The organism is Roseivivax isoporae LMG 25204, from assembly GCF_000521865.1.
Classification (GTDB): domain Bacteria; phylum Pseudomonadota; class Alphaproteobacteria; order Rhodobacterales; family Rhodobacteraceae; genus Roseivivax; species Roseivivax isoporae.
This window is the reverse complement of record NZ_JAME01000033.1, coordinates 1-54,185: the sequence shown is the minus strand read 5'-3', so window position 1 is coordinate 54,185 and position 54,185 is coordinate 1. Positions and strand designations below refer to the sequence as shown.

Annotated in this window: 62 protein-coding genes and 1 tRNA gene; 51 read left to right on the top strand and 12 right to left on the bottom strand. The window is 69.0% G+C overall.

All coding sequences use genetic code 11. From position 1 onward, the window contains the following. Positions 1–3 precede the first annotated feature (3 nt). The 27 genes from rplB to RISW2_RS18070 all read left to right on the top strand — a co-directional run bounded on the left by rplB (position 4) and on the right by RISW2_RS18070 (position 16,923). Positions 4–846, top strand: coding sequence for a 50S ribosomal protein L2 (rplB, locus tag RISW2_RS18200; RefSeq protein WP_043773798.1), 843 nt, complete (start codon positions 4–6; stop codon positions 844–846). A gap of 3 nt (positions 847–849) precedes the next feature. Then, the gene (gene rpsS / locus RISW2_RS18195) at positions 850–1,128 is read left to right on the top strand and encodes a 30S ribosomal protein S19 (protein ID WP_043773797.1); all 279 of its coding nucleotides are present in this window, start codon (positions 850–852) and stop codon (positions 1,126–1,128) included. Positions 1,129–1,131: 3 nt separating this feature from the next. Next, the gene (gene rplV, locus RISW2_RS18190; protein WP_043773796.1) at positions 1,132–1,512 is read left to right on the top strand and encodes a 50S ribosomal protein L22; all 381 of its coding nucleotides are present in this window, start codon (positions 1,132–1,134) and stop codon (positions 1,510–1,512) included. Continuing rightward, on the top strand, positions 1,512–2,219 hold the full coding sequence (gene rpsC / locus RISW2_RS18185; RefSeq protein ID WP_043773795.1) for a 30S ribosomal protein S3: 708 nt from the start codon (positions 1,512–1,514) through the stop codon (positions 2,217–2,219). Before rplV ends, rpsC begins: the two co-directional genes overlap by 1 nt. Before the next feature lie 13 nt (positions 2,220–2,232). Then, positions 2,233–2,646 (top strand): 50S ribosomal protein L16, encoded by a 414-nt coding sequence (rplP, locus tag RISW2_RS18180; RefSeq protein ID WP_043773794.1) that lies wholly within the window; start codon positions 2,233–2,235, stop codon positions 2,644–2,646. A 137-nt stretch (positions 2,647–2,783) separates the two neighbouring features. Continuing rightward, the gene (locus RISW2_RS18175) at positions 2,784–3,404 is read left to right on the top strand and encodes a TIGR02466 family protein (RefSeq protein WP_043773793.1); all 621 of its coding nucleotides are present in this window, start codon (positions 2,784–2,786) and stop codon (positions 3,402–3,404) included. A 158-nt stretch (positions 3,405–3,562) separates the two neighbouring features. Then, positions 3,563–3,769, top strand: coding sequence for a 50S ribosomal protein L29 (gene rpmC, locus RISW2_RS18170; RefSeq protein ID WP_043773791.1), 207 nt, complete (start codon positions 3,563–3,565; stop codon positions 3,767–3,769). A 14-nt stretch (positions 3,770–3,783) separates the two neighbouring features. Further along, the gene (gene rpsQ, locus RISW2_RS18165; protein ID WP_043773790.1) at positions 3,784–4,014 is read left to right on the top strand and encodes a 30S ribosomal protein S17; all 231 of its coding nucleotides are present in this window, start codon (positions 3,784–3,786) and stop codon (positions 4,012–4,014) included. Positions 4,015–4,088: 74 nt separating this feature from the next. Beyond that, positions 4,089–4,457, top strand: coding sequence for a 50S ribosomal protein L14 (gene rplN, locus RISW2_RS18160; RefSeq protein WP_007427594.1), 369 nt, complete (start codon positions 4,089–4,091; stop codon positions 4,455–4,457). Beyond that, positions 4,457–4,768, top strand: coding sequence for a 50S ribosomal protein L24 (gene rplX, locus RISW2_RS18155; protein ID WP_043773785.1), 312 nt, complete (start codon positions 4,457–4,459; stop codon positions 4,766–4,768). Before rplN ends, rplX begins: the two co-directional genes overlap by 1 nt. Continuing rightward, positions 4,761–5,321 carry a 50S ribosomal protein L5 gene (gene rplE / locus RISW2_RS18150; protein ID WP_043773783.1) on the top strand — a complete coding sequence of 187 codons (561 nt, stop codon included), beginning with the start codon at positions 4,761–4,763 and terminating at the stop codon, positions 5,319–5,321. Before rplX ends, rplE begins: the two co-directional genes overlap by 8 nt. A 13-nt stretch (positions 5,322–5,334) precedes the next feature. After that, positions 5,335–5,640 carry a 30S ribosomal protein S14 gene (rpsN, locus tag RISW2_RS18145; RefSeq protein WP_043773779.1) on the top strand — a complete coding sequence of 102 codons (306 nt, stop codon included), beginning with the start codon at positions 5,335–5,337 and terminating at the stop codon, positions 5,638–5,640. Between the two features lie 13 nt (positions 5,641–5,653). After that, positions 5,654–6,046, top strand: coding sequence for a 30S ribosomal protein S8 (gene rpsH, locus RISW2_RS18140; RefSeq protein WP_043773776.1), 393 nt, complete (start codon positions 5,654–5,656; stop codon positions 6,044–6,046). Positions 6,047–6,056: 10 nt separating this feature from the next. Beyond that, entirely contained in the window at positions 6,057–6,590 is a 534-nt protein-coding gene (gene rplF / locus RISW2_RS18135) for a 50S ribosomal protein L6 (protein ID WP_043773774.1), read from the top strand. A gap of 11 nt (positions 6,591–6,601) precedes the next feature. Continuing rightward, a complete protein-coding gene (gene rplR, locus RISW2_RS18130; protein WP_043773772.1) occupies positions 6,602–6,961 on the top strand; it encodes a 50S ribosomal protein L18 in 360 nt (119 codons plus the stop codon). Positions 6,962–7,161: 200 nt separating this feature from the next. Continuing rightward, positions 7,162–7,749 (top strand): 30S ribosomal protein S5, encoded by a 588-nt coding sequence (gene rpsE / locus RISW2_RS18125; RefSeq protein ID WP_043773770.1) that lies wholly within the window; start codon positions 7,162–7,164, stop codon positions 7,747–7,749. Between the two features lie 3 nt (positions 7,750–7,752). Beyond that, a complete protein-coding gene (gene rpmD, locus RISW2_RS18120; protein ID WP_043773767.1) occupies positions 7,753–7,941 on the top strand; it encodes a 50S ribosomal protein L30 in 189 nt (62 codons plus the stop codon). A gap of 185 nt (positions 7,942–8,126) precedes the next feature. Further along, positions 8,127–8,570: a GFA family protein gene (locus tag RISW2_RS18115; protein ID WP_043773765.1), complete on the top strand. Its 444-nt coding sequence runs from the start codon at positions 8,127–8,129 to the stop codon at positions 8,568–8,570. Positions 8,571–8,761: 191 nt separating this feature from the next. Then, positions 8,762–9,235, top strand: coding sequence for a 50S ribosomal protein L15 (rplO, locus tag RISW2_RS18110; protein ID WP_043773763.1), 474 nt, complete (start codon positions 8,762–8,764; stop codon positions 9,233–9,235). A gap of 111 nt (positions 9,236–9,346) precedes the next feature. After that, positions 9,347–10,711, top strand: a complete 1,365-nt coding sequence (secY, locus tag RISW2_RS18105) for a preprotein translocase subunit SecY (protein WP_043773762.1) — start codon at positions 9,347–9,349, stop codon at positions 10,709–10,711. Continuing rightward, complete coding sequence (locus RISW2_RS18100) at positions 10,708–11,352, top strand: adenylate kinase (RefSeq protein WP_043773760.1); 645 nt, start codon at positions 10,708–10,710, stop codon at positions 11,350–11,352. Before secY ends, RISW2_RS18100 begins: the two co-directional genes overlap by 4 nt. A gap of 250 nt (positions 11,353–11,602) precedes the next feature. Continuing rightward, a complete protein-coding gene (gene rpsM / locus RISW2_RS18095) occupies positions 11,603–11,971 on the top strand; it encodes a 30S ribosomal protein S13 (RefSeq protein WP_043773757.1) in 369 nt (122 codons plus the stop codon). 15 nt (positions 11,972–11,986) lie between these two features. Beyond that, positions 11,987–12,379 carry a 30S ribosomal protein S11 gene (gene rpsK, locus RISW2_RS18090; RefSeq protein ID WP_043773755.1) on the top strand — a complete coding sequence of 131 codons (393 nt, stop codon included), beginning with the start codon at positions 11,987–11,989 and terminating at the stop codon, positions 12,377–12,379. A gap of 115 nt (positions 12,380–12,494) precedes the next feature. Beyond that, entirely contained in the window at positions 12,495–13,511 is a 1,017-nt protein-coding gene (locus RISW2_RS18085) for a DNA-directed RNA polymerase subunit alpha (RefSeq protein WP_043773753.1), read from the top strand. 122 nt (positions 13,512–13,633) lie between these two features. Further along, entirely contained in the window at positions 13,634–14,056 is a 423-nt protein-coding gene (gene rplQ / locus RISW2_RS18080; protein WP_043773751.1) for a 50S ribosomal protein L17, read from the top strand. A 132-nt stretch (positions 14,057–14,188) separates the two neighbouring features. Continuing rightward, complete coding sequence (locus tag RISW2_RS18075; protein WP_043773749.1) at positions 14,189–15,580, top strand: trypsin-like peptidase domain-containing protein; 1,392 nt, start codon at positions 14,189–14,191, stop codon at positions 15,578–15,580. 8 nt (positions 15,581–15,588) lie between these two features. Beyond that, positions 15,589–16,923 (top strand): replication-associated recombination protein A, encoded by a 1,335-nt coding sequence (locus tag RISW2_RS18070; protein WP_043773747.1) that lies wholly within the window; start codon positions 15,589–15,591, stop codon positions 16,921–16,923. 17 nt (positions 16,924–16,940) lie between these two features. On the opposite strand, the gene RISW2_RS18065 is transcribed toward RISW2_RS18070, so the two are convergent. The 3 genes from RISW2_RS18065 to dgcN form a co-directional block, all read right to left on the bottom strand. Continuing rightward, positions 16,941–17,804: a D-amino-acid transaminase gene (locus RISW2_RS18065; RefSeq protein WP_043773745.1), complete on the bottom strand. Its 864-nt coding sequence runs from the start codon at positions 17,802–17,804 to the stop codon at positions 16,941–16,943. A 94-nt stretch (positions 17,805–17,898) separates the two neighbouring features. Beyond that, complete coding sequence (gene dgcA / locus RISW2_RS18060; RefSeq protein WP_043773743.1) at positions 17,899–18,867, bottom strand: N-acetyl-D-Glu racemase DgcA; 969 nt, start codon at positions 18,865–18,867, stop codon at positions 17,899–17,901. Between the two features lie 100 nt (positions 18,868–18,967). Then, positions 18,968–19,969, bottom strand: a complete 1,002-nt coding sequence (gene dgcN, locus RISW2_RS18055) for an N-acetyltransferase DgcN (protein WP_043773741.1) — start codon at positions 19,967–19,969, stop codon at positions 18,968–18,970. 275 nt (positions 19,970–20,244) lie between these two features. Here dgcN and RISW2_RS18050 point away from each other — a divergent pair, with 275 nt between their 5' ends. Continuing rightward, positions 20,245–21,201 carry an L-malyl-CoA/beta-methylmalyl-CoA lyase gene (locus RISW2_RS18050; protein WP_043773740.1) on the top strand — a complete coding sequence of 319 codons (957 nt, stop codon included), beginning with the start codon at positions 20,245–20,247 and terminating at the stop codon, positions 21,199–21,201. A gap of 18 nt (positions 21,202–21,219) precedes the next feature. Here RISW2_RS18050 and RISW2_RS18045 read toward each other — a convergent pair whose 3' ends face one another. Then, complete coding sequence (locus RISW2_RS18045; protein WP_043773739.1) at positions 21,220–21,843, bottom strand: DUF5671 domain-containing protein; 624 nt, start codon at positions 21,841–21,843, stop codon at positions 21,220–21,222. 2 nt (positions 21,844–21,845) lie between these two features. Further along, entirely contained in the window at positions 21,846–22,160 is a 315-nt protein-coding gene (locus RISW2_RS18040) for a DUF1244 domain-containing protein (protein ID WP_043773738.1), read from the bottom strand. A gap of 309 nt (positions 22,161–22,469) precedes the next feature. Between RISW2_RS18040 and pyk the strand changes: the two genes are divergently transcribed. From pyk to RISW2_RS18005, 7 genes are all read left to right on the top strand, one after another. After that, complete coding sequence (pyk, locus tag RISW2_RS18035; protein WP_043773737.1) at positions 22,470–23,915, top strand: pyruvate kinase; 1,446 nt, start codon at positions 22,470–22,472, stop codon at positions 23,913–23,915. A gap of 73 nt (positions 23,916–23,988) precedes the next feature. Beyond that, complete coding sequence (locus tag RISW2_RS18030; RefSeq protein WP_043773736.1) at positions 23,989–24,213, top strand: hypothetical protein; 225 nt, start codon at positions 23,989–23,991, stop codon at positions 24,211–24,213. A gap of 130 nt (positions 24,214–24,343) precedes the next feature. Continuing rightward, on the top strand, positions 24,344–24,544 hold the full coding sequence (rpmI, locus tag RISW2_RS18025; RefSeq protein WP_043773735.1) for a 50S ribosomal protein L35: 201 nt from the start codon (positions 24,344–24,346) through the stop codon (positions 24,542–24,544). Between the two features lie 25 nt (positions 24,545–24,569). Further along, a complete protein-coding gene (rplT, locus tag RISW2_RS18020; RefSeq protein ID WP_043773734.1) occupies positions 24,570–24,935 on the top strand; it encodes a 50S ribosomal protein L20 in 366 nt (121 codons plus the stop codon). A 147-nt stretch (positions 24,936–25,082) separates the two neighbouring features. Further along, complete coding sequence (gene pheS, locus RISW2_RS18015; protein ID WP_043773733.1) at positions 25,083–26,156, top strand: phenylalanine--tRNA ligase subunit alpha; 1,074 nt, start codon at positions 25,083–25,085, stop codon at positions 26,154–26,156. 159 nt (positions 26,157–26,315) lie between these two features. After that, the gene (gene pheT / locus RISW2_RS18010; RefSeq protein ID WP_043773732.1) at positions 26,316–28,712 is read left to right on the top strand and encodes a phenylalanine--tRNA ligase subunit beta; all 2,397 of its coding nucleotides are present in this window, start codon (positions 26,316–26,318) and stop codon (positions 28,710–28,712) included. 69 nt (positions 28,713–28,781) lie between these two features. Next, positions 28,782–29,231 (top strand): YtoQ family protein, encoded by a 450-nt coding sequence (locus tag RISW2_RS18005; protein ID WP_043773731.1) that lies wholly within the window; start codon positions 28,782–28,784, stop codon positions 29,229–29,231. 3 nt (positions 29,232–29,234) lie between these two features. Here the strand turns inward: RISW2_RS18005 and RISW2_RS18000 are convergent, their stop codons facing one another. Then, positions 29,235–29,939, bottom strand: a complete 705-nt coding sequence (locus tag RISW2_RS18000) for a glutathione S-transferase family protein (protein ID WP_043773729.1) — start codon at positions 29,937–29,939, stop codon at positions 29,235–29,237. 180 nt (positions 29,940–30,119) lie between these two features. On the opposite strand from RISW2_RS18000, the gene mscL reads away from it, so the two are divergent. Next, on the top strand, positions 30,120–30,554 hold the full coding sequence (mscL, locus tag RISW2_RS17995; protein ID WP_043773727.1) for a large conductance mechanosensitive channel protein MscL: 435 nt from the start codon (positions 30,120–30,122) through the stop codon (positions 30,552–30,554). A 93-nt stretch (positions 30,555–30,647) separates the two neighbouring features. Then, the gene (locus RISW2_RS17990) at positions 30,648–31,535 is read left to right on the top strand and encodes a cation diffusion facilitator family transporter (protein ID WP_043773725.1); all 888 of its coding nucleotides are present in this window, start codon (positions 30,648–30,650) and stop codon (positions 31,533–31,535) included. Between the two features lie 13 nt (positions 31,536–31,548). Here the strand turns inward: RISW2_RS17990 and RISW2_RS17985 are convergent, their stop codons facing one another. After that, positions 31,549–31,980, bottom strand: coding sequence for an Lrp/AsnC family transcriptional regulator (locus tag RISW2_RS17985; protein ID WP_043773815.1), 432 nt, complete (start codon positions 31,978–31,980; stop codon positions 31,549–31,551). A gap of 114 nt (positions 31,981–32,094) precedes the next feature. Here RISW2_RS17985 and RISW2_RS17980 point away from each other — a divergent pair, with 114 nt between their 5' ends. The 3 genes from RISW2_RS17980 to RISW2_RS17970 all read left to right on the top strand — a co-directional run bounded on the left by RISW2_RS17980 (position 32,095) and on the right by RISW2_RS17970 (position 36,291). Beyond that, positions 32,095–33,228, top strand: coding sequence for a type III PLP-dependent enzyme domain-containing protein (locus tag RISW2_RS17980; RefSeq protein ID WP_043773723.1), 1,134 nt, complete (start codon positions 32,095–32,097; stop codon positions 33,226–33,228). Between the two features lie 82 nt (positions 33,229–33,310). Continuing rightward, positions 33,311–35,605, top strand: a complete 2,295-nt coding sequence (locus RISW2_RS17975; protein ID WP_043773721.1) for a xanthine dehydrogenase family protein molybdopterin-binding subunit — start codon at positions 33,311–33,313, stop codon at positions 35,603–35,605. 209 nt (positions 35,606–35,814) lie between these two features. After that, a complete protein-coding gene (locus tag RISW2_RS17970) occupies positions 35,815–36,291 on the top strand; it encodes a CoA-binding protein (RefSeq protein ID WP_043773719.1) in 477 nt (158 codons plus the stop codon). 6 nt (positions 36,292–36,297) lie between these two features. Here the strand turns inward: RISW2_RS17970 and RISW2_RS17965 are convergent, their stop codons facing one another. Next, entirely contained in the window at positions 36,298–37,548 is a 1,251-nt protein-coding gene (locus RISW2_RS17965) for a glycerate kinase type-2 family protein (protein WP_043773718.1), read from the bottom strand. A 209-nt stretch (positions 37,549–37,757) separates the two neighbouring features. Between RISW2_RS17965 and RISW2_RS17960 the strand changes: the two genes are divergently transcribed. The 7 genes from RISW2_RS17960 (at position 37,758) to RISW2_RS17930 (ending at position 45,964) form a co-directional block, all read left to right on the top strand. Next, positions 37,758–39,677 (top strand): PhoX family protein, encoded by a 1,920-nt coding sequence (locus RISW2_RS17960; protein ID WP_043773717.1) that lies wholly within the window; start codon positions 37,758–37,760, stop codon positions 39,675–39,677. Positions 39,678–39,919: 242 nt separating this feature from the next. Next, a complete protein-coding gene (locus RISW2_RS17955) occupies positions 39,920–42,787 on the top strand; it encodes a monovalent cation/H+ antiporter subunit A (RefSeq protein ID WP_043773715.1) in 2,868 nt (955 codons plus the stop codon). 1 nt (position 42,788) lies between these two features. Then, the gene (locus tag RISW2_RS17950) at positions 42,789–43,151 is read left to right on the top strand and encodes a Na+/H+ antiporter subunit C (protein WP_043773714.1); all 363 of its coding nucleotides are present in this window, start codon (positions 42,789–42,791) and stop codon (positions 43,149–43,151) included. After that, the gene (locus tag RISW2_RS17945; protein ID WP_043773713.1) at positions 43,148–44,806 is read left to right on the top strand and encodes a monovalent cation/H+ antiporter subunit D; all 1,659 of its coding nucleotides are present in this window, start codon (positions 43,148–43,150) and stop codon (positions 44,804–44,806) included. The genes RISW2_RS17950 and RISW2_RS17945 overlap by 4 nt, the downstream gene beginning before the upstream one ends. Beyond that, positions 44,806–45,306 (top strand): Na+/H+ antiporter subunit E, encoded by a 501-nt coding sequence (locus tag RISW2_RS17940; RefSeq protein WP_043773712.1) that lies wholly within the window; start codon positions 44,806–44,808, stop codon positions 45,304–45,306. Before RISW2_RS17945 ends, RISW2_RS17940 begins: the two co-directional genes overlap by 1 nt. Further along, positions 45,303–45,590, top strand: a complete 288-nt coding sequence (locus RISW2_RS17935) for a K+/H+ antiporter subunit F (RefSeq protein WP_043773711.1) — start codon at positions 45,303–45,305, stop codon at positions 45,588–45,590. The genes RISW2_RS17940 and RISW2_RS17935 overlap by 4 nt, the downstream gene beginning before the upstream one ends. After that, positions 45,587–45,964 (top strand): Na+/H+ antiporter subunit G, encoded by a 378-nt coding sequence (locus tag RISW2_RS17930; protein ID WP_043773709.1) that lies wholly within the window; start codon positions 45,587–45,589, stop codon positions 45,962–45,964. The genes RISW2_RS17935 and RISW2_RS17930 overlap by 4 nt, the downstream gene beginning before the upstream one ends. A gap of 3 nt (positions 45,965–45,967) precedes the next feature. Here the strand turns inward: RISW2_RS17930 and RISW2_RS17925 are convergent, their stop codons facing one another. From RISW2_RS17925 to RISW2_RS17915, 3 genes are read right to left on the bottom strand one after another with little or no spacing between them, the layout of a single operon-like run. Further along, positions 45,968–46,837, bottom strand: coding sequence for an NAD-dependent epimerase/dehydratase family protein (locus RISW2_RS17925; RefSeq protein ID WP_043773707.1), 870 nt, complete (start codon positions 46,835–46,837; stop codon positions 45,968–45,970). Beyond that, positions 46,834–47,655, bottom strand: a complete 822-nt coding sequence (locus RISW2_RS17920) for a glycosyltransferase (RefSeq protein ID WP_043773812.1) — start codon at positions 47,653–47,655, stop codon at positions 46,834–46,836. The genes RISW2_RS17925 and RISW2_RS17920 overlap by 4 nt, the downstream gene beginning before the upstream one ends. A gap of 5 nt (positions 47,656–47,660) precedes the next feature. Continuing rightward, a complete protein-coding gene (locus RISW2_RS17915) occupies positions 47,661–48,878 on the bottom strand; it encodes an NAD-dependent epimerase/dehydratase family protein (protein ID WP_043773706.1) in 1,218 nt (405 codons plus the stop codon). 232 nt (positions 48,879–49,110) lie between these two features. Between RISW2_RS17915 and RISW2_RS17910 the strand changes: the two genes are divergently transcribed. The 4 genes from RISW2_RS17910 (at position 49,111) to RISW2_RS17895 (ending at position 53,577) form a co-directional block, all read left to right on the top strand. Then, positions 49,111–50,217, top strand: a complete 1,107-nt coding sequence (locus tag RISW2_RS17910) for an alkene reductase (RefSeq protein ID WP_043773705.1) — start codon at positions 49,111–49,113, stop codon at positions 50,215–50,217. 280 nt (positions 50,218–50,497) lie between these two features. Beyond that, the gene (gene lon, locus RISW2_RS17905) at positions 50,498–52,909 is read left to right on the top strand and encodes an endopeptidase La (RefSeq protein ID WP_043773701.1); all 2,412 of its coding nucleotides are present in this window, start codon (positions 50,498–50,500) and stop codon (positions 52,907–52,909) included. 166 nt (positions 52,910–53,075) lie between these two features. Continuing rightward, entirely contained in the window at positions 53,076–53,489 is a 414-nt protein-coding gene (locus RISW2_RS23620) for an HU family DNA-binding protein (protein ID WP_162164343.1), read from the top strand. 13 nt (positions 53,490–53,502) lie between these two features. Further along, positions 53,503–53,577, top strand: a tRNA-Val gene (locus tag RISW2_RS17895). A gap of 73 nt (positions 53,578–53,650) precedes the next feature. Here RISW2_RS17895 and RISW2_RS17890 read toward each other — a convergent pair. Then, the gene (locus RISW2_RS17890; RefSeq protein WP_043773699.1) at positions 53,651–54,034 is read right to left on the bottom strand and encodes a hypothetical protein; all 384 of its coding nucleotides are present in this window, start codon (positions 54,032–54,034) and stop codon (positions 53,651–53,653) included. Positions 54,035–54,185: the final 151 nt, after the last annotated feature.

The window sequence follows — 54,185 nt, the reverse complement described above, 5'->3', positions numbered from 1 at the left end:
AGCATGGCACTCAAGTCGTACAAGCCGACGACGCCGGGCCAGCGCGGGCTGGTGCTGATCGACCGTTCGGAGCTGTGGAAGGGACGTCCCGTCAAGGCACTCACCGAGGGTCTGACGAAGAAGGGCGGCCGCAACAACACCGGACGGATCACCGCGCGGCGGCGCGGCGGCGGGGCGAAGCGCCTCTACCGCATCGTCGACTTCAAGCGGACGAAATTCGACATCCAGGGCATCGTCGCCCGGATCGAATACGACCCGAACCGCACCGCCTTCATCGCGCTGATCCAGTACGACGACGGCGAGCAGGCCTACATCCTCGCGCCCCAGCGCCTCGCCATCGGCGACCGCGTGATCTCGAGCGCGCGGGCGGACATCAAGCCGGGCAACGCGATGCCGTTCTCGGGCATGCCGATCGGCACGATCGTCCACAACATCGAGCTGAAGCCGGGCAAGGGCGGCCAGATCGCCCGTGCGGCGGGCACCTACGCCCAGTTCGTCGGCCGTGACGGTGGCTACGCGCAGATCCGGCTGTCGTCGGGCGAACTGCGCATGGTGCGCCAGGAATGCATGGCCACCGTGGGCGCGGTGTCGAACCCCGACAACTCGAACCAGAACATCGGCAAGGCCGGCCGCACGCGGCACATGGGCAAGCGCCCGAGCGTCCGCGGCGTCGTCATGAACCCGATCGATCACCCGCATGGCGGCGGCGAGGGCCGCACCTCGGGCGGCCGTCACCCGGTCACGCCCTGGGGCAAGCCCACCAAGGGGGCAAAGACGCGCGACCCGAACAAGGCGTCGTCCAAGCTCATCATCCGCTCGCGTCACGCACGTAAGAAAGGGCGCTAATACATGACACGCTCCGTCTGGAAGGGCCCCTTCGTCGACGCCTACGTCCTGAAGAAGGCCGAGGCCGCGCGCGAATCGGGCCGCAACGAAGTCATCAAGATCTGGTCGCGCCGTTCGACCATCCTGCCGCAGTTCGTGGGTCTCACCTTCGGCGTCTACAACGGCCACAAGCACGTGCCGGTGAACGTCTCCGAGGACATGATCGGGCAGAAGTTCGGTGAATACTCGCCGACCCGCACCTATTACGGTCACGCGGCCGACAAGAAAGCGAAGAGGAAGTAAGCCATGGGCAAGGATAAGAATCCCCGCCGCGTGGCGGACAACGAGGCGATGGCCAAGCTGCGCATGCTGCGCACGAGCCCGCAGAAGCTGAACCTCGTCGCTGCCATGATCCGCGGCAAGAAGGTGGACCGGGCGCTGACCGACCTGACCTTCTCGAAGAAGCGCATCGCGATCGACGTGAAGAAGTGCCTTCAGTCCGCCATCGCCAACGCCGAGAACAACCATGGTCTCGACGTCGACGAACTGGTCGTGGCCGAGGCCTGGGTCGGCAAGAACCTCGTGATGAAGCGCGGCCGTCCGCGGGCGCGTGGCCGGTTCGGCCGCATCATGAAGCCGTTCTCGGAAATCACCATCAAGGTGCGTCAGATCGAGGAGCAAGCCTGATGGGCAACAAGACCAATCCGATCGGCATGCGTCTGCAGGTGAACCGCACCTGGGACAGCCGCTGGTACGCCGACACCAAGGACTACGGCAACCTGCTGCTCGAGGACATCGCGATCCGCGAGTTCATCCACAAGGAAGCCAAGCAGGCGGGCGTGTCCCGCGTGATCATCGAGCGCCCGCACAAGAAGTGCCGGGTGACGATCCACGCCGCCCGTCCCGGTGTCATCATCGGCAAGAAGGGCGCCGACATCGAGGCGCTGCGCAAGAAGCTCGGCCGCATGACCGCGTCCGAACTTCACCTCAACATCGTCGAGGTGCGCAAGCCCGAGCTCGACGCACGTCTGGTGGGTGAATCGATCGCCCAGCAGCTCGAGCGCCGGGTGTCGTTCCGCCGTGCCATGAAGCGCGCGGTGCAGAACGCGATGCGCATGGGCGCCCAGGGCATCCGGGTGAACGTTTCGGGCCGTCTCGGCGGCGCCGAGATCGCGCGGACCGAATGGTACCGCGAGGGCCGGGTTCCGCTGCACACGCTGCGCGCGGACATCGACCACGCCAACGTGGAGGCGGTCACGCCCTACGGCATCATCGGGATCAAGGTCTGGATCTTCAAAGGCGAGATCCTCGAGCACGATCCCCAGGCACGCGACCGCCGCACGCAGGAACTGCAGGACGGACCGGCGCCGCGCGGCCCCGGCGGCCGTCGCTGAGGAGGGCTGAGACATGCTGCAACCCAAACGCACGAAGTTCCGCAAGCAGTTCAAGGGCCGGATCAAGGGCGAGGCCAAGGGTGGCTCCGACCTGAACTTCGGTACCTACGGACTGAAGGCGACCCAGCCCGAGCGCGTCACCGCGCGCCAGATCGAGGCTGCCCGCCGGGCCATGACGCGCCACATGAAGCGTCAGGGCCGTGTCTGGATCCGCATCTTCCCGGATGTGCCCGTGTCGGCAAAGCCGATCGAGGTCCGGATGGGTAAAGGTAAGGGTTCGGTCGACCGCTGGGCCTGCAAGGTCAAGCCGGGCCGCGTCATGTTCGAGATCGACGGCGTCAGCGAGGAGATCGCGACCGAAGCGCTGCGTCTCGCCTCGATGAAGCTGCCGATCAAGACCCGCATCGTGGTACGCGAGGACTGGTAAGTCCGTCCGCGCCCCGCGCAAGGCATCGAGGCCCCCGCCGGCGACCCGGCGGGGGCCTTTTCGCGTCCGGCCGATGTTCGGGGCAGGGGGCACCGAACCCCCTCGTCTAAGCCGCGCGCCTCGGCTATGACGGCGCCATGCCGAAGATCTCCTCGCTTTTCGCGACCCGCCTCTACCGCGCCCGCCTCTCCGACCACGGCCCCGCCGTGGACACCGGCGAGCTGGCCGCATCGTGCTATTCCATCGCAGAGGACGACGAGGCGGGGCAGGACTGGTGCGAGCGCGAAGGCTACCCGGGCTACACCTCCTATGCCTCGCTGACGGACCTGCCCTGGCGCTTCCCGATCTTCGCCGACGTGGTCAAGGCGCTGGATGCCCATGTCGCGTCCTTCGCGCGGGACCTGGCCTTCGACCTCGGTGACAAGGGCCTCGTGCTCGAGGACATCTGGATCAACATCCTGCCCGAGGGCGGCGCACATGGCAGCCACATCCATCCCCACTCGGTGATCTCGGGGACGACCTACGTGCAGATGCCCGAGGGGACGTCGGCGCTGCGCCTCGAGGACCCGCGCCTGCCGATGATGATGGCCGCACCGACGCGCCTCAAGGACTGCCCGGAAGAGCTCAAGACCTTCGTGTACCTCGCCCCCGAGGCCGGCGAGGTCCTGCTGTGGGAAAGCTGGCTGCGCCACGAGGTCCCCATGAACATGTCCGAGGACGAACGCATCTCGGTCAGCTTCAACTACAGGTGGGAATAGGTCCGCGACCGCCGGTCCGTCGACCATCCCAGGTTCGCGCTTGCAATGCGGGTGGATCCCGTCTATGCGGGCGCCTCATCCACGGACTCCACCGGAATCAGGGTGACCCTGCGCATGCGGGCGGGGGCCCTCCGGTGATGTTGAGAGAAAGGGGCGACATGAACGCCAGCGAACTCCGTGACAAGACGCCGGACGAACTCCGGGACAGCCTTGTCCAGCTCAAGAAAGAGGCCTTCAACCTGCGCTTCCAGCAGGCCACCGGCCAGCTCGAGAACACCGCGCGCATGCGGACCGTGCGCCGCGACATCGCGCGGGTGAAGACCGTGCTGAACCAGAAGGCCGCTGCCGCGGCCTCGGCTGAATAAGGGGGAGCGGACACATGCCCAAGCGTATCCTTTCAGGCACCGTGACCTCCACGGCGAACGCCCAGACCGTCACCGTTTCGGTCGAGCGCCGCTTCAAGCATCCGGTCCTGCAAAAGACGATCCGGAAGTCCAAGAAGTATCGCGCCCACGACGAGGCCGAGACCTTCAAGGTCGGAGATTCCGTCCGCATCATCGAATGCGCGCCGAAATCCAAGACGAAGCGCTGGGAGGTGATCGCCGAGTAGGCGAGCCACCTTTCGGTTAGATCGAAACCCCGGGGACTTAACCAGAACAGCCCCGGAAGGTCGGGAGAAACCACATGATCCAGATGCAGACCAATCTGGATGTCGCTGACAACTCCGGTGCCCGGAGAGTTCAGTGCATCAAGGTTCTGGGTGGTTCCAAGCGCAAGTATGCGTCCGTGGGCGACATCATCGTCGTCTCGGTCAAGGAAGCCATCCCGCGCGGCCGCGTGAAGAAGGGCGACGTCCGCAAGGCCGTCGTCGTGCGCACCGCCAAGGAGGTCCGTCGCGAAGACGGGACCGCCATCCGTTTCGACCGCAACGCCGCGGTGATCCTCAACAACGCGGGCGAGCCCGTCGGCACCCGGATCTTCGGACCCGTGGTGCGCGAGCTGCGCGCGAAGAACTTCATGAAGATCATCTCGCTCGCTCCGGAGGTGCTGTGATGGCTGCGAAACTCCGCAAGGGTGACAAGGTCGTCGTGCTCGCCGGCAAGGACAAGGGCAAGCAGGGGACCATCGCGCAGGTGATGCCGAAGGACGGCAAGGCCGTCGTCGACGGCATCAACATGGCGATCCGTCACCAGCGCCAGACCCAGAACGCCCAGGGCGGCCGCCAGCCGAAGGCGATGCCGATCGACCTGTCGAACCTCGCTCTGCTCGACAAGAACGGCAAGGCCACCCGCGTCGGCTTCCGCATGGACGGCGACAAGAAGGTGCGTTTCGCCAAGACCACGGGGGACGTGATCGATGCTTGATACCGCGACCTACACCCCGCGCCTTCGCCAGCTCTTCCGCGACGAGATCCGCGGCAAGCTGAAGGAAGAGTTCGGCTACAAGAACGACATGCAGATCCCCCGGCTCGACAAGATCGTGCTGAACATCGGCTGCGGTGCCGAGGCGGTCCGCGACAGCAAGAAGGCCAAGTCGGCACAGGAAGACCTGTCCCGCATCGCCGGCCAGAAAGCGGTCGTGACCAAGGCGAAGAAGTCGATCGCGGGTTTCCGCGTGCGTGAGGAAATGCCGCTCGGCGCCAAGGTGACGCTCCGCGGCGACCGCATGTACGACTTCCTCGACCGGCTCATCACCATCGCGATGCCGCGCATCCGCGACTTCCGCGGCGTGAAGCCCAGCTTCGACGGCCGCGGCAACTTCGCGATGGGCCTCAAGGAGCACATCGTCTTCCCCGAGATCGACTTCGACAAGGTCGACGAGGTCTGGGGCATGGACATCATCGTGACCACGACGGCCGCGAGCGATGCCGAGGCGAAGGCGCTTCTGAAGCACTTCAACATGCCGTTCACGGGCTGAAGGGAAAGATATCATGGCAAAGAAATCCATGGTCGAACGTCAGAAAAAGCGTGAGCGGCTCGTGGCGAAATACGCGGCCAAGCGCGCTTCTCTGAAAGAGATCGCAATCGACGAATCGAAGCCGATGGAGGAGCGCTTCAAGGCACGCCTGAAGCTCGCGCAGCTTCCGCGCAACTCCTCGCCGACCAGGCTGAACAACCGCTGCCAGCTGACGGGGCGTCCGCACGCCTATTACCGCAAGCTGAAGATCAGCCGGATCATGCTCCGCGAGCTCGGCTCGAAGGGCATGCTGCCCGGCATGGTCAAGTCGAGCTGGTAAGGAGGGCAGGCACATGAACGATCCTATCGGCGATATGCTGACCCGCATCCGCAACGCCGGCATGCGTGGCAAGTCCACCGTGTCGACGCCGGCCTCCAAGCTGCGCGCCTGGGTGCTCGACGTCCTCGCGGACGAGGGCTACATCCGCGGCTACGAGAAGGGCACCGACGAGCGCGGCCACCCGACGCTCGTGATCTCCCTCAAGTACTACGAGGGCGAGCCGGTGATCCGCGAGCTCAAGCGCGTCTCGAAGCCCGGCCGCCGCGTCTATCTCGGCGTCGAGTCCATTCCGCAGGTCCGCCAGGGTCTGGGCGTTTCCATCGTCTCCACGTCGCGTGGCGTGATGTCGGATGCGAGCGCCCGTGCCCAGAACGTGGGCGGCGAAGTGCTCTGCACCGTATTCTGAGGAGGGCGAGATGTCTCGTATTGGTAAGAAGCCGGTCGCGCTCCCCTCGGGGACCAGCGCCACCGTGTCGGGCCAGACCATCGAGGTGAAGGGGCCGAAGGGCACCCAGAGCTTCACCGCCACCGACGACGTGACGATCACGATCGACGAGGGCGCGGTCAAGGTTGACCCGCGCGGCAAGTCCAAGCGCGCGCGCCAGCAATGGGGCATGACGCGGACGATGATCGCGAACATGGTCCACGGCGTGCAGCAGACCTTCAAGAAGGACCTCGAAATCCGCGGCGTCGGTTACCGGGGTCAGGTTCAGGGCAACGTCCTGAAGCTGAACCTGGGCTACAGCCACGAGGTCGAATTCGCCATTCCGGAAGGGATTACCATCACCGCGGCGAAGCCCACCGAACTCTCTGTTGAAGGTCACGACCTTCAGCAGGTGGGCCAGGTGGCTTCGAACATCCGCGACTGGCGGCGCCCCGAGCCCTACAAGGGCAAGGGAATCCGCTACAAGGATGAGTACATCTTCCAGAAGGAAGGCAAGAAGAAGTAAGGACGGCGAACATGGCATACAGCAAGAGAGTGCAGTTCCTGAAGCGCCGTCTGCGCGTCCGGAACAAGCTGCGGGCGGTCAACGCGGGGCGCGTGCGCCTCACGGTCCACCGCTCGAACAAGAACATCAGCGTTCAGCTGATCGACGACGTGGCCGGCCGCACGCTGGCTTCCGCCTCGACCCTCGAGAAGGATCTGGGCGTCGTCGGCAAGAACACGATCGAGGCGGCGCAGAAGATCGGCGCCGCGATCGCCGAGCGGGCGAAGAAGGCGGGCATCGAGGAAGCCTACTTCGACCGCGGCGGTTTCCTGTTCCACGGCCGGGTCAAGGCCGTGGCGGACGCGGCCCGCGAGGCCGGCCTGAAGATCTGATCGGGTCCCCGGACCGTGATCCCTCGTGCGGCGGGCGCGTCCCGCCGCACGTGTTGCCGGGACCGGCGGACGCGGACCATCGCGTGCCCGGTTCCCTGCGGCGCAGGCGGGCCACCGGCCTGCCTCGATGATCGGGGGGCGCGTGCGCCCACTGCGATCGGACAACGGGCCCTGGCGCCCATGACGGAAAGGATGCCTTGATGGCAGAACGTGACAACAGACGGGGCGGCCGCCGCGACCGCGACGAGGCCCCCGAATTCGCCGACCGCCTGGTCGCGATCAACCGCGTCTCCAAGACGGTCAAGGGCGGCAAGCGCTTCGGCTTCGCGGCGCTCGTGGTCGTGGGTGACCAGAAGGGCCGCGTCGGTTTCGGCAAGGGCAAGGCCAAGGAGGTCCCCGAGGCCATCCGCAAGGCGACCGAGCAGGCGAAGCGCCGCATGATGCGCGTGCCGCTGCGCGAAGGCCGGACGCTGCACCACGACATCGAGGGGCGCCACGGTGCCGGCCGGGTCGTGATGCGCGCGGCGCCGCAGGGTACCGGGATCATCGCGGGCGGCCCGATGCGCGCCGTGTTCGAGATGCTGGGCGTGCACGACGTGGTCGCCAAGTCGCTCGGCTCGCAGAACCCCTACAACATGATCCGCGCCACCCTCGAGGGTCTCGGCAAGGAACAGTCCCCGCGCCACGTGGCCCAGCGCCGCGGCAAGAAGGTGTCGGACATCCTGCCCAAGCGCGAAGAGGCGCCGACCCACGGCGACCCGCAGACCCAGCTCGCCGAGGAGGCCTGATCCATGGCTAAGACCATCGTCGTCAAGCAGATCGGCTCGCCGATCCGCCGCCCGGACGTCCAGCGCCGCACGCTGATCGGTCTGGGGCTGAACAAGATGCACAAGACGCGCGAGCTCGAGGACACCCCCTCGGTGCGCGGCATGATCAACAAGATCCCGCACCTCGTGCAGATCATCGAGGAGCGCGGCTGAGCCCGCGCCTCCGCGAGGACAGCGATTTCGGACGCCCCGGCCCGCAACGGCCGGGGCGTTTTGCGTTCCGACGGCACGCGCGCGCGTGCATCCGAAAGTGTGTCTCGCCAAGCGCGCCCCGCTCTGGCCTCATGGGCGGGCGCGGACCAGAGAATGCCGCGCGCCACGAACGGGAGGAGCGAGAGATGTCCAGTCCCTACAAGGGCGGGTGCGAGCACGTGCACGTCACCGCCAAGGCCGAGCCGATCGACAACCACGAATGCCACTGCAACGTCTGCAAGTCCGTGACCGGGCAGCACACGACCCACGTGGCGTTCTTCAACTACGGCGACCTCGCCGTGGACCATCCCGAGAAGATGAAGCGCCAGCCGTTCAACGCGGACAATCCCGGCGGTCCGCTCGAGCTCTGCACCTGCACCGAGTGCGGCGCGCCGCTCATGCTCGACGACAAGCAGAAGCGCATCCGCGTCGCCGTGCCGAACGTCATGGGCTACGACGACGCGGCCTTCCCGGGCGCGAGCTACCACGCCTTCTGGGACGAGACGAAGGGCTACGACAAGCCGTCGGACGGGCGTCCCGTCTACGAGGGCCTGCGCCCCGACTTCTCCTGGCCGGCATCGGCCGCCTGAGGGGCGGGGCGCGACACGTCGTACCGGCGGTGCGGAATTTGCGGCGGGCGGGACTTGATCCCGCCCGCCGCCCTCGTCTATACGCCCCCGGTGGCGCCCCGATCCGGGGGGTCCGTATCCATCCGACCACCACACGCCGTGTTTGGCCCGCTCCGTCGCTGGGGGGCCACATCCGGCAAGGAGTAGCGACAATGAAACTGAACGAACTGCGCGACAATGACGGCGCGGCCAAGAAGGCCAAGCGCATCGGCCGCGGCGCCGGCTCCGGCAAGGGCAAGACCGGCGGACGGGGCATCAAGGGTCAGAAATCCCGCTCGGGCGTGGCCATCAACGGCTACGAGGGCGGCCAGATGCCGCTCTACCAGCGGCTGCCCAAGCGCGGCTTCAACAAGCCCAACCGCAAGTCCTACGCCGTCGTGAACCTCGGCCTGATCGAGAAGTTCGTCGAGGCGGGCAAGATCGACGCCGGCCAGACCATCACCGAGGACGCGCTCGTGGCCTCGGGTCTCGTGCGGCGCAAGAAGGACGGCGTCCGCGTCCTCGCCAAGGGCGAGCTCACCCGCGCCCTGACCATCGAGGTCACCGGTGCCTCCAAGTCGGCCGTCGAGGCCGTCGAGAAGGCAGGCGGCGCGCTCAAGGTGACGGCGGTTCAGCCGGCTGAATGAGGTGTTGTGGGCGGCTCCGCCGCCCATTACATGTCACCACGGGTTTTCCGGCGCCGCCCGTGAGCGAGGAAACGCTCCGGGCGGCGTTCGTCTGAAAGAGAGAGGCGTCACATGGCTTCCGCAGTCGAACAGATGGCCGCCAATACCAGTTGGGCGGCACTGGGCAAGGCCACCGACCTCCGCCGACGCATCTTCTACACGCTGGCGCTCTTGTGCATTTTCCGGCTCGGCACCTTCATCCCGGTTCCGGGCATCGACGGCGTCGCGCTGCGGGAGTTCATGGAAGGTGCCGCGGCCGGCATCGGCGGCATCCTGACCATGTTCACGGGCGGCGCCCTGGGCCGCATGGGCATCTTCGCCCTGGGCATCATGCCCTACATCTCGGCCTCGATCATCGTGCAGCTCCTCGCCTCGATGGTCCCCTCGCTTGAGCAGCTCAAGAAGGAGGGCGAGCAGGGCCGCAAGAAGATCAACCAGTACACCCGCTACGGCACCGTTCTGCTCGCGACGTTCCAGGCCTACGGGCTTGCCGTGTCGCTCGAGGCGGGCGACCTCGTGACCGATCCGGGCTGGTACTTCCGCGCCTCCACCGTCATCACGCTCGTGGGCGGCACCATGTTCCTGATGTGGCTGGGCGAGCAGATCACCCAGCGCGGCGTCGGCAACGGCATCTCGCTCATCATCTTCGTCGGCATCATCGCCGAGGTTCCCGCGGCGCTGGCGCAGTTCTTCGCCTCGGGCCGCTCTGGCGCGATTTCGCCGGCGGTCATCATCGGCGTGATCCTGATGGTCGTGGCGGTCATCATGTTCGTGGTCTTCATGGAGCGCGCGCTCCGGAAGATCACGATCCAGTACCCGCGCCGCCAGGTCGGCATGAAGATGACCGAGGCGCAGAACAGCCACCTGCCGGTCAAGGTGAACCCCGCGGGCGTGATCCCGGCGATCTTCGCCTCGTCGCTCCTGCTGCTGCCGGTGACGATCTCGACCTTCTCGGGCCAGCAGACCGGCCCGGTCATGTCCACGATCCTCGCCTATTTCGGCCCCGGACAGCCGCTCTACCTGCTGTTCTTCGCGGCCATGATCGTGTTCTTCGCGTACTTCTACACGTTCAACGTCTCGTTCAAGCCGGACGAGGTCGCCGACAACCTGAAGAACCAGAACGGCTTCGTGCCCGGCATCCGTCCGGGCAAGCGGACCGCGGAATACCTCGAATACGTGGTGAACCGCGTGCTGGTGCTGGGCTCCGCCTACCTCGCGCTGGTCTGTCTCCTGCCGGAGATCCTGCGCAACCAGTTCGCCATCCCGTTCTACTTCGGCGGCACGTCGGTGCTGATCGTGGTCAGCGTGACCATGGACACGATCCAGCAGGTGCAGAGCCACCTCCTGGCGCACCAATACGAAGGTCTTATTCAGAAGTCGCAGCTGCGCGGCAAGGGTAGGGCCCGCGGCAAGACGAAGGGACCAGCGCGCAGATGAACATCATACTTCTCGGACCGCCCGGCGCCGGCAAGGGAACCCAGGCCCGCCGGCTCGAAGAGACCCGCGGCATGAAACAGCTCTCGACGGGCGACATGCTCCGCGCGGCCAAGGACTCGGGCACCGAGATGGGCCAGCGCGTGGCCGAGGTGATGGCACGCGGAGAGCTCGTGACGGACGACATCGTCATCGGGCTGATCCGCGAGCAGCTGCAGGACCCGAACCCGTCGGGCTTCATCTTCGACGGGTTCCCCCGCACGCTGAAGCAGGCCGACGCGCTCGGCGAACTGCTGCACGAGATGGGGCAGGACCTCGACCGCGTGATCGAGCTGCGCGTGGACGACGACGCGCTCGTCGCCCGCATCACCGCGCGCTCGACCTGCGCCTCCTGCGGCGAGGTGTACAACGACCACACCAAGCCGATCCCGGCGGACGGCAAGTGCGAGAAGTGCGGCGGCACCGAGTTCAAGCGGCGCTCCGACGACAACGCGGAAAGCCTGCGCACGCGGCTCCTGGCATATTACAAGCAGACCTCGCCGCTCGTGGGCTACTATTACGTCAAGGGCGTGCACACGACCGTCGACGGGCTGGCCGAGATCGACGAGGTCGGCAGCCAGATCGTGGGCGCCCTCGACCTCTGAGCCGGGCCGGGGCGGACCCCTGGAGCCGCCCCTTCAGACTTCCGCAACACTTATCCGGTCCGGCGCTTGACGCTGGTATGGAATCGCACTAACCACCGCCATCTCCACCGGAGAATCGCGTTTGCCGCGCGGCGTGCCCGCCGGCAGATCACCTGAGCGACCTAGGGTCCGAGGGCGCCGCCGCCCAAGGGCCATATGTTGTGAAAAAAGGTTCTGGAGCTACGGAACCGCAACGAAGAGGAATACCGACTTGGCACGTATTGCCGGCGTCAACATCCCGACCAACAAACGGGTGCCGATCGCCCTGACCTACATCCACGGTATCGGCCACTCCGCCGCGCGCGACATCTGCGCCGCGGTGAACATCGACGAATCGCGTCGCGTGAACGAACTCAGCGATGCCGAACTCGTCGCGATGCGCGAGCATATCGACGCGAACTTCACCGTCGAGGGCGACCTCCGCCGGGAAGTGCAGATCAACGTCAAGCGCCTGATGGACCTCGGCTGCTACCGCGGCCTGCGCCATCGTCGCAACCTGCCCGTGCGCGGTCAGCGCACCCACACCAATGCCCGCACCCGCAAGGGCCCGGCAAAGCCGATCGCCGGCAAGAAGAAGTAAGGGAGGGCAGGACCAATGGCACGTGATCCCCGTCGTGGAGGCAAGAAGAAGGTCTCCAAGAACATCGCAGCTGGCGTCGCGCATGTGAATTCCAGCTTCAACAACACCAAGATCCTGATCTCGGACGTGCAGGGCAACGCGATCTCGTGGTCGTCGGCCGGCACGATGGGCTTCAAGGGCTCGCGCAAGTCGACGCCCTACGCCGCCCAGCTCGCCGCTGAGGACGCCGGCAAGAAGGCGCAGGAACACGGTGTGAAGACCCTCGAGGTCGAGGTCCAGGGCCCGGGTTCGGGCCGCGAGTCGGCGCTGCGCGCGCTGGCCGCAGTGGGCTTCAACATCACCGCGATCCGCGACGTCACGCCGATCGCCCACAACGGCTGCCGCCCGCCCAAGCGTCGCCGCGTCTGATCGGACATGTCTTTGTGCCGGGGCCGCACGCGGGTGCGGCCCCGGCATGCCGTCACAACCTCGGGCGTCTCCGGCCTTACGGACATGGAGCCGGGACAGGAATGGAGGTCACCACATGATCCACAAGAACTGGGCCGAACTGATCAAGCCGACACAGCTGGAGATCAAGCCCGGCAACGATCCGACGCGCATGGCCACGGTCATCGCCGAACCGCTCGAGCGGGGCTTCGGCCTGACGCTCGGGAACGCGCTGCGCCGCGTGCTGCTTTCCTCGCTGCAGGGCGGGGCGATCACTTCGGTGCAGATCGACAACGTCCTGCACGAGTTCTCCTCGGTCGCGGGCGTCCGCGAGGACGTCACCGACATCGTCCTGAACCTCAAGGGCGTGTCGCTCCGCATGGAGGTCGAGGGACCGAAGCGGCTGTCGATCTCGGCCAAGGGCCCGGGCGTCGTGACCGCAGGCGACATCTCGGAATCGAACGGCATCGAGGTCCTGAACAAGGACCACGTGATCTGCCACCTCGACGAGGGCGCCGACCTGTTCATGGAGCTGACCGTGAACACCGGCAAGGGCTACGTCTCCGCGGACAAGAACAAGCCCGAGGACGCGCCCATCGGCATGATCCCGATCGACGCCATCTACTCGCCGGTCAAGAAGGTCGCCTACGACGTGCAGCCGACCCGCGAGGGCCAGGTGCTCGACTATGACAAGCTGACCATGAAGGTCGAGACGAACGGCGCGGTCACGCCCGAGGACGCCATCGCCTACGCGGCGCGCATCCTGCAGGACCAGCTGTCGATCTTCGTCAACTTCGAGGAGCCCGAGAGCGCATCGCGCGACGACGGCGACGACGGGCTGGAGTTCAACCCGCTCCTGCTCAAGAAGGTCGACGAGCTCGAACTGTCGGTCCGCTCGGCCAACTGCCTCAAGAACGACAACATCGTCTATATCGGCGACCTCATCCAGAAGACCGAAGCCGAGATGCTCCGCACCCCGAACTTCGGCCGCAAGTCGCTGAACGAGATCAAGGAAGTGCTCTCGGGCATGGGCCTGCATCTCGGCATGGACGTCGAGGACTGGCCGCCCGACAACATCGAGGACCTGTCCAAGAAGATGGAAGACTCGTTCTGATCCCGGTTGCGGCGGGCACGTCCCGCCGCACCGTCACGACCCGGGCATGACTGCCCCAAGGAGAGCGGACCCGAATGTGAGGGACCGCCGGACAAAGCAAAACACGCGCTAGGAGATTTCACATGCGTCACTCGCACGGCTACCGCAAGCTCAACCGCACCCACGAACACCGCAAGGCGCTCTGGGCGAACATGGCGGGCTCGCTCATCGAGCACGAGCAGATCAAGACCACGCTGCCCAAGGCCAAGGAACTGCGCCGGGTGATCGAGAAGCTCGTCACCCTCGGCAAGCGCGGCGACCTGCATGCCCGCCGGCAGGCGGCCGCCCAGCTCAAGCAGGACATCCACGTCGCCAAGCTCTTCGACGTCATCGGTCCCCGCTACGCCGAGCGCCAGGGCGGCTATGTCCGCGTCCTGAAGGCCGGCTTCCGCTACGGCGACATGGCACCCATGGCGATCATCGAATTCGTCGATCGTGACCCCGAGGCGAAGGGCCGCGCCGACCGCGAGCGCGTCGCCGCCGAGGAGGCGTCGGCCGAGGACTGATCCTCGCCCGCACCGATCCGATCACGAGGGGCTCCGCCGGCACCGGCGGGGCCCCTTGCCGTTCCGGCGCCTTGCAATCCGGGGCCGGCGCGGACATATCCTGCCCCCGATGCGCCGTCGGAGGAGCCCCGCATGCTGCGTCCGTTCATCACCGTCCTGATCCCGCTGGTGCTCGTGCTTGCCCCGGCCGCCGCCCCGGCCCAGGAGCGCGTGCCGCAGGACGCGTCCGAGATCACCCTGACCTTCGCCCCCCTCGTGCGCGAGGCGGCGCCCGCCGTGGTCAACATCTACGCGAGCCGCGTGGTCGAGGCGCGCAGCCCCTTCCAGGACGATCCGATCTTCCGCGACTTCTTCCGCAGCTTCGCGCCGGGCCGGCCGCGGGTGCAGAACTCGCTCGGCTCGGGCGTGATCCTGTCGCCCGACGGGATCGTCGTGTCGAATTTCCACGTGGTGGGGCAGGCGACCGACATCCGCGTGGTGCTGAACGACCGCCGCGAATACTCGGCCCGCGTGCTTCTCGGGGACGAGGAGGCGGACCTTGCCATCCTCAAGATCGAGGGCGCGCCGGATCTGCCGCATCTCGAGCTGCGCGACAGCGACGACGTCGCGGTGGGCGAACTCGTCCTCGCCATCGGCAACCCGTTCGGCGTGGGGCAGACGGTGTCATCGGGCATCGTGTCGGGGCTCGCGCGCTCGGGCACCGCCACCGGCAACGCGCGCGGCTACTTCATCCAGACCGACGCGCCCATCAACCCGGGCAATTCCGGCGGCGCGCTGATCGACGTCTCGGGCCGGCTCATCGGGGTGAACACCTCGATCCTGACCCGCTCCGGCGGCTCGAACGGCATCGGCTTCGCCATCCCCGCGGCCCTGGTGCGCCAGTTCGTGGCGCAGGCCGAGGCCGGGCGAGAGAGCTTCCAGCGGCCGTGGGCGGGCCTCACCGGACAGCCCGTGGATTCCGACCTCTCCGAGAGCCTCGGCCAGACCGTGCCCGAAGGCATCCTGATCTCCGACATGCACCCCGCCTCGCCCTTCGCGGCGGCGGGGGTCGAGGTGGGGGACGTCATCGTCGCGGTCGACGGCCGCGCCGTGAACACCCCGCCCGAGATGATCTACCGCCTCTCCGTGCGGGGGATCGGCGCCACCTCCGCGATCGAGATCCGCCGACGCGGCCAGACGCTGACCCTCGAGGTGGCGCTCGGGCCCGCGCCCGAGGACCCGCCGCGCGACGCGGTCAGCCTCGACGAGCGCGCGGTCCTGCCGGGGCTCACGGTCGCCCGCGTGAACCCCGCCGTGATCGCCGAGCGCGACCTGCCCCTCGGCACCGAGGGCCTCGTCGTGCTCGATCCCGGCCGCTGGGGCGCGCGCGCGGGCCTGCGCGCGGGCGACGTGATCCGGGCCGTGAACGGCCGCGCGCTCGACCATCCGCGCCAGGTGGCGCCGGCGCTTGCCGCAGCGCTGCCGCGCATCGCCATAGAGGTCGAGCGCGGCGGCCGCCCCGTCCTCCTGCGCTTCCGCGCCTGAGCCCGCCCATGGCCGATCTCTTCGACCGCGACACCCCGGAGGCCGGACCCGGCCGCGACGATCCCGCGCGCCGCGCGCCGCGGCCGCTCGCGGACCGGCTCCGGCCGGCGCGGCTGTCGGAGGTGATCGGCCAGCAGGCGGTCATCGGTCCCGACGGCCCGCTCGGCGTGATGCTCGCCTCGGGCGCGCTCTCGAGCCTGATCTTCTGGGGCCCGCCCGGCGTCGGCAAGACCACCATCGCGCGGCTCCTCGCCGACGAGACCGACCTGCATTTCCACCAGATCAGCGCCATCTTCTCGGGCGTGGCCGACCTCAAGAAGGTGTTCGAGGCCGCCCGCCAGCGCCGCCGCACGGGGCAGGGCACGCTGCTCTTCGTCGACGAGATCCACCGCTTCAACAAGGCGCAGCAGGACAGCTTCCTGCCGCACATGGAGGACGGCACCATCCTCCTCGTCGGTGCCACCACCGAGAACCCGTCCTTCGAGCTGAACGCGGCGCTCCTGTCGCGCGCGCAGGTCCTCGTGCTGGAACGGCTCGGCGAGGACGAGCTCGAACGCCTCGCCGCCCGGGCCGAGGCCGAGGCCGGCCGCGCCCTGCCGCTCGACCCGGACGCGCGCCGCGCGCTGCTCGGCATGGCCGACGGCGACGGCCGCGCGCTCCTCAACCTCGTGGAACAGGCCTTCGCCTGGCGCACCGACACACCGCTCGACACCGAGGCGCTGCGCACGCGCCTGACCCGCCGCGCCGCGCAATACGACAAGTCGGGGGACGCGCACTACAACCTCATCTCGGCGCTGCACAAGTCGGTGCGCGGCTCCGATCCCGACGCGGCGCTCTACTGGTTCGCGCGCATGCTCGACGCGGGCGAGGACCCCCGCTACCTCGCGCGGCGCATCACCCGCATGGCGGTCGAGGATATCGGCCTCGCCGACCCGCAGGCCCAGGCCATCTGCCTCGAGGGCTGGGCGACCTACGAACGCCTGGGCTCGCCCGAGGGCGAGCTCGCCCTCGCGCAGGCGCTGGTCTACCTGGCCCTCGCTCCCAAGTCGAACGCGGTCTACACCGCCTACAAGGCCGCCCGCCGCGCCGCCCGGTCGACCGGCTCGCTGGTGCCGCCCAAGCACATCCTGAACGCGCCGACGAAGCTCATGAAGGACCAGGGCTACGGCGCGGGCTACGCCTACGACCACGACGCGGACGAGGCGTTCTCTGGACAGGACTACTTTCCCGAAGGCATGGAGCGGGCGGATTTCTATGCGCCCGTGGAGCGTGGCTTCGAGCGCGACCTCGGCAAGCGCGTCGCCTATTTCGCGAAGCTGCGGAAGGAGCGGGGCGGCGGCTGACCGCCCCGCCGCCCGCGTCAGATCGCGGCCTTGAGGCTCTCGTCGAGGTAGATCTCGCGCAGCCGCCTCGCGCGCGGCCCGGGCGTGCCGTCGCCCAGCGTCACCCCGTCGATCTCCACCACCGGCATGACGAAGGTCGAGGCCGAGGTGATGAACGCCTCGTCCGCCTCCTGCGCCTCGGCGATGGTGAAATCGCGCTCCTCGACCTCCATCTGCGCCTCGGCGGCATAGCGCAGCACCGCCGCGCGGGTGATCCCGTGCAGGATGTCGTTCGACAGCGCCCGCGTCACGATCCGGTTGCCCTTGACGATGTAGGCGTTGTTCGAGGTGCCCTCGGTGACCGCGCCGTCCTCGACCATCCAGGCATCGTCGACACCGGCCTTCTTGGCCATCATCTTGCCCATGGACGGGTAGAGCAGCTGCACCGTCTTGATGTCGCGCCGGCCCCAGCGCTGGTCCTCGATCGAGATCACGCGCATGCCGCGCCGCGCCGCCGGGCTGTCGGCGAGCCCGGGCTTGGCCTGCGTGAACAGGACCACCGTGGGCGTCGTCGTCTCGGGATCGGGATAGACGAAGTCGCGGTCGCCCGGCGCGCCGCGGGTGATCTGCAGGTAGACGAGCCCCTCGTCGATCCCGTTCACCCGCACGAGTTCGCGGTGGATCTCGAGAAGCTCCGCCTCCGCCAGCGGGTGCGGCATCTCGAGCTCGTCGAGCGACCGCGCCAGCCGCTTCGCATGGCCCGCGAAATCGATGAGCTTGCCGCCCAGCACGCTCGTCACCTCGTAGACGCCGTCGCCCATCAGGAAGGCGCGGTCGAAGATCGACACCTTCGCCTCGCCCTCGGGCAGGTATTCTCCGTTCACGTAGACGGTGCGGCTCATGCGGATCTCCTCGGCTTGCCCTGTCGGTCTCGTGTGGTCGTCCTAGCCGCTCGCGCCCCCGCCGCCAAGCGGCGGCGGCGCCGCGCGCGGGGCCTCAGCCCCAGAGCGCGGCCTCCGGCGGGTGCACGCCCGCGGCGTCGAAGACGAGCGGCGGATCGCGGTCCTCGGCCAAGAGGAGCGGCCCGTCGAGGTCGGTCACCATGGCGCCCTGCGCCACCAGCACCGCCGGCGCCATGGCCAGCGACGAGCCCACCATGCAGCCCACGAAGATGCCGAAGCCCGCGCGCTCGGCCTCCGCCCGCAGCGCGAGCGCCTCGGTCAGCCCGCCGGTCTTGTCGAGCTTGATGTTCACCACGTCGTACCGGCCCTTCAGCGAGGGCAGCGAGGCGCGGTCATGGCAGCTCTCGTCGGCGCAGACCGGCACCGGCCGCGCGATGCCCTCGAGCGCCTCGTCCGCGCCGGCGGGCAGGGGCTGCTCCACCAGCGCGACGCCCAGCCGCTCGAGATGCGGCGCGAGATCGGCGTAGATCTCCGCGCTCCAGCCCTCGTTCGCGTCGACGATGATGCGCGCGTCCGGCGCCCCCGCCCGGACCGCCTCGAGCCGGGCCATGTCGTCGGGCGTGCCGAGCTTCACCTTCAGGAGCGGGCGGTGGGCGTGTTTCGCCGCCGCCGCGCGCATTTGGTCGGGCGCCTGCAGCGACAGGGTATAGGCGGTGATCTCGGGCCCCGGCGCGGCGGCGAGCCCGGCCAGTTCCCATGCCCGCCGGCCGGACCGCTTCGCCTCCAGGTCCCAGAGCGCGCAGTCGACGGCGTTGCGCGCCGCGCCCGCGGGCAGCAGGTCCTGCAGCGCCGCCCGGTCGAAGGACGCGGGCAGCGACGCGATCTGCGCCTCGACGCTCTCGAGCGTCTCGTCGTAGCGGGCATAGGGCACGCATTCGCCCCGTCCCGCGGCGTCGCCGTCCCGCACGGTCACGGTCAGGACCTTCGCCTCGGTCCGCGACCCGCGGCTGATGGTGAACGCCTCCGCCAGCCGGAACACGTCTCGCTGCACGTCGATCTGCACGGCCGTCCCTCCTTCTTCTTGGGTCAAATATCCCCGCCGGAGGCTCCGCCCGCGGGGCAGGGCGCGCCGCCGGGACGGCCGCGCGCCCCCGTGGGCGTCCTCAGAGCGCCTGCAGCGCCGCGATCAGCGGCTGCGTGCCGTGCCGGTAGGGGTCGACCGCCGGCAGGCCCATGCGCGCGGACACCTCCTCGAGATAGGCCTCGGCCTCCGCGTCAGACAGTGCCGCGGTGTTGACCGAGATCCCCACCACCTGGCAGTCGGGGTTGGCGATCTTCGCCATCTGCAGGCCCAGGTCGCGCAGGTCCTCGAGCGCCGGCAGGCCGTAGCCCGGCAGCCCGCGCATGTGCGTGCGGGTGGGCTCGTGGCACAGGATCAGCGCGTCGGGCTGCCCGCCATGGATCAGCGCCAGCGTCACGCCCGAGAACGACACGTGGTAGAGCGAGCCCTGGCCCTCGATCACGTCCCAGTGGTCCTCGTCGTTGTCCGGCGTCAGCCACTCGATCGAGCCCGCCATGAAGTCCGCGATCACCGCGTCGAGCGGCACGCCCTCGCCGGTGATCAGGATGCCGGTCTGGCCCGTGGCGCGGAAGGTCGACTTCATGCCGGCCGCGCGCATGTCGCGGTCGAGCGCCAGCGCCGTGTACATCTTGCCGATCGAGCAGTCGGTGCCGATCGCCAGCACCCGCTTGCCGCGCCGCTTCTCGCCGTTGGCGATGGGATACTCCACCGCCGGCACGCGCACGTCATGCAGCGTGCGGCCGGTCGCGGCCGCCTTCTCGCTCAGGTCGGTCTCGTTCCGCAGCAGGTTGTGCAGCCCCGAGGCGAGGTCGAAGTCCTGGTCGAGCGCGTCGAGCAGCACTTCCTTCCACGAGGCCGAGATCTTGCCGCCGCGGTTCGCGACGCCGATCACCAGCGTCTTGGCGCCGGCCGCCTTCGCCTCGGCCAGCGTCATGTCCGGCAGCTTCATGTCGGCCTTGCAGCCCTCCATGCGGAACTGCCCCACGCAGTTCTCCGGGCGCCAGTCCTTGATGCCCTGCGCGACCTTGGCGGCCAGCGGGTCGGGCGCGTCGCCCAGGAACAGCAGGTAGGGTGTTTCGATCATGGCGCCCTCCGGTAGGATCGTTTCGCGCGACCGTGCCGCGCCCCGGGCGGGAGTGTGTCGCAAATCGCGCCACTTTCCAGCCCGTGACGGAAAAACCTCCCGGTCCGGGGCGTCCGGGCGCAAGATTTGTGCGCCGCGGCCCCGTGCGGCCCGGCGGGCCTGCCGTGCCGGGCCCGTGCCATGATGCAGGTGCAGAAACCCGCTTGAACCCGCCCGGGCAAGCTTCTATCCCTCGGGCAGGACGCTTTGAAACTATCTTGCGCGAGGGGTTTCCCATGTCATTCCGCATCCAGCCGGCGCCGGTCGCGCGCCTGAACCGCTGCCAGCTCTTCGGCCCGGGGTCGCGGCCCGCGATCTTCGAGAAGATGGCGGCCTCGGCGGCGGACGTCATCAACCTCGACCTCGAGGATTCGGTCGCGCCCAGCGACAAGGACACCGCGCGCGCCAACGTGATCGCCGCCATCGGCGACATCGACTGGGGGCAGAAGACGCTGTCGGTGCGCATCAACGGGCTCGACACGCCCTACTGGTACCGCGACGTGGTGGAGCTGCTCGAACTGGCCTCCGAGCGGCTCGACCTCATCATGATCCCGAAGGTCGGCAACGCCGCCGACCTCTACGCGGTCGACGCGCTGGTGACCGCGGTCGAGCGCGCCAAGGGCCGGGACAAGCGCGTGGGCTTCGAGGTCATCATCGAATCGGCCGCAGGCATCGCGCATGTGGAGGAGATCGCCGCCGCCACGCCGCGGCTGCAGGCCATGAGCCTCGGCGCCGCGGACTTCGCCGCTTCCATGGGCATGGCCACGACCGGCATCGGCGGCACGCAGGAACAGTACTACATGCACCGCGAGGGCCAGCGCTACTGGGCCGATCCCTGGCACTGGGCGACCGCCGCCATCGTCGCCGCCTGCCGCACCCACGGCGTCCTGCCGGTCGACGGGCCCTTCGGCGACTTCTCCGACGCCGAGGGCTTCCGCGCGCAGGCGCTGCGTGTGGCCACCCTCGGCATGGTCGGGAAATGGGCCATCCATCCGAGCCAGGTCGCGCTCGCCAACGAGGTCTTCACGCCCACCGAGGCCGCCGTCGCCGAGGCGCGCGAGATCCTCGCCGCCATGGACGCGGCCAAGGCGCGCGGCGAGGGCGCGACCGTCTACAAGGGGCGCCTCGTCGACATCGCCTCGATCAAGCAGGCCGAGGTGATCGTGCGCCAGGCCGAGATGATCGGCCTCTGAACCGCGCGCTCCGGCGCTTCACCCCTGCCGCGTGAAGCGCCGGAAATAGACAAAGACCAGCGCCGCGGCGGCCGCCACCAGCGCCGACTTCACCAGGAAGACCAGCGTCAGTCCGCCCCCGAGCACGGCCGTCAGCACCGAGATGAGGTCGGCCAGGAGCGTGATCGCCGCGGCATAGAGCGCCACGTGGCTCAGCCAGTCGCGCACCGCCGAGCGGCCGATGCTGCGGTCGGCCCGCGCCGCCCGCGCCACCCGGCGGTCGAGCAGCACGAAGAGCGGCGCGAACACGACGAGGCTCGCCACCGCGCCGCGGACCCGCCAGGATCCGAACCCGAAGGGATCGGACTCCTCGGGCCCGAGCCAGAGATCGGTCAGAGCGAAGCCGAGCGACAGCGCCTGGATCACCAGCACTGCGAGCGCGGTGAACATCAGCCCGTAAACGAACGCCTCGCGCGCCGAGACCGAAGGCCTCGGCCGCGGGACCGGCATCGGGAACGGCCCGTCCGCCCAGTCCTCGAGCGCCTTGTCGGCCTCGTCCGCGCTCCAGCCCGCGGCGACGAGCGCCCCCGCCACCTCGGCGCGCGAATGTCCCGCCCGCAGCGCCTCGGCGACGAAGCCGGCCAGCCGGTCCTGCGCGCGCACGGTCAGTCCCGCGGGCCCACGTTCTCGCGGAAGCTCTTGTCGAAGGCCGCCTTCTGGTCGTCTGTCGCCTCGGTCTGGTGGCGCGCCTTCCACTCGTCCATGGGCATGCCGTAGAAGATCTCGCGCGCCTCGTCCTTGCCCATCTCGATGCCGCGTGCGTTCGCGGCCTCCTGGTACCAGCGCGACAGGCAGTTCCGGCAGAACCCGGCGAGGTTCATCATGTCGATGTTCTGGACGTCGGGCCGGTCCTCAATCAGGTGCTGGCGCAGCCGGCGGAACGCCGCGGCCTCGAGCTCGATGCGGGTCTGGTCGTCCATGTCTGGGCTCCTTCGCTGTTCCCCTGTCATGTCGGTCATCCCGCCCGCCGCTTCAAGCCGCTCGGCCTGCGCGCCCGCCGCCGCTGCCGCGCACGCGGGCAGGGCGGACGCCTCGCCCGGACGGGGACGGATTCCTGCCCGATCGGGGCTTGCACGCCCGCCGCGTTCCGCGCACCCATAGGAGCGGCCGGCAGGCCGTTGCGGGTGGGCGCGGAATCGGTGATAAGGCCCGTGAATGCCGTTAGCGGTAACGCCGCCGCTGCACGACCACGGCGCGACCACGACAGATCGATCGAACGAGGGACACCCATGAGACGGAACCGCAACGTCAAGATCGTGGCCACGATGGGCCCCGCGTCGTCGACCTACGAGATCATCCGCGCGCTGCACGAGGCCGGCGCGGACGTCTTCCGCCTTAACATGAGCCACGGCACCCACGAGGAGATCGCGGAGCGTCACCGCATCATCCGGCAGGTGGAACGCGACCTCGATTCCACGATCGCCATCCTCGCCGACCTGCAGGGCCCGAAGCTGCGCGTCGGCGCCTTCGCCAACGGGTCCGAGGACCTCGTCGAGGGCGCGTCCTTCCGCATGGACCTCGACCCGGCCGAGGGTGACGCCAACCGCGTGAACCTGCCGCATCCCGAGATCTTCGCGGTGCTCGAACCGGGCGCCTCGCTGCTCGTGAACGACGGCAAGATCCGTCTGCGCGTCGACGAGTGCGGCGAGGACTTCGCCAACTGCACCGTGACGGTGGGCGGCACCATCTCGAACCGCAAGGGCGTGAACGTTCCGGATGTCGTGCTGCCGGTGGCCGCGTTGTCGGACAAGGACCGCACCGACCTCGACTTCGTCTGCGATCTCGGCATCGACTGGCTGGCGCTGTCCTTCGTGCAGCGCCCCGAGGACGTGGAGGAGGCGCGCACGCTCGCCGGGAACCGCGCCGCGATCCTGTCGAAGATCGAGAAGCCCGCCGCGGTCAAGGCCTTCGACGCCATCCTCGCGGTGTCGGACGGCATCATGGTGGCGCGCGGCGACCTCGGCGTCGAGCTGCCGGTGCAGAACGTGCCGCCGATCCAGAAACGGCTGACGCGCAAGTGCCGGTCCGCCGCGAAGCCGGTGATCGTCGCCACCCAGATGCTCGAATCGATGATCGAGAGCCCGATGCCCACCCGCGCCGAAGTCTCGGACGTGGCGACCGCCATCTACGAGGGCGCGGACGCGATCATGCTCTCGGCCGAAAGCGCCGCGGGCAGCTTCCCGATCGAGGCGGTCACCACCATGAACAACGTGGCGATCGAGGTCGAAAGCGACCCGCTCTACCGCCAGATCATCGACGCGCAGCGCGCGGCCAAGCGCGAATCGGTCGCCGACGCCATCGTCGCCGCCGCCCGCGAGATCACCGAGACCACCGACATCAAGGCGATCTGCTGCTACACCCAGACCGGCACGACCGCGCTCCTCGTGGCGCGCGAACGCCCGCCGGTGCCGATCCTCGCGCTCTCCTCGCAGCAGGGCACGGCACGCCGTCTCGCCCTGTCCTGGGGCACCAAGTGCGTGCAGACCGCCGAACTCGACCGGTTCAAGAGCGCGGTGGTCAACGCCGCCCGGGCGGCGCGGGCGCTGGGCTATGCGGGTCCCGAGGACCAGATCGTCGTCACCGCGGGCGTGCCGTTCAACACGACGGGCACCACCAACATCCTGCGCGTGGCACCCTGCGACGAACGTTTGATCTACAACACCGACCCGGAGTAGATTGACCCTGCGGAAGCCCGGCGTGCACGCGTCCCCCGGGGGCCGCGTGTGCTTGTGTGGAGCCCGGTTTCCGATGAACCCCGATCTCAGCCTGACCCTCGGCCTCGTTCTCGCGGCCGTCGCCATCCCGTCCTCGGTGTCCGCCTTCTCGGACGGACGCACGCCGCGCATCCCGGCGCTGGCGATCGTGGCCGCGGGCCTTCTCGTCCTCTATGCGGTGCGGACCCGGCCCGGGGGCTACGCGCTGCACGACGTGCCCCGCGCGATCTACCGCACCATCGCGCTTCTGACTGGCTGAACCGCTCCGCCCGACCCCTTGCAAAGTCCCAGCAACGTCGCTATGCGGCAACTTCGCAATGCTGCGCGGCCGGCCCGAAGGCATGCCGAGTCGCGCAGGACCAACCGACCCCAGAAGTCAGGAGACGGAAATGCCGAAGATGAAGACGAAGTCGAGCGCCAAGAAGCGCTTCAAGATGTCTGCCACGGGCAAGGTGATCACCGCCCAGGCGGGCAAGCGCCACGGCATGATCAAGCGCCACAAGAAGTTCATTCGCGACGCGCGCGGCACGACCACGCTCAGCGCCCCCGACGCGAAGATCGTCAAGGGCTACATGCCCTACGACCGCTGAACTCTTACGAATAAGGAGCTGATCCATGTCCCGAGTCAAAGGCGGCACCGTCACCCACGCCCGTCACAAGAAGATCACCAAGGCCGCGAAGGGCTATTACGGCCGGCGCAAGAACACCTTCAAGGTGGCGGCGCAGGCGGTCGACAAGGCCAACCAGTACGCGACCCGCGACCGCAAGAACCGCAAGCGCAACTTCCGCGCGCTGTGGATCCAGCGGATCAACGCCGCGGTCCGCGCGCACGATGAATCGCTGACCTATTCGCGCTTCGTGAACGGCCTGTCGCTGGCCGGCATCGAGGTCGACCGCAAGGTCCTCGCCGATCTCGCGGTGCACGAGCCCGAGGCGTTCGGCGCCATCGTCGAGAAGGCGAAGGGCGCGCTCGCGGCCTGATCGCCCGGCACGACCAGACGACGTTCAGGGGCCGTCCCGCCGGGGCGGCCCCTTGTCGTTCCACGGGGGCAGGGCGCGGCGCGCTGCCGCTTGCAGCCCGTGCCGCGCGGGGCTAGACGGGCGCGACGGTTTCCCGGAGGCAACTTCATGGACGATCTTCGCGACAAGTATCTCGCCCGCATCGCCGGGGCCGGCGACGAGGCCGCGCTCGAGGCCCTGCGCGTCGAGGCGGTCGGCAAGAAGGGCGAGATCAGCCTCAAGATGCGCGAACTCGGCCGGATGACGCCCGAGGAGCGCCAGGTCGAGGGGCCGCGGCTCAACGCGCTCAAGGACGAGATCAACTCCGCCCTCGCCGCCAAGAAGGAGGCGCTGGCCGATGCCGCGCTCGACGAACGGCTGCGCGCGGAATGGCTGGACGTCACGCTGCCCGCCCGCACGCGCCGGCAGGGCAGCATCCACCCGATCAGCCAGGTGACCGAGGAGGTCACCGCGATTTTCGCCGACATGGGTTTCGCGGTGGCCGAGGGGCCGCAGATCGACACCGACTGGTACAATTTCGACGCGCTGAACATCCCCTCGCACCATCCCGCGCGCGCCGAGATGGACACCTTCTACATGCACCGTGCCGAGGGCGACAACCGCGCCCCGCACGTCCTGCGCACGCACACCTCGCCCGTGCAGATCCGGCACATGGAAAAGCACGGCGCGCCCTGCCGCATCATCGCGCCGGGCCGGGTCTACCGCGCCGACTACGACCAGACGCATACGCCGATGTTCCACCAGGTCGAGGGCCTCGCCATCGACCGCGACATCTCGATGGCGCACCTCAAATGGGTGCTCGAGGCGTTCTTCTCGGCCTTCTTCGAGGTGGACGGGCTCAAGATCCGGTTCCGCGCCTCGCACTTCCCCTTCACCGAGCCCTCCGCCGAGGTCGACATCCAGTGCTCGTGGGAAGGCGGCCAGCTCAGGATCGGCGAGGGCGACGGCTGGCTCGAGGTCCTGGGCTCGGGCATGGTGCACCCCAAGGTGCTGCAGGCCGGCGGCGTCGATCCGTCCGAATGGCAGGGCTTCGCCTTCGGCATGGGGATCGACCGCATCGCGATGCTGAAATACGGCATCCCCGACCTGCGCGCCTTCTTCGACAGCGACCTGCGCTGGCTGCGGCATTACGGCTTTGCCGCGCTCGACGTGCCGACCCTGCACGGCGGGCTCTCGCGCTGAGGCGCCGCGCGGCGGGGGGCTGCCCCGCCGCCCCGGGCTGCCATGCCCGGACCATACGCAAGCCATATGCCTGCCAGCGCGCCTCTTCCCCCTCCCGCCCCGATCCGCTAGGACGTCCGCGACCCGACGACGACCCCACGGATCCGGAGGCGTGCCGCGATGAAATTCACCCTGTCCTGGCTCAAGGAACATCTCGACACGCAGGCCGGCGTGGACGAGATCGCAGAGACGCTCACCGATCTCGGGCTCGAGGTCGAGGGGATCGAGAATCCGGCGAGCCGCCTGTCGTCCTTCACGCTGGGCAAGGTGATCGCCGCCGAACAGCATCCCGACGCCGACAAGCTGCGCGTCTGCCGCGTGGCCACCGCCGAGGGCGAGGCGCAGATCGTCTGCGGGGCGCCCAACGCGCGCGCGGGCATCACCGTCGTGGTGGCGAAACCCGGCACCTATGTGCCCGGAATCGATACGACAATCCAGGTCGGCACCATCCGCGGCGTCGAAAGCCACGGCATGATGTGTTCCGAGCGCGAGATGGAGCTGTCGGAAGAGCACGACGGCATCATCGAGCTTCCCTCGGGCGAGGTGGGCCAGAGCTTCACCGACTGGCTCGCGGCCAACGACCCGGCCAAGGTCGACCCGGTCATCCAGATCGCGATCACGCCGAACCGTCCCGATGCGCTCGGCGTCCGCGGAATCGCCCGCGACCTCGCCGCCCGCGGCCTCGGCACGCTCAAGCCAGAGACCGTCGAAGCCGTGCCCGGCACCTTCGACAGCCCGCTGAGCGTCACCATCGACGACGACGCCCGCGCGGCCTGCCCGGTCTTCTACGGCCGCCTCATCCGCGGCGTGAAGAACGGCCCGTCTCCCAGGTGGTTGCAGGATCGTCTTCGCGCGATCGGGCTGCGGCCGATCTCGTTCCTCGTGGACGTCACGAACTTCTTCACCTTCGATCGCAACCGCCCGCTGCATGTCTTTGACGCGGACAAGGTTTCCGGCAACCTGCGGGTGCATCTGGCGCAGGGCGGGGAGGTCCTGGAGGCGCTCGACGAGCGCACCTATACCTGCGCGCCGGGCATGGTGCTGATCTCCGACGCAAACGGTCCCGAAAGCCTCGGCGGCATCATGGGCGGCGAGGAAACCGGCGTCACCGACGAGACCGTCAACGTCTTCGTCGAGGCCGCGTTCTTCGACCCGATCCGCACCGCCGAGACCGGTCGCGCGCTCAAGATCAACTCCGACGCGCGCTACCGCTTCGAGCGCGGGATCGACCCGGCCTGGACGCCGCTCGGGATCGAGGCGGCCACGCGCATGATCCTCGACATCGCCGGCGGTACGCCGAGCCACGTCATCGTGGCGGGCGAGGTTCCGGACCACGCGCGCGCCTACCGGCTCGACACCGACCGCTGCGCGCGCCTCGTGGGCATGGACATCCCGGCAGAGACGCAGCGCAACACGCTCGAATCCCTGGGCTTCGTGATGGACGGCGACATGGCGCAGGTGCCGTCGTGGCGACCCGACGTCCAGGGCGAGGCCGATCTCGTCGAGGAGGTCGCGCGCATCGCCTCGCTGACGAAGCTTGCCGGGAAACCCCTGCCGCGCATCCAGACGGGGGTGCCGAAACCCGTCCTGTCGCCCCTCCAGCGGCGCGAACAGGCGGCGCGGCGCACGACCGCGTCCCTCGGCTACAACGAGTGCGTGACATACAGCTTCATCGACCGGGCCGCGGCGGCGCTCTTTGGCGGCGGCGACGACGCGACGATGCTCGCGAACCCGATCTCGACCGAGATGAGCCACATGCGCCCCTCGCTCCTGCCGGGCCTGCTGCAGGCAGCCGCCCGCAACCACGCGCGCGGCATGTCGGACCTCGCGCTCTTCGAGCTGGGCTATGTCTTCGACGGCGGCGAACCCGGCGAGCAGCGGCTCGAGCTCTGCGGCCTGCTGGTGGGCCGGACCGGCCCGAAGGACGTGCATGGTGCCGCGCGGCCCGTGGGCGTCTTCGATGCCAAGGCCGATGCCGAGGCCGCGCTCGTCGCCATGGGCGCGCCCCAGCGCAGCCAGATACGCCGCGACGGGCCCGCCTGGTGGCATCCCGGGCGGCACGGCGTCGTGTGCCTCGGGCCCAAGAACGTGCTCGGCATCTTCGGCGAACTGCACCCCAAGGTCCTGCGCGCGCTCGACGTGAAGGGACCGGCGGTCGCGTTCACCCTCTGGCCCGCCGCCTTGCCGCTGCCCAAGACGGCCAAGGCGTCGCGCCCCGCACTCGTCCTGAACGACCTCCAGCCCGTGGAGCGCGACTTCGCCTTCGTGGTCGACGCGGAGGTGGCGGCGCTCGACCTCGTGAACGCCGCCGCGGGCGCCGACAAGGCGCTCATCGACGAGGTGCGCGTCTTCGACGAGTTCTCGGGCGGCAGCCTCGGCGAGGGCCGCAAGTCGCTGGCGATCACCGTCCGCCTGCAGCCGCAGGGCGCGACGCTGACCGAGAAGGACATCGAGGCGGTCGCAGCGCGCATCGTCGAGAAGGTCGCGAAGGCCACGGGCGGCACGCTCCGCGGCTGAGGGCGGTTGTTCCCGTGCCCGGCCGCCATAGGTTGGGCAGGGATCACATCAGCGAAAGGAACCGGCGCAATGGGCCTGAACGTCTATCTCTCGGGCGAGATCCACACCGACTGGCGCGACCGGATCATCGACGGGGCGCAGGGGCTCGACGTGACCTTCTCGGGCCCGGTGACGGACCATGCCGCCTCGGACGATTGCGGCGTCACCATCCTCGGGGGCGAACAGTCCAAGTACTGGCACGACCACAAGGGCGCGATGCTGAACGCGATCCGCACCCGCAAGGGCATCGGCGATGCCGACGTCGTGGTCGTGCGCTTCGGTGACAAGTACAAGCAGTGGAACGCCGCCTTCGACGCGGGCCTCGCAACGGGCCTCGGCAAGTCGCTGGTGGTGCTCCAGCCCGAGGAACACGACCACGCGCTCAAGGAGGTCGACGCCGCGGCGCTCGCCGTCGCGCGGACGCCCGAACAGGTCGTGGACATCCTGCGCTACGTGCTGACGGGAACGCTGCCGGGTTGAGCGTCAGCCCTCGCGCGCGGGCACCTCGAGGCCGGTCCTGACCGCCGGCCGCTCGAGAAAGCGGTCGAGGTAGCCCGGCACGTTCTTGAGCTCGGTCCACTGCACGAGGTCCTTCGCCCCGTAGAAGTCGAGCGCGCGCAGCCATGGGCAGATGGCGATGTCCGCGATGGAATAGGCGCCCGCGATCCACTGGCGCCCGTCGTCGAGCTCGCAGTCGAGCACCTTCAGCAGCCGCTGCGCCTCGCCAACATAGCGCTCGCGGGGGCGCGGATCCTCGACCTCGCTGCCCGCGAACTTCACGAAGAACCCCATCTGCCCGAACATCGGGCCGACGCCACCCATCTGCCACATGAGCCATTGCAGCACGTGCGCACGGTTGACCGCGTCGCTGCCGAGAAGGCGGCCCGCCTTCTCGGCGAGGTAGATCAGGATCGCGCCCGATTCGAAGAGACCCAGGGGCTGTCCGCCGGGTCCGTCGGGGTCGAGGATCGCGGGGATCTTGTTGTTGGGCGAGAGCGACAGGAACTCGGGGCTGCGCACGTCCGTGTCCGACAGCGACACGACGTGCGGCTCGTAGGGCAGGCCGAGCTCCTCGAGCGCGATCGACGCCTTCACGCCGTTGGGCGTGGGAAAGGCATAGAGCTGGATCCGGTCGGGATGCGCGGCGGGCCAGCGGCGGGTGATGGGGTACTGCGAAAGGTCGGTCATCGTCTGGAGCCTCGTTCCGACGCCGCGCGGCGCGGCGCTTCCGCCTCCCCACCTATGCCGCGGCCGGCGAAAGGACAGCCGCACCTTGCCGGTCCGGGCCGATCCGGTGTTTCATCGCCCGCGCGGCGGCGGGCCGCGGGCGCCCGGAAAGGGCGCTGCCAACATGGGTGGAACGGCGACATGATTCAGGAATTCAGGGACTTCATCGCCAAGGGCAATGTCATGGACATGGCCGTCGGCATCATCGTGGGCGCGGCCTTCACCGCGATCGTCACGTCGCTCGTGGGCGACATCATCAACCCCGTCATCGGCATCTTCACGGGCGGCATCGACTTCTCGGGGTGGTTCTACGTTCTGGGCGCGCAGCCCGAGGCGGGCTATGCGAGCGTCGCGGCCGCGCAGGAAGCCGGCGCCGCGGTCTTTGCGGTCGGCAACTTCCTGATGGCGGTCATCAACTTCTTCATCGTGGCCTTCGTAGTGTTCATGCTGGTCAAGATGGTGAACCGGATCCGCTCGGCGGCGGAAAAGCCCGACGACGTGGCGCCCGAGGTCAAGACCGGCCCGTCCGAGCTCGACATCCTGATCGAGATCCGCGACGCGCTCAGATCCCGCTGACCGGAGGGACCCGCGGGTCACGGCAGCGGTTGCCGGTCCCGCGGGCCTGATCTATCCGGGCCCCCGGAGCGACACGGACGGCCGGAGAGGCGGATGAGTGAGACTGGCAGGATCGCGGCATGGTCGCTCGTGGTGGGCGTCGCCGTTCTCGGGATCAAGACCTTCGCCTGGTGGCTGACGGGCTCCGTCGCGCTCCTGTCGGACGCGCTCGAGAGCGTGGTGAACATCGCGACTGCCTTCGCCGCGCTCATGGCCGTGCGCATCGCCGCGCGGCCGCCCGACGCCACGCATCCCTACGGCCACCACAAGGCCGAGTTCTTCTCGGCGGTGCTCGAGGGCGTGCTGATCGTGGTCGCCGCGCTCTTCATCCTCGAGGAGGCGTGGCAGGGCTTCCGCACGCCGCCCGAGATCAACGCCCCGTGGACCGGCATCGCGGTCAACCTCGTCGCGGCGGGCCTCAACGCGGCCTGGGCGGCGGTGCTCATCCGGCAGGGGCGGCGGCTGCGGTCGCCGGCGCTCAGGGCGGACGGCGCGCACCTGCGGGCCGACGTCGTCACCTCGGCCGGCGTGGCGATCGGGGTCGCAGCGGCGGTGCTGACCGGCTGGACCTGGCTCGACCCGGCGCTCGCCGCGCTCGTGGCCGTCCACGTCCTGTGGTCGGGATGGAAGGTCCTGTCGGCCTCGGTATCGGGCCTGATGGACGAATCGATCCCCGAACCCGATCTCGCCAGCCTGCGCGAGATCATCTCGGAGAGCGCCGAGGGCGCGGTCGAGGCGCATGACCTGCGCACGCGCCATGCGGGCAGCGCCACCTTCGTCGAGTTCCACCTCGTCGTGCCGGGGGACATGACCGTCGAGACCGCGCACCGCATCTGCGACCGGGTCGAGGCGAGCCTCAAGTCCGCGGTGCCGGAATGCACCGTCACCATCCATGTCGAGCCCGAGCACAAGGCCAAGCATACCGGAATCGTCGTGCTCTGACGGCGGGCGCGCGCTAGCGCCGGTCGATCTTGGTCGTCAGGTGGATCAGGCTCTCCGAGCCGCGGACCCCCTGCGCGTCGCCGATCTCGTCGAGCGTGCGGTCGAGTTCCGCGGTGCTGTCCGCCGCCACCTCCAGGATCATGTCGAATCGCCCGCTGGTCGTGTGGCACGCCTCGACGCCGCGGAGCGCGCGCAGGCGGGTCAGCACGCCCGCCGCCGCGCGCGGCTCGATGGACACGAGCACCGTGGCGCGGATCGCGGCGCGCGCCGCGGCGCCCCGGCGCAGCGTGTAGCCCGCGATCGCGCCGTCGCGCTCCAGCCGCTCGATCCGGGCCTGGACCGTCGTCCGCGCGAGCCCGAGCCTGCGGGCGAGCGTCGCCACCGGCAGACGCGCGTTCCCGGCCAGGAGCCGCATCAGTTCCGCATCGGTCTCGTCGATCTGCACGTCTGCCTCGGCGTTCTGCCCATAACGGGGGTCAGAATGGCAGATGTGCCGCGTGAAATCGACAGCTTTGCCGCGCATCCTGAGCGTGAGGTACAGGAGCAGAGGAGGCCGAACATGGTCCGTCAGACGAGGTTGCCCGCAGATCCCGAAAGCTGGCTCGTGCGCGAGGCGCCGGATGCGCCTGTGCTGTTCTTCCGGCCGGACGTCCTCCAGGCGACGGCGCGGCGGTTCCTCGCGGGCTTCCCCGGCCTCGTGACCTACGCGGTCAAGGCGAACCCGGACCCCGCCGTGCTCGCGAACCTCGCGGCGGCGGGGATCGGCGCCTTCGACGTGGCGTCGCCCGAGGAGATGGCGCTTGCCCGCGCCGCGGCCCCGGACGCGGTCCTGCACTACCACAACCCCGTGCGCTCGGCGGCCGAGATCGCGGCGGGCCGCGCGGCGGGCGTGGCTTCGTGGTCGGTCGACCGGCTCTCCGAGCTCGACAAGCTTGCATGCCTCGCGCCACGCACCGAGATCGCGGTGCGGCTGAAGCTGCCGGTCCCGGGCGCCGCCTACGATTTCGGCTCGAAGTTCGGCGCGGCGCCGGAGGAGGCGGCGGCGCTCCTGCGCGCGGTCGTGGCGCGGGGCTTTACCCCGTCCGTGACCTTCCATCCCGGCACGCAGTGCACCGACCCGGCCGCCTGGGCGCGCTACATCGCGGCTTCGGCCGAGGCAGCAACGGCGGCGGGCGTCCGCCTCGCGCGGCTCAATGTCGGCGGCGGGTTTGCCGCGGACCGCTCCGGCGCCGCGCCGGATCTCGAGGCGGTCTTTGCCGTGATCGGGGCCGCGACGCGGGAGGCGTTCGGCGCGAACGCGCCCGCGCTCGTCTGCGAGCCCGGCCGCGCCATGGTGGCCGAGGCGGTGACGCTGGCGCTGCGGGTCAAGGCTTCCGACGACCGCGCGGTCACGCTCAACGACGGCATCTACGGCGCGCTCGCCGAATGGCGCGACATGGGCCCCGGCGGGCGCCTGCGCGTCCTGTCGCCCGCGGGGCACCTGCGGTCCGCCGCCCCGCGGCCGCGCCTCGCGTTCGGGCCGACCTGCGACAGCCTTGACCGTCTGCCGGACCCGATCGACCTGCCCGGCGACATCGCCGAGGGCGACTGGCTGATCTGCCCGGCCATGGGCGCCTATTCGGGCGCGCTCGTGACGCGTTTCAACGGCTACGGCGCCCGCGAGGTGGTCACCCTCGGTCCCGCCGCCGCCTGAGCCATCGCACGGTCTGGACACTCCCGGCGGCACGCCTAAGGTTCGCCCCCGACAGACCAGGTTCGGAAGGGGACGTGCCGCCATGGAGAAGTTCGGGAAAAGCCAGCCGGTCAAGCGGGTCGAGGACGTGCGCTTCCTGACCGGGGCGGGGCGCTACATCGACGACGTGGCGCCTGCGGACGCGCTCTTCGCCTACGTGTTCCGCTCGTCGGTCGCGCACGCGGACATCACGCGGCTCGACGTCTCGGCGGCGCGCGAGGCCGAGGGCGTGCACCTCGTCCTGACGGCCGAGGACTACGCGGCGGCGGGCCTTACGCTGGGCCTGCCCACCGTGATGGTGCCGAACCGCGACGGCAGCAAGACCGAGCCGCCGCGCCGGCCGCTCCTCGCCGAGGGGCGCGTGCGCTTCGTGGGCGAGCCGGTGGCGGTGGTCATCGCCGAGACGCTCCTGCAGGCAAAGGACGCGGCCGAGCTGATCGAGCTCGACCTCGAGGACCGCGCACCGCATCTCGAAACCGCGGCCGGCGGCACACCGATCCACGACTCGCTGCCGGACAACCGCGTCTTCGACTACGGAATGGGCGACGAGGCCGCGACCGAGGCTGCGTTCGCCAGGGCCGCGCACGTGGTGCGGCTGACGGTCGAGGACAACCGCATCATCTCGAACCCGATGGAGCCGCGCGGGGCCTTCGCCGAATGGGACGGCGCGCGGCTGCACGTCGCCTTCAACGGGCAGGGCGTCTGGGGCCTGAAGGCGCTGATGGCCAAGGCCTTCGCGCTCGACGAGGACGCGGTGCGCGTGACCACGCCCGACGTGGGCGGCGGCTTCGGCACCAAGACGATGCCGTATCCCGAATATTTTGCCGTGGCGCATGCCGCGCGCACGCTCGGGCGCCCGGTGCGCTGGATGTCCGAACGCGGCGAGGCGATGCTGTCGGACAATTCCGGCCGCGACCTCGTGTCGGACGCGGAGCTCGCCTTCGACGCCGACCACCGCATCCTCGCCTACCGGGTGCACACGCGGTCGAACCTCGGGGCCTACCTGTCGGGCTTCGCCCCGCTCATGCAGACGCATCTCTTCAGCCGCGTGCTGACCGGCGTCTACGACATCCCCGCCGCGTGGCTCAGGTCCGAAGGCATCCTGACCAACACCACCCAGGTCGACGCCTATCGCGGCGCGGGCCGGCCCGAGGCGAACTACCTGCTCGAGCGGATGATGGACCGCGCGGCGCGCGACCTGGGCACCGACCCGTGGGAGCTGCGGCGGAAGAACTTCATCGCGCCGGCCAAGTTTCCCTACACCACCGTCTCGGGCGAGACCTACGACGTGGGCGAGTTCGCCCGCGTCCTCGGCAGCGCCGCGCGGGAAGCGGACGCGCAGGGCTTCGCCGCCCGCCGCGCCGCGTCGGAGACGGCGGGCCGGCTCCGGGGCCAGGGGCTCTGCTACTACATCGAGGCGATCCTCGGATCGCCCGAGGAGGACGTGAAGGTCGTCTTCGAGGAGGACGGCGCCGCGATCTACGTGGGCACCCAGTCGAACGGGCAGGGGCACGAGACGGTGTTCGCGCAGTTCCTGTCCGACCAGACAGGCATTCCCGCCGACCGCATCCGCGTGGTGCAGGGCGACAGCGACCTCGTCGCCAGGGGCGGCGGCACCGGCGGGTCGCGGTCGGTGACCGTGCAGGCCAACGCGACTCTGGTCGCGGTCGAGCAGATCGTCACCGCGTTCTCGGCCTTCCTTGCCGAACGCATGGGCGTGTCCGAGGGCGACGTGCGCTTCGACGACGAGAGGTTCCGGATCGAGGGGTCGAACGAGACGCCGGGCATGCTGGACGTGGCGCGCATGGCGCGAGAGGCGGGGCGCGAGGATCTCCTGACGCACCAGACCTCGGCCAAGCTGCCGGCGCGGTCCTTCCCGAACGGCGCGCACGTGGCCGAGGTCGAGGTCGATCCCGAGACCGGCCAGGTGACGCTCGACCGCTACACGGTGGTGGACGATTTCGGCAACCTCGTGAACCCGATGCTGGTCGAGGGACAGGTGCACGGCGGTGTCGCGCAGGGCGTCGGGCAGGCGCTGCTCGAACGGGTCGTGTTCGACGAGACCGGCCAACTCTTGACCGCGAGCTTCATGGACTACGCGATGCCGCGCGCCGACAACATGCCGATGGTGTCCTTCTCGACCGAACCGGTGCCGTCGACCGCGAACCAGCTCGGGATGAAGGGCTGCGGCGAGGCCGGCACGGTCGGGGCGCTCGCCGCCGTGGCGAATGCCGTTCAGGACGCGCTCTGGGACCGCGGCGTGCGCCAGGCCGACATGCCGTTCACGCCCGCACGGGTCTGGCAGATGCTGCGCGACCTCCCCGAGGCGGCGGAATGAGCGTCGCCGACCGGAAATCAGCCCGAAGGTCAAGTTTTTTGTTCACGACTTCTTTAGCGGGGTTTAACTTGTGGCTTTTCCGCCCATCTTAACCTCAGGATCGCGGGCTCGGAACCCCCGCGAGACCTTCACTGTCCCTCGTTCCGTAACTAGCGCCCGAGCACATGCTTGGGCGCTTTTTTCTTGAGCGGTCCTTGACAGGAGCACACATGCCCACCGGTCCGTCCGATGCCGACCTCCGCCGCATCCTGACTGCGACGCGGGTGATCGCCGTGGTCGGGGTGTCGCCGAACCCCGTCCGGCCCTCGTACTACGTGGCGCGCTACCTGTCGCTGCGCGGGATCCGGGTGATCCCGGTCAATCCCGGCCATGACGGCGAGACGCTGTTTGGCGAACGCGTCGTGGCGCGGCTGTCGGACATCGACGCTCCGGTCGACATGGTCGACATCTTCCGCAGGTCCGACGCGGTGCCGCCCATCGTCGACGAGGCGCTCGGGGCGTTCCCGGACACGCTGCGCACGATCTGGATGCAGATCGGCGTGATCAACGAGGAGGCCGCCGCCACGGCGCGCGCCGCGGGCGTCGAGGTGGTGCAGGACCGCTGTCCCAAGATCGAGTACCAGCGGCTGTTCGGCGAGTTGCGCAAGGGCGGCTTCGCGACGGGCGTCATCTCGTCGAAGCTCTGACCCCGGTCAGGTGGGCGCCAGCAGCAGGACCTGCACGTCGGCGACATTGGTGCCGGTCGCGGGGATCCTGACCAGCGCGTCGCCCGCCTCGAGCGCCGCGTGGCTGTCGTTGTTCGCGAGGAGCGCGTCGGGATCCGCGCCGGTTTCCTCGATTCGGGCGCGCGTTCCCGCATCGACCACGCCGCCCGCCGCGTCCGTCGGCCCGTCCCGCCCGTCCGTCCCCCCTGACAGGAAGACCCAATGCCCGGCCAGGTCCGGCGCGCCGAGCGCCACGCGGAGCGCCATCTCCTGGTTGCGCCCGCCGCGTCCGGTGCCGCGCAGCGTCACCGTCGTCTCGCCCCCGAACAGGAGCGCCGTCGGCCGGTCGGGCACGTGCATCTCTGACAGCACGCGCGCCGCCGCGTCCGCAACATCGCCGGTCAGGCGGTCGCTGACGATGTGCGCCTGCCAGTCTGCGTCCTCGGCCGCCGCGCGCATGGCGTCGAGCGAAACGCGGTTCGATCCGACGAGGTGGTTCCGCGCCTCGGGCAGGGGCGTAGGCGGGCCGGCGGTCTCCAGGTGCGTGCGCACCGCCTCGGGCATCCGATCCCAGAGCCCGCGCCCCTTCAGGAGCGCGATCGCCTCGGCCGCCGTGCCGACCGGGCCGACCGTCGGGCCGGAGGCGATCACGCGCAGGTCGTCGCCGATCACGTCCGACAGGATGTAGGCCGTCACCGGTGCGGGCGCGGCGTGGCGCAGGAACCCGCCGCCCTTGAGCTCGGAGAGCTGCTGGCGGACGAGGTTCATCTCGGTGATGTCGAGCCCGCCCGCGAGAAGCGCGGCGTTCACCGCCGCCTTGTCCGCAAGCGTCAGCGGCGCGACCGGCGCGGGCACGAGCGCCGAGCCGCCCCCCGAGATCAGCGCGATCACGCGATCCCTTTCCGTGCAGCCCGCGAGGAGGTCGAGGATGCGCCGTGCCGCCCGGGCCCCGGCCGCGTCTGGCACCGGGTGGCCCGCGCGCAGCACCTCCGCGCCCGGAACCTCCGTGTCGTTCTCGTGATGCGTCACCGCGAGCGCGACGACGGGCCCCGTCACGTGCGCCCGCGCCTCGGCCAGCATGCGTGGCGCGGCCTTGCCGATGGCGATTAGGATCGTCCGGCCCGGCGCCGCGGGCAACGGATGGGCCGCGAACGCGCGGGCCAGCGCCTGCGCGGGATCCGCGGCCGCGATGGCGGCGTCGAAAAGGCGCAGCGCCTCGGTGCGCAACCCGTCCTGCATCGGTTCGTCCTCCGGTGTCCTGTCCGGCCACAAGTGACGCGGCTGCCCGCGAGAGGTCAACCGGCCCGAGCGTCGCGGGTCCGGGCCGGGGCGACGGACCTGCGGCATTTCGGCAGGCGGGCCGTCACGGAACCGTTGCAGTCGCGCGGTAGCGCAATCCGGCCAACGTCCGGGCGCCATTCCGCGCCCGACAGTCAGCGGAGGGAATCATGAACATTCAAAAGACCGTGGAACGCATGTCGGCCGACGAGTGGGACGAGAAGAACTTCCCGCGCCCCGAGGTGCAGGAATTCGACCGCGTGGTCGAGCGCGCGATCTCGCGCCGCGGCTTCCTTGGCGGCGCGCTGGCCTTCGGTTCGGGCGCGGCCGTCATGGGCACGTCGTTCCTCAAGGGCACGACCGCCATGGCACAGCAGGCTTCGCGCTTCGCGTTCGAGGGCATCGCCGCCCAGACCGACGGCACCGTGCACGTCCCCGAGGGCTACAGCTGGAAGACCCTCGTGCGCTGGGGCGACCCGCTCTTCTCCGACGCGCCTGAATTCGACGCCGCGAACGGCATCCCGACCGAGGGGTCGGACCGCGTGATGGGCGAGAACACCGACGGCATGGAGCTCTTCAACGTCGGCGGCCGCGAGATCCTCGTGGTGAACTCCGAGTACACCAACAACGACGTGAACCTGCCGAACACCGAGGACGGGACGCCCGCCTCCGCCGAGGACGTGCTGCGCCTGCAGAACTTCCAGGGCGTGTCGGTCATGGAGATCGCCGAGGGCGAGGACGGCTGGTCGGTCGTCGTGGACAGCCCGTTCAACCGCCGCATCCACCACAACACGCCGATGCGCATCGACGGCCCCGCCGCCGGTCACGACCTGCTCAAGACCGAGGCCGACCCGACGGGCACGGAATCGCTCGGCACGTTCAACAATTGCGGCTCCGGCCGGACGCCGTGGGGCACCTACCTGACCTGCGAGGAGAACTTCAACGGCTACTTCGGTGCGACCGGCGGCCTGCCGTCGGACGAGAAGATCGCTGCCGGCTACGAGCGCTACGGCATCAACGAGGAAGGCTCGGGCTACAACTACCACGCCTTCGACGCCCGCTTCGACGTCACGACGAACCCGAACGAGCCGCACCGCGCGGGCTACATCGTCGAGATCGACCCCTCCGACGCGTCCTCGACCCCGGTCAAGCACACCGCGCTCGGCCGCTTCAAGCACGAGAACGCCGCGGCGACCGTCGCGCCTGACGGCCGGGTCGTGGTCTACATGGGCGACGACGAGCGCGGCGAGTTCATGTACAAGTGGCTGTCGCGCGACGTCTACGTGCCGGGTGGCGACACCTCCACGCTCCTGAGCGAAGGCCAGCTCTACGTCGCGAAGTTCAACGACGACATGACCGGCGAATGGCTGGCGCTCACGCCTGAAACCACCGGCATGGACGCGGCCGAGATCGCCATCTTCACCCGTACCGCGGCCTCGGCCGTGGGCGCGACGACGATGGACCGCCCGGAATGGATCGCCGTCAACCCGACCGCGATCGAGGCCTATTGCTGCCTCACCAACAACTCGCGCCGCGGCGAGACCGCCGATGACGGCTCGATCCGCACCAACGCGGGCGGCGATGAGATGGCGACCAACGCGCCCAACCCGCGCGCGACGAACGAGTACGGCCAGATCGTGCGCTGGCGTCCGCACGAGGACAACCACGCCTCGGACGGCTTCGACTGGGACCTCTACGTCATGGCGGGCAACCCGACCGTGCACGAGGACGCCTATGCCGGCAGCGAGAACGTGAACGAGGGCAACCTCTTCAACTCGCCCGACGGCATGCAGATCGACTCGTCGGGCATCATCTGGATCCAGACCGACGGCGACGATTCCAACGAGGGCGACTTTGCCGGCATGGGCAACAACCAGATGCTGGCGGGCGACCCGGTGACCGGCGAGATCCGCCGTTTCCTGACGGGCCCCAAGGGCGCGGAAGTGACCGGCCTCACCTGGTCGTCGGACCGCCGCACCATGTTCGTGGGCATCCAGCACCCGGACGCGCCATTCCCGGACGGCGAGGGCGCCCTGCCGCGTTCCGCCATCGTCGCAGTCAAGCGCGACGACAACGCGCTGGTCGGCTGACCCGGCACCGCTGACATCGCGGCCCGTCGCGGGCCCATCCTGCCGGGGCGCGTCGTCATGACGCGCCCCGATGCATTCCGGACGCGCGATACGTTGCCAAAAGGCCCGATGGCCGTGCCTGCAGGACGATCAGCCGCTCCGACGGGCGTGCAATTTCCCCGCGGCCCCTTGAGGCTCGGGCGAAACTTTCGCACTAAGTGTGTCACGTTCCGCTTCAGGCCGCCGCTGTCCCGGGAGATCACGTGTCGCTTTTCATCCTCGTCCTGCTGCCGTTCCTCGGGGCGCTCCTGCCCGGTATCCTCGACAGCGCGGGCCGAAGGGTCTGTGCCGGTGGCACGCTGGCGGTCACGCTGACCGCGCTCGTCGGCCTCGTGTCGAACCTGCCCGCGCTGATGGCGGGCGAGGTCGTGACCGCGCGGATCGACTGGCTGCCCGCGCTCGGGCTGAACGTGACGCTGTTCCTCGATCCGCTCGGCTTCTTCTTCGCGTCGCTGATCCTCGGGATCGGGGCGCTCATCATCGTCTACGGACGCTACTACCTGTCCCGCGACGACAGCATGGGCGAGTTCTTCACCTACCTGCTGCTGTTCCAGGGCGCGATGGTGGGCATCGTGCTGTCCGACAACGTCCTGCTCCTGCTGGTGTTCTGGGAACTCACCTCGCTGTCGTCCTTCCTGCTCATCGGGTACTGGAAACACCTGCCCGAGGGGCGGCAGGGCGCGCGGATGGCGCTGACGGTCACCGGCATGGGCGGGCTCGCCATGATCGGGGGCATGCTGCTGCTCGGCCGGATCGTGGGCAGCTACGACCTGACCGTGATCCTCGAGAACCGCGAGATGATCCAGGATTCCCCGCTCTACCTGCCGGCGCTCGTCCTGATCCTGCTCGGCTGCTTCACCAAGTCGGCGCAGTTCCCGTTCCATTTCTGGCTGCCGCACGCCATGGCCGCGCCGACGCCGGTTTCGGCCTACCTGCACTCGGCCACCATGGTGAAGGCGGGCATCTTCCTGATGGCGCGCCTCTGGCCGGTCATGTCCGGGACCGAGGCCTGGTTCTACACCGTGACGACCGCGGGCCTCGTGACCATGTGCCTCGGCGCGGTGATCGCGCTCTTCAAGCACGACCTGAAGGCGCTGCTCGCGTTCTCGACGGTGTCGCATCTCGGTCTCATCACCATGCTTCTCGGCACCGGAACCGCGTTCGGGGCGATGACGGCAGTGTTCCACATCCTGAACCACGCCACGTTCAAGGCCGCGCTGTTCATGTCGGCGGGCATCGTCGACCACGAGGCGCATACCCGCGACATCCGCAAGCTCGGGGGCCTGCGCCACCTGATGCCCGTGACCTTCGCGATCGCGCTGGTGGCGGGGCTGTCGATGGCGGGCATCCCGCTCTTCAACGGCTTCATCTCGAAGGAGATGATGCTCGAGGAGGCGCTGCACACCGAGCTCTTCGGGCCGTGGTGGCTGGTGCCAGCGCTCGCCACCTTCGGCGCGCTCTTCTCGGCCGCCTATTCGTTCCGCTTCATCGCGCACACCTTCTTCGGCAAGGCGCGCGACGACTACCCGTCCAAGCCGCACGATCCGGGCACCGGCATGTGGCTGCCGCCGGCCTTCCTCGCGACGCTGGTGATCGTGATCGGCCTCGCGCCGTTCCTGGTCGAGCCGCTGGTGAAGGGCGTGACCGGCGCGGTCCTCGGGGGCGTGGCGCCGGTGCCTGACTACCACCTCGCCATCTGGCACGGCTTCAAGCCGCCGCTCTACATGTCCGCGGTCGCGGTCGCGGGCGGCATCCTGATGCTGCTTCTGCACCGCTGGCTGCAGAAGGCGTGGGACGTGACGCCGCGCCCCGAGGCAAAACCCATCTTCGAGGGGCTCGTCGAGGCCGTCGCGGCCTTCGCGCGCGGCCTGACCGGCCGGCTGCACGACGGCGCCTTCACCCGCTATGCCGCGATCCTGTCGGTGACCATCCTCGCCGGCGCCTGGCACGCCTACGCCACCGGCACGGTCGGCGGGGCGACGCGGGCGATGCAGCCGGCGCCGGTGGTCGCGATCATCGGCTGGGCCATGCTGGTGGCGGCGTCGGGCTTCCTCGTCTTCGCGCACCGCAAGCGGTTCGCGGCGCTCGTCCTCATGGGCATCGTCGGCACCATCGTGTCGGTCGGCTTCGCCTTCTTCAGCGCGCCCGACCTCGCCATGACCCAGATCTCGGTCGAGGTCGTGACGGCGGTCCTGCTGCTTCTCGCCCTGAACCTGCTGCCGTCCGAGACCCCGCGCGAAAGCGGCGCCGGCCGCCGCCTGCGCGACGGCCTAGTCGCGGTCGCGGGCGGCGTCGGCGCGGGCGCGCTGGCCTGGTTCCTCATGATGCGGGACTTCGTCGCTGCGCCGATCTCCGAATACCATCTCGAGAACTCGTATTACGGCGGCGGCGGCACCAACGTGGTGAATGTCATCCTCGTGGACTTCCGCGGCTTCGACACCTTCGGCGAGATCATCGTGCTGGGCATCGCGGCGCTCGTGATCTACGCGCTGACCGAGGCGCTCCTGTCCGGTCCGGTCCGGGCGCGGCTGCTCGACCGGGTGCCGAACGCGCCCCTGGCCGGCGACCGTCACCCGCTCATGATGGTGGTGCTGACGCGCGTGGCCATGCCGCTGATCCTGATGGTCGGGGTCTTCATCTTCCTGCGCGGCCACAACATGCCCGGCGGCGGATTCATCGCCGGCCTCATCGTCGCGGTGGCGGTGGTGATGCAGTACATGGCCTCGGGCTATGCCTGGGCGTCCGAGCGCCAGCGCTTCCCCTATCACGGCATCATCGGTGCGGGCGTGCTGATCGCGGGCCTCACCGGCATCGGGGCGTGGTTCACCGGGCACGAGTTCCTGACCTCGTCCTTCACCTACATCCACCTGCCGCCGATCGAGGAGTTCGAGGTCGCCTCGGCCGCCGCCTTCGACCTCGGCGTGTTCCTGACCGTGGTGGGCGCGGTGATGCTGTCGCTCGAGAGCTTCTCGCGGCTTGCCCGACGTTCCCAGTCGACACCGGCGGAGCACGCCATGGACATCGATCCGTCCCGCGGACGCGGGGATGCCGGACTGAAAGGGGGCGCCTGACATGGAACTTCTCGTCGCCAGCGCCATCGGCGTCCTGACCGCCGCGGGCATCTACCTCGTGCTCCGGCTGCGCACCTTCCCGGTCATCGTCGGGACGGCCATGCTGACCTACGCGGTGAACGTGTTCCTGTTCACCTCGGGTCGGCTCGTGGTGGGCGCGCCGCCCATCCTGACGGACGATGCCACGCGCTACACCGATCCGCTGCCGCAGGCGCTGGTGCTGACCGCCATCGTGATCTCGTTCGGCATGACCGCGGTCGTGGTGGTCATCGCGCTCGGCGCCTATCTCGGCAACGACGACGACCGCGTGGACGACAGCGCGGGCCGGCTCGACGCGGCCCGCAAGGGGGAGGGGCGTCAATGATGCATTGGGTAAGCCTTCCCGTCATCCTGCCGGCGATGCTCGCCGCCACGATGATCCTCGTGGCGCGCTACGACGAGACCGTGCAGCGCACCTTCTCGGTCGCCGGGACCGTGGCCCTTCTCGCGGTGGCGCTCGGCCTCTTCCGCGGGGCCTCGGACGGGACAGTGACGATCTACCAGCTGGGCGACTGGCAGGCGCCGTTCGGCATCGTGCTGGTCGCCGACCGGCTGTCGACGCTGATGGTGCTCCTGACCGCCGTGCTCGCGCTCTTCGTGCTGATGCACGCGATCGGGACGGGCTGGGACCGGCGCGGCCGGCATTTCCACGCGCTGTTCCAGTTCCAGCTCATGGGCATCATGGGCGCCTTCCTCACCGGCGACGTGTTCAACCTGTTCGTCTTCTTCGAGGTGCTGCTCATCGCGTCCTACGGGCTGATGATCCACGGCGGCGGCGCCCGCCGCACCAAGGCCGGCGTGCAATACGTCCTCTTCAACCTCCTGGGCTCCACGCTCTTCCTGTTCGCGCTGGGCGCCATCTACGCCGAGACCGGCACGCTCAACATGGCGGACCTGGCCGAGCGCGTGGCGCAGATCGATCCGGGCAACAGCGCCGGCATCCGCACGGCGGCCGTGCTCCTGCTGATCGTGTTCGCGGTCAAGGCGGCAATCGCCCCGGTGCATTTCTGGCTGCCCGCGTCCTATTCCGAAGCGCCCGGCCCGGTCGCCGCGCTGTTCGCCATCATGACCAAGGTCGGCGCCTACGCCATCATCCGGGTCTACACGCTGATCTTTCCGCCCGAGCTCGAGATCACGCGGGGCCTGCTCGACCTCTGGCTGATGCCGCTGGCGCTCGTGGGTCTCGTCGTCGGCATGGTGGGCGTGCTCGGCGCGCGCCGGCTCGACCGGCTGGTCGCGTTCTCGGTCATCGGTTCGATGGGCATGCTGACCGTGGCGGTGTCGCTCTTCACCGAGGAGGGGATCACCGCCGCGCTCTACTACGTCGTGCACTCGACGCTCGCCACGGCGGCGCTGTTCCTCGTCGTGGACCTCGTGCAGACGCATCGTGGCAACATCCGCGGCGAACTGCGCGCCGCGCAGCCGATCCCGGCCACCGGCATCGTGGCCGCGCTGTTCTTCGCCGCCGCCATCGCCATGACCGGCCTGCCGCCGCTCTCGGGCTTCGTCGGCAAGCTCCTGATCCTCGACGCCGCATGGGACGGGCCGCTCGCGGTCTGGGCCTGGGCGGTGATCCTCGGCACCTCGCTGATCGCGGTGGTGGGCTTCAGCCGTGCGGGCAGCGTCGTCTTCTGGAAGGCGCACGAGGCGCGCGCTGCGGCGGACGACGATCCGGCGACCGAGATGGACAACGTCGACAGCACGCTGGACCTCGTCGGAGGTCGCGGCCAGCCGGCCCTCGCGCTCGTCTCGATCGGCGGACTGATCGCGCTCCTCGCGCTGCACACGGTGTTCGCGGGGCCGGTCATGCGGACGCTCTCGGCCACCTCGGCGCAGCTCTTCGCGCCGCAGCCCTACATCTCGACCGTGCTCGAGACCGAGGGCAAGGAGATCGTGAAGGGCCATTCCGACGAGGGCGACGACGGCGGCGACGCGGCCTCGGCCGCTGAGGGCGAAACCGGGGAAGGGGAGAGCCAGTGATGAAAAGCGCCATCCGCGTGATCCTGCCGCATCCGTTCCTGACGCTCCTGATGATCGTCGCGTGGTGCCTCCTGACCTCATCGATCTCGCTCGGCAACCTGCTGCTGGCGCTGGTCCTCGGCATCCTGATCCCGCAGCTGACCTACGCCTACTGGCCCGACGCCCCCCGCGGCGTCCGGGTGCTGAAGCTCATCCCCTACGTGCTCATGGTGATCTGGGACATCCTGATCGCCAACGTGGCCGTGGCGTGGATCGTGCTGACCAAATCGAACCGCGCCATGCGCTCCATGTGGGTGACCATTCCGCTCGATCTGCGCACGCCCGAGGCGATCACGATCCTCGCCGGGACCATCACGCTGACCCCGGGCACGGTGTCGGCGGACCTGTCGGACGAGGGGCACGCGCTTCTCGTGCACGCGCTCGACGCCGAGAGCCCCGAAGCGGTGCGCGAGGAGATCAAGTCGCGCTACGAACGCCGCCTGAAGGAGATCTTCGAATGACCGATCCCGAGACGCTGCGCGCCTGGGCGCTCATCTTCGCCTTCGTCTGCGTCGGGCTCAGCCAGGCGCTCGCCATGGTCCGCCTGATCCTCGGGCCGGGCCCCGGCGACCGGGTCCTCGCGCTCGACACCATGGTGATCAACGCCATCGGCCTGATCGTGCTCCTCGGCGTCGCGCAGGGCACTGAACTCTACTTCGAGGCGGCGCTGATCTTCGCCATGCTCGGCTTCGTGTCGACGGTGGCCTATTGCCGCTTCATCCTGCGGGGAGACATCATCGAATGACCGCCGCACTCGCCGATATCGCCATCGCCCTGTCGCTGGTCGTGGGCGGCCTCTTCACGCTGGTGGGCAGCTATGGCCTGCTCAAGCTCGACGACCCGGTCAAGCGTCTGCACGCGCCCACCAAGGCCGGCACGCTCGGCGTCGGCGCGCTGTTGCTGGCCTCGATGATCGAGGCCTTCGCCGAGCGCAGCGGGTCGATGCAGGAGATCCTCGTCATCGCTTTCCTCTTCGTGACGGCGCCGGTCTCGGCGCACTTCATCGCCAAGGTGAACATCCACCGCCGGCACTGCGACACGCCGCCCGTGCCGCCCGTGGACGGCACCTGGGCGACGCTCGACGTCCCGCAGCTGCGCACCGACGACAAGGCGCCCTGACCGTCACGCCATCCCGAAACGGTCGAGGATGACAGGCAACGCCGCATCGAGCGCGGCCTCACCGCCCGGGGACCAGCCGAGCGCGCGGAGCCGCGCGCAGTCGAGCACGCTGACCGGCGCGTCCGAGCGGGCGGGCAGGGGCGACGCGGACCCCGTCAACCGCGCGACCCGCGCCAGCAGGTCGTGGTGGTCGAGCAGGATGTCCGAGACATGCAGCGCGCGTGCCGCGGGGCGTCGGCTGATCACGATCCGGACCGCCTGCGCGAGGTCGCTCCCGTGTACCTCGGTGCCCCGCCGCGGCGCGATGGCGCGGCCCGCCAGGAAATCCGCGAAGAGCGCGCGCCACTTCTCCCATGCGGGCGCGGGATCGCCCGGGCCGAGCGGCGGCGCGCCGTAGAGGCCGGTCGCCCGCAGGCTCCAGCCCGGGACGGGCAGGGCCGCGAGGTGCGCCTCCGCCTCGGCCTTGACGCGGCCATAGAGCGACGCGGGGGCGGGGGCCATGTCCTCGGTCAGGTCCGTGCCCGCCGGCAGCGCGTCGAACACCGCGCGCGAGGAGAGGAAGATCACCGGCACGCCCTGCGCCGCCGCCGCGTCGAAGAGCCGCCGCGTGCCGTCGAGATTGGCCAGCAGGAATGCGCCGGGGTCGTCGCCCTCGCCGCCGCGGTAGCGGCCCGGCACGTGAGCGAAGGCCGCGTGCACCAGCATGTCGAGACCCGACAGGTCCGGCGCCGCCGCCCCGAGATGCCAGTCGCGATGGGGCAGGTCGCGCAGGGGCCGGCGGCCGAGCGTCACCACGCTGAGGCCCGCGGCGCCGAGGTCGTCCGCGACGAACCGCCCGGCGATCCCCGTGGCGCCGGTCAGGCCGATCCTCATGCGGGGGGCGCGGGCAGGCGCGAGACGTCCGGCATCCGGCCCGCCTCGACGCTGCGCCAGAGGTCGACGAGGGGGCGCAGGCGGTCGAGCTTGCCGTGGTCCTGCCAGGGCTTCTCGTACTGGTAATGCAGCACGCGCACCGCGTCCCAGTCCCAGAGCGCGGGCAGGTTGAACCAGACGTATTGCAGCATGTTGAACGTCACCGGCAGGCCGTGCCAGTCGGGAAAGAAATCCTGCAGGAAGGTCTGGTCAGTGCGTTTCCAGAACGCCCCCGGCGCGTCGAGCCGCGCGAGCATCGCCTCGAACGTCGCCTGCGACGGCCGCGCGGTGAAGACGCCCGAGTTCATGCGGTGAAAATCCGCGAGCCCCTCGTAGACATTCGGGGCCGCGCAGAATTCCGGGTAGTCGAACAGCACGTCGATCGGCCGCAGCGCCAGCGTGTCGGCGTCGAGGAACACCACGCGGTCATAGTCGAGCTGCCAGAGCCGCAGCTTGGCGAAGTTGTCGAGCGGGGTGTGGAACGGCGGTTTCTCGCCCCTGGTGAAGGGGTTCCGGCCGTGGATCTGGTCCTTGGCATGCGCGGCGGCGAAGGCGTCGGAGACCGGGAGCAGATCCGTCGCGACGAGCCGCGCGCCGCGCGCCGACAGGGGCGCCAGCGCCTCGGACGGCACGCCCCCGGTATGCAGCACCACGCGGTCCGCGCGCGTCCCGGTGGCGGCCAGCGACGTCAGGAGCGCGGCCGCCCCGCGCGCGAAGTCCGCGTTCGTGACAAGCGTGACGAAGGCCCGGTCGGACCGGGCCGGGCCGTCCGGGATCAGCGCGCTCACGAGACGGATTTGAGCGCGCGGCCCTCGGGATCGCGGTCGACGCGGGTGCCGATGTCGCGCGTCCAGGCCGACACTGCCGGCACGCGCGAGCGGTCGATGCGGTGGGCGTATTTTTTCGCCACCTCGACCACCTCGGACAGCAGCCCCTCGGCCAGCGTCGTGGGCTCGAGCCCCAGCGCCAGGAACTGGTCGTTCTTCACGATCAGGTCGTTCTCGGCCGCTTCCTTGCGCGGATTCGGCAGGTACTTGACCTCGGCACCGGTGATCTTGGCCACGAGTTCCGCAAGGTCACGCACGCGGTGCGTCTCGGTCATCTGGTTGAAGATCTTCACCCGCTCTCCGCGCTCGGGCGCGTCGTCCAGCGCAAGCTCCACGCAGCGCACCGAATCGCGGATGTGAATGAAGGCGCGCGTCTGCCCGCCCGTGCCGTGCACCGTCAGCGGGTAGCCGATCGCCGCCTGGATCAGGAAGCGGTTCAGCACCGTGCCGTAATCGCCGTCATAGTCGAACCTGTTCACCAGCTGCTCGTGCCGGCGGGTCTGATCGGTATGCGTGCCCCAGACGATCCCCTGGTGCAAGTCGGTGATCCGGAGCCCGTCGTTCTGCGCGTAGAACTGGAAGAGGATCTGATCGAGCGACTTGGTCATGTGATAGACCGAGCCCGGCTTCGTCGGGTAGAGCACCTCCTGCGCGCGCTTGCCGGTCGGGGTGTCGATCTCGATGTCGAGATACCCCTCGGGGATCGGGGCGCCGACGCTCGAATATCCGTAGACGCCCATGGTGCCGAGGTGCACGAGGTGCGCGTCGATGTCGGTTTCCACCAGCGCCGCCAGCAGGTTGTGGGTCGCGTTCACGTTGTTGGTGACGGTGTAGACCTTGTGGCGGTCTGTCTTCATCGAATAGGGCGCGGCGCGCTGCTCGGCGAAGTGCACGATGGCGTCGGGCCGGTATTCCGCCAGCCACTGCTTCAGCCGCTCGTATTCCTTCGCGAGGTCGAGCAGGTGGAAATGCAGCGTCTCGCCGGTGACCTGCTTCCAGATGCGGCAGCGTTCCTGGATCGAATCCATGGGGGTCAGCGACTGCACGCCCAGCTCCGTGTCGATCCAGCGGCGCGACAGGTTGTCGACGATGTGAACCTCGTGCCCCTGTGCCGACAGGTGCAGACAGGTCGGCCAACCGACGAAGCCGTCTCCTCCGAGAATGGCGATACGCATGGCGGCTCTCCTTGTCCGTGTCGTGTCCGTGCGGATGACGCCGCGTCATATTCGGCGTTCCACCTGTTGTAAAATGACCGTTTTGCGACGCGCGGCAACCCCGGTCGGCGGTCTGCCGCAAAGCGGCGTCCCGCCCGCGGCATGGCAAAGCACAGGTCGGCACCTATCTGCACGTCCCAGCCGCGCCGCATCGGCGCGATCGAGACGTACAGTGCCGGAAAGGAGACATTCCATGGCAGAGGCGAAACTCTTCACCCCGTTCCGCGCGGGCGACATCGAGCTCGAGAACCGCATCGTGATGGCGCCGCTGACGCGCAACCGCGCCAAGACCGACGACGCGCCCGAGGACATGCACGTCGACTACTACACGCAGCGCGCAGGCGCAGGCCTGATCATCACCGAGGCCACGCAGATCTCGCCCGAGGGCAAGGGCTATGCCTGGACGCCCGGCATCCACGATGCCCACCAGGTCGCCGCGTGGCGCCGCGTCACCGACGCCGTGCACGAAGCGGGTGGCAAGATCGTGCTGCAGCTCTGGCATGTGGGGCGCATCTCGCACACCTCGCTGCAGCCGGGCGGCCAGCAGCCGGTCGCGCCCTCCGCGGTCCGCGCCAAGGCGCCGACCTTCGACGGCGAGAAGATGGTGGACGTGTCGGAACCCCGCGCGCTCCGGCTCGACGAGCTGCCGCGCATCGTCGAGGATTACCGCCGCGCCGCCGAGAACGCCAAGGAGGCAGGCTTCGACGGGGTCGAGGTGCACGGCGCGAACGGCTACCTGCTGGACCAGTTCCTGAAGGACGGCTCGAACCATCGCGAGGACGCCTATGGTGGCGGCCTCGAGAACCGCGCGCGGCTTCTTTTCGAGGTGCTCGACGCGGTCATCGGCGTCTGGGGCGCGGGGCGCACCGGGCTTCGGCTGTCGACCTTCTCGGCCGCGAACGACGCCCGCGACAGCGACCCGAAGGCGCTGACCGAATACCTGATCGACCGCCTGAACGGGGTCGGGCTCGCCTATCTTCACATGATCGAAGGCCAGACCGGCGGCTCGCGCGAGCTGCCCGAGGGAGCCGACCTGCGGGCGCTGCGCGACCGCTACGACGGTGCGTGGATGGGCAACAACGGCTATGACCGCGACCTCGCGATCGCGCGGGTCGACAACGGCGATGCCGACCTCGTGGCGTTCGGCGTGCCGTTCATCTCGAACCCCGACCTGCCGCGCCGCCTGAAGCTCGACGCGCCCATGAACGAGGCCGACAAGGACACGTTCTACGGCGGCGGGCGCGAGGGCTACACGGACTACCCGTTCCTCGACGGGTCCGAGGCGCGCAAGGCCGGCTGAGACACGTCGCTGCGGGCGGGGTGACCCCGCCCGCACCCGCCCAGCGGGAGGCGGCCCCGGGCCGCTCCCGCGGGCCTCGCGGCAGGTGCGCCGCGTCCCGGCATCCGCGTCCAAGAGGCCGCTTGCGCAGGCCGTCACGCCACGCCATGTTTGATTTTGGCCGCCGGACACGCAGGTTGAAAAGCGCATCCCACGACCCCAATTTGTAGCTCCGAAAGAAGGAGACGGCGGGCGCTGCCGACAAGGGGCCGAGCCGTCTTGCCGAGGATAAGGAAAGCTTATGCAACAGCCTCTCAACACGTCCTATCCGGTGCTTCCGCTGCGCGACATCGTCGTGTTCCCGCACATGATCGTGCCGCTCTTCGTAGGGCGCGAGAAATCCGTGCGTGCGCTGGAGGAGGTCATGGCGGACGACAAGCAGATCCTGCTTGCGAGCCAGATCGACCCCGCCGAGGACGACCCGGCCGCGGACCGCATCTACAAGGCCGGCGTGGTGGCCAACGTGCTGCAACTGCTCAAGCTTCCCGACGGCACCGTGAAGGTGCTGGTGGAAGGGCAGGCGCGCGTGCGCATTACCGAGTACCTCGAGAACGAGTCGTTCTTCGAGGCGCGGGCCGAATACCTGACCGAGATGCCGGGCGATGCCACGGCCATCGCGGCGCTCGTGCGGTCGGTGGCCGACGAGTTCGAACGCTATGCCAAGATCAAGAAGAACATCCCCGAGGAAGCGCTGTCGGCGGTGAGCGAGACCACCGAGCCGGCCAAGCTTGCCGACCTCGTGGCGGGCCATCTCGGCATCGAGGTGAAGCAGAAGCAGGAGCTTCTCGAGACGCTGGCGATCTCCGACCGGCTGGAGAAGGTCTACGGCCTGATGCAGGGCGAGATGTCGGTCCTGCAGGTCGAGAAGAAGATCAAGACGCGCGTCAAGTCGCAGATGGAGCGCACGCAGCGCGAGTACTACCTGAATGAGCAGATGAAGGCCATTCAGAAGGAACTCGGCGACGGCGAGGACGGCCAGAACGAGGTCGCCGAGCTCGAGAAGCGCGTGTCCGAGACCAAGCTGTCGAAGGAGGCCCGCGAAAAGGCCGAGGCCGAGATCAAGAAGCTCAAGAACATGTCGCCCATGTCCGCAGAGGCGACGGTGGTGCGCAACTACCTCGACTGGATGCTGTCGATCCCGTGGGGCGTGAAGAGCCGCGTCAAGAAGGATCTCGGCCGCGCGCAGAAAATCCTCGACGACGACCATTACAGCCTCGACAAGGTCAAGGAGCGCATCGTCGAATACCTCGCGGTGCAGCAGCGCTCGAAGAAGCTGAAGGGGCCGATCATGTGCCTCGTCGGCCCTCCGGGCGTGGGCAAGACCTCGCTCGGCCAGTCGGTCGCCAAGGCCACGGGACGCGAGTTCATCCGCATCTCGCTGGGCGGCGTGCGTGACGAGAGCGAGATCCGCGGCCACCGCCGGACCTATATCGGCTCAATGCCGGGCAAGATCATCCAGGCCCTGAAGAAGGCCAAGACGACGAACCCGCTGATCCTGCTCGACGAGATCGACAAGATGGGCCACGACTTTCGCGGTGACCCGGCCTCGGCCATGCTCGAGGTGCTCGACCCCGAGCAGAACTCGACCTTCGTCGACCACTATCTCGAGGTCGAGTACGACCTGTCGGACGTGATGTTCCTCACCACGGCCAACAGCTACAACATGCCTGGGCCGCTGCTCGACCGGATGGAGATCATCCCGCTCTCGGGCTACACCGAGGACGAGAAGGCCGAGATCGCGCGCCGTCACCTCCTGCCCAAGCAGGTCAAGAACCACGGACTCAAGAAGACCGAGTTCGAGGTCGAGGACCAGGCGCTGGTGGACACGATCCGCTACTACACCCGCGAGGCGGGGGTGCGGAACCTCGAGCGGGAGCTGGCCAAGCTCGCGCGGAAGGCTGTGACCCAGATCGTCAAGAAGGAGACGTCGAAGGTCGTCATCACGGCAGAGAACCTGCCCGACTTCCTCGGCGTGCGGAAGTTCCGCTACGGCCTCGCCGAGGAGGACAACCAGATCGGCGTGGTGACCGGGCTTGCGTACACCTCGACCGGCGGGGACCTCCTGCACATCGAGGCGCTGCGCCTGCCGGGCAAGGGCCGCATGAAGACCACCGGCACGCTCGGTGACGTGATGAAGGAATCGATCGACGCGGCGTCCTCCTATGTCCGCTCGATCAGCCCGCAGATCGGGGTGAAGCCGCCCCGGTTCGAGAAGTGGGACATCCACGTCCACGTGCCCGACGGCGCGACGCCCAAGGACGGCCCGTCCGCGGGTCTCGCCATGGTTACGGCGATCGTGTCGGTCCTGACCGGCATCCCGGTCCGCAAGGACATCGCCATGACCGGCGAGGTGACGCTGCGCGGGAACGCGTCCGCCATCGGCGGGCTGAAGGAAAAGCTGCTCGCGGCGCTGCGCGGCGGGATCAAGACCGTTCTCGTCCCGAAGGAGAACGAGAAGGATCTGGCCGAGCTGCCGGACAACGTGAAGACGGGGCTGCAGATCATCCCGGTGGAGCACGTGTCCGAGGTGCTGGAGCACGCGCTGGTCCGCAAGCCCGAGCCTGTCGACTGGGACGAGGCCGCCGAGGAAGCCGCCATGGACGCGATGAAATCGCCGTCCGAGGGCCAGGAAAGCGGTGCCGTCGCGCACTGAGCGCGGCGCGCGGACGGCTTGCACCGATGACCGGGCGGCGCGGGGAAGGACCCCGCGCCGCCTTTTTTCTTGCCCTCCGGCCGCCGCTTCCCGGAGGACGGCGATGTGGTATGATCGGCGCACGGACGGCGCCGCCGCCACCGCGCCGCGCATGAGGACAGCCGCCATGTCGAGCCGCAAGAAATCTGCCGAACCCCCCGACGCACCGCGTGGTACGTCCGCGAAAGACCCACAGGATGCGGATGCCGTGCCCGCCCCGCCGCCTGCGGAGGATCTGCGCAAGAAGGAACTGATCGCCCGCGTGATGGACCGCGCCGAGCTCAAGCAGGGCGTCGCCCGCGAAGCGGTCGAGGCGACGCTCGAGATCCTCGGCGAGGCGCTCGCCGAGGGGCGCGCCCTGAACCTGCCGCCGCTCGGCCGGGTCAAGGTGCAGCGCCGCCGCCAGACGAAGAAGGGGCAGGTGATGCTGACCCGCGTCAAGCGGGCGCATCACGACCCGCATCGCCGCCCGGATGACGACGCGTCCGACGTCGAAGACGATGCCGAAGAGGGCCTTGCACAGCCGGTCGAGGCAGTCTAAGAGACGCGCCACCGGGTGATTAGCTCAGTGGTAGAGCGCTTCGTTCACATCGAAGATGTCGGGGGTTCAAATCCCTCATCACCCACCATTAACCCCCTGATTTACCTTCACTTTAGGCGCGCGACGACCACCCTAACGAAGTGGCGTTGGGTTCAATGAACCTAGACCTCTGACCGGATGTCCATGACATCCTTGTACTTATTGTGGAATCGTGTGGTCTCGCCGGCATCTTCTGCCGCCTTGAAGTCCCGCCCCATGTCGGACTCGGACCACTCTTCGAAATGCGCCTCTGCCTCTTCGACGAGCTCTGCAATGGCATGGAGCTGCTCGGGACGGAGCATCAGGTACGAGAGCTTTGCGGTGTTCAATGAGGCGCAGCCATCGTCGAAGTCGATCTCGAACTCGTCCTGCTCGGCATCGACGCAAACTGCGTCGTATCGTGGCCCGTCGTCTGTGTACGTGACGTACAAGTGGTAAGCTTTGCTGCCCTTTTTATGGGTGATTGTGTTAAACCCAGGGTCGCTGATCTGACCGGTCTTGGTCATCGTGTTTGCCCTTTCTTGAGCGTGGAGAAGTCGAGGACGTCGGCAGCCCGACGCAGGTGCGTCGGGGAGTAACGGGCGTAGACCCTTTCGGTGATTGCGGTGTTGGAGTGGCCGAGGAATTGCGAAATCTCTGACCTGCTCCCTTTGGAGT

Coding starts and splice junctions, on each gene's coding strand:
- RISW2_RS17970 (WP_043773719.1), top strand. CDS start 35,815: ATGCCCACCGGTCCGTCCGATGCCGACCTCCGCCGCATCCTGACTGCG.
- RISW2_RS18115 (WP_043773765.1), top strand. CDS start 8,127: ATGTCCAGTCCCTACAAGGGCGGGTGCGAGCACGTGCACGTCACCGCC.
- rpsQ (WP_043773790.1), top strand. CDS start 3,784: ATGCCCAAGCGTATCCTTTCAGGCACCGTGACCTCCACGGCGAACGCC.
- rplE (WP_043773783.1), top strand. CDS start 4,761: ATGCTTGATACCGCGACCTACACCCCGCGCCTTCGCCAGCTCTTCCGC.
- RISW2_RS18000 (WP_043773729.1), bottom strand. CDS start 29,939: ATGACCGACCTTTCGCAGTACCCCATCACCCGCCGCTGGCCCGCCGCG.
- RISW2_RS23620 (WP_162164343.1), top strand. CDS start 53,076: ATGTCGAGCCGCAAGAAATCTGCCGAACCCCCCGACGCACCGCGTGGT.
- rpsC (WP_043773795.1), top strand. CDS start 1,512: ATGGGCAACAAGACCAATCCGATCGGCATGCGTCTGCAGGTGAACCGC.
- rplP (WP_043773794.1), top strand. CDS start 2,233: ATGCTGCAACCCAAACGCACGAAGTTCCGCAAGCAGTTCAAGGGCCGG.
- RISW2_RS18070 (WP_043773747.1), top strand. CDS start 15,589: ATGGCCGATCTCTTCGACCGCGACACCCCGGAGGCCGGACCCGGCCGC.
- RISW2_RS18085 (WP_043773753.1), top strand. CDS start 12,495: ATGATCCACAAGAACTGGGCCGAACTGATCAAGCCGACACAGCTGGAG.
- rplR (WP_043773772.1), top strand. CDS start 6,602: ATGGCATACAGCAAGAGAGTGCAGTTCCTGAAGCGCCGTCTGCGCGTC.
- rpsH (WP_043773776.1), top strand. CDS start 5,654: ATGAACGATCCTATCGGCGATATGCTGACCCGCATCCGCAACGCCGGC.
- rplN (WP_007427594.1), top strand. CDS start 4,089: ATGATCCAGATGCAGACCAATCTGGATGTCGCTGACAACTCCGGTGCC.
- RISW2_RS17890 (WP_043773699.1), bottom strand. CDS start 54,034: ATGACCAAGACCGGTCAGATCAGCGACCCTGGGTTTAACACAATCACC.
- secY (WP_043773762.1), top strand. CDS start 9,347: ATGGCTTCCGCAGTCGAACAGATGGCCGCCAATACCAGTTGGGCGGCA.
- rplB (WP_043773798.1), top strand. CDS start 4: ATGGCACTCAAGTCGTACAAGCCGACGACGCCGGGCCAGCGCGGGCTG.
- RISW2_RS18065 (WP_043773745.1), bottom strand. CDS start 17,804: ATGAGCCGCACCGTCTACGTGAACGGAGAATACCTGCCCGAGGGCGAG.
- RISW2_RS18030 (WP_043773736.1), top strand. CDS start 23,989: ATGAACCCCGATCTCAGCCTGACCCTCGGCCTCGTTCTCGCGGCCGTC.
- lon (WP_043773701.1), top strand. CDS start 50,498: ATGCAACAGCCTCTCAACACGTCCTATCCGGTGCTTCCGCTGCGCGAC.
- rplO (WP_043773763.1), top strand. CDS start 8,762: ATGAAACTGAACGAACTGCGCGACAATGACGGCGCGGCCAAGAAGGCC.
- RISW2_RS18050 (WP_043773740.1), top strand. CDS start 20,245: ATGTCATTCCGCATCCAGCCGGCGCCGGTCGCGCGCCTGAACCGCTGC.
- rplX (WP_043773785.1), top strand. CDS start 4,457: ATGGCTGCGAAACTCCGCAAGGGTGACAAGGTCGTCGTGCTCGCCGGC.
- rplQ (WP_043773751.1), top strand. CDS start 13,634: ATGCGTCACTCGCACGGCTACCGCAAGCTCAACCGCACCCACGAACAC.
- rpmC (WP_043773791.1), top strand. CDS start 3,563: ATGAACGCCAGCGAACTCCGTGACAAGACGCCGGACGAACTCCGGGAC.
- RISW2_RS17975 (WP_043773721.1), top strand. CDS start 33,311: ATGGAGAAGTTCGGGAAAAGCCAGCCGGTCAAGCGGGTCGAGGACGTG.
- RISW2_RS18075 (WP_043773749.1), top strand. CDS start 14,189: ATGCTGCGTCCGTTCATCACCGTCCTGATCCCGCTGGTGCTCGTGCTT.
- RISW2_RS17950 (WP_043773714.1), top strand. CDS start 42,789: ATGGAACTTCTCGTCGCCAGCGCCATCGGCGTCCTGACCGCCGCGGGC.
- rplV (WP_043773796.1), top strand. CDS start 1,132: ATGGGCAAGGATAAGAATCCCCGCCGCGTGGCGGACAACGAGGCGATG.
- rpsS (WP_043773797.1), top strand. CDS start 850: ATGACACGCTCCGTCTGGAAGGGCCCCTTCGTCGACGCCTACGTCCTG.
- pyk (WP_043773737.1), top strand. CDS start 22,470: ATGAGACGGAACCGCAACGTCAAGATCGTGGCCACGATGGGCCCCGCG.
- RISW2_RS17910 (WP_043773705.1), top strand. CDS start 49,111: ATGGCAGAGGCGAAACTCTTCACCCCGTTCCGCGCGGGCGACATCGAG.
- RISW2_RS17940 (WP_043773712.1), top strand. CDS start 44,806: ATGAAAAGCGCCATCCGCGTGATCCTGCCGCATCCGTTCCTGACGCTC.
- RISW2_RS17925 (WP_043773707.1), bottom strand. CDS start 46,837: ATGAGGATCGGCCTGACCGGCGCCACGGGGATCGCCGGGCGGTTCGTC.
- RISW2_RS17935 (WP_043773711.1), top strand. CDS start 45,303: ATGACCGATCCCGAGACGCTGCGCGCCTGGGCGCTCATCTTCGCCTTC.
- pheS (WP_043773733.1), top strand. CDS start 25,083: ATGGACGATCTTCGCGACAAGTATCTCGCCCGCATCGCCGGGGCCGGC.
- RISW2_RS18100 (WP_043773760.1), top strand. CDS start 10,708: ATGAACATCATACTTCTCGGACCGCCCGGCGCCGGCAAGGGAACCCAG.
- rpsK (WP_043773755.1), top strand. CDS start 11,987: ATGGCACGTGATCCCCGTCGTGGAGGCAAGAAGAAGGTCTCCAAGAAC.
- RISW2_RS17945 (WP_043773713.1), top strand. CDS start 43,148: ATGATGCATTGGGTAAGCCTTCCCGTCATCCTGCCGGCGATGCTCGCC.
- RISW2_RS17965 (WP_043773718.1), bottom strand. CDS start 37,548: ATGCAGGACGGGTTGCGCACCGAGGCGCTGCGCCTTTTCGACGCCGCC.
- RISW2_RS17930 (WP_043773709.1), top strand. CDS start 45,587: ATGACCGCCGCACTCGCCGATATCGCCATCGCCCTGTCGCTGGTCGTG.
- rpsN (WP_043773779.1), top strand. CDS start 5,335: ATGGCAAAGAAATCCATGGTCGAACGTCAGAAAAAGCGTGAGCGGCTC.
- mscL (WP_043773727.1), top strand. CDS start 30,120: ATGATTCAGGAATTCAGGGACTTCATCGCCAAGGGCAATGTCATGGAC.
- RISW2_RS17960 (WP_043773717.1), top strand. CDS start 37,758: ATGAACATTCAAAAGACCGTGGAACGCATGTCGGCCGACGAGTGGGAC.
- RISW2_RS17980 (WP_043773723.1), top strand. CDS start 32,095: ATGGTCCGTCAGACGAGGTTGCCCGCAGATCCCGAAAGCTGGCTCGTG.
- dgcN (WP_043773741.1), bottom strand. CDS start 19,969: ATGATCGAAACACCCTACCTGCTGTTCCTGGGCGACGCGCCCGACCCG.
- rpmI (WP_043773735.1), top strand. CDS start 24,344: ATGCCGAAGATGAAGACGAAGTCGAGCGCCAAGAAGCGCTTCAAGATG.
- RISW2_RS17990 (WP_043773725.1), top strand. CDS start 30,648: ATGAGTGAGACTGGCAGGATCGCGGCATGGTCGCTCGTGGTGGGCGTC.
- rplF (WP_043773774.1), top strand. CDS start 6,057: ATGTCTCGTATTGGTAAGAAGCCGGTCGCGCTCCCCTCGGGGACCAGC.
- RISW2_RS18040 (WP_043773738.1), bottom strand. CDS start 22,160: ATGGACGACCAGACCCGCATCGAGCTCGAGGCCGCGGCGTTCCGCCGG.
- RISW2_RS18005 (WP_043773731.1), top strand. CDS start 28,782: ATGGGCCTGAACGTCTATCTCTCGGGCGAGATCCACACCGACTGGCGC.
- rpsE (WP_043773770.1), top strand. CDS start 7,162: ATGGCAGAACGTGACAACAGACGGGGCGGCCGCCGCGACCGCGACGAG.
- rpmD (WP_043773767.1), top strand. CDS start 7,753: ATGGCTAAGACCATCGTCGTCAAGCAGATCGGCTCGCCGATCCGCCGC.
- rplT (WP_043773734.1), top strand. CDS start 24,570: ATGTCCCGAGTCAAAGGCGGCACCGTCACCCACGCCCGTCACAAGAAG.
- RISW2_RS17915 (WP_043773706.1), bottom strand. CDS start 48,878: ATGCGTATCGCCATTCTCGGAGGAGACGGCTTCGTCGGTTGGCCGACC.
- pheT (WP_043773732.1), top strand. CDS start 26,316: ATGAAATTCACCCTGTCCTGGCTCAAGGAACATCTCGACACGCAGGCC.
- RISW2_RS18175 (WP_043773793.1), top strand. CDS start 2,784: ATGCCGAAGATCTCCTCGCTTTTCGCGACCCGCCTCTACCGCGCCCGC.